Below are 57,671 nucleotides of genomic sequence, written 5' to 3'. Positions count from 1 at the left end.
CCCCGGTCGTGGTGCGCGAGCTGGCCGACGAGCTGGTCATCGACTTCCACCTGTCGCGCGGCTCGATCCTGACGCCGCATCTGGTGCAGGGCTTCCGCGCCGTGATGCTGTCGACCGGGCCCGACGCCTATGTCAGCCCCGACTGGTACGAAAGCGCCGATCAGGTGCCGACCTGGAACTACCTCTCCGTCGAGGCCGAGGGTTCTGTCGCAGTACTGGACGAGGCCGAACTGATCGCCCAGCTCGACAGCCTGTCCGAGCAGGAAGAAGCGCGGCTGGCGCCCAAGCCGCTGTGGACGCGCCACAAGATGGCGCCTGGCAAGTTCGAGGCGATGCTGCGCGGCATCATCGGCGGGCGGCTGTTCGTCGACCGCCTGGAGGGAACCTTCAAGCTGTCGCAGAACAAGAACGAGGCGGATCGGCTGGGCGCGGCCAGGGGGTTGGGGAAGCATCCGCTGGCGAAGCTGATGCGCGCCAAAACAACCCCTCTCTCATAGAGAGAGGGAGGGGCCCATGCGCAGCATGGGAGGGTGAGAGGTTTCACCCTCTGCCGGAAAGTCCCTGACACTTCCGCTGCGCTCAAGAGTGAGTTCTAGAATCCATCTTTTGGCAGGCCTTCACCACGCGCCGCCTTCGCCGGAGCTCCGTTCTGAGAGTTTGTAACCTCTCACCCTCCCACCGCTTCGCGGCGGGCCCCTCCCTCTCTCTATGAGAGAGGGGTTCCGAGGGCCGCTTTTGGCGGATGAAAAGTTGACCTCCGCCCCATCCCCCGTCAAACACCGTCCCGGACCAGACGGTCGGGCGGTCGCGGCTTTCGCAAGAAGGTCGAGGAAAGTCCGGGCTCCACGGTGACAAGGCGGCGGGTAACGCCCGCCGGGAGCGATCCCAGGGATAGCGCCACAGAAAGCAAACCTCCTCCCTTTCGAGGGCGGGAAGGGTGAAAGGGTGGGGTAAGAGCCCACCGCGGACCTGGCGACAGGGACGGCATGGCAAGCCCCGCCTGGAGCAAGACCGAATAGGGACCCCGCGCCGACCTCGCGTCGGATAGGCCGTCACTGGCTGAGAAGGGTCCGGGTAGGTCGCGAGAACCGTCCAGCAATGGGCGGTCCAGAGGAATGATCGTCGCGCGCCGTAAGGCGTGGCACAGAACCCGGCTTATAGACCGTCTGGTCCGTCTCTCTCCCGACCCCCAAAGGGCGGGGAGGGGCGGATCGTCCACATCCCCTCATGACCAAGAGTCCAGACGCCTTGCGGCGCACGGCTTTGACCCGCCGCAACACTTAACAGTTCTGTGTATGTTCTGTTGATGGCTTGTGACCGCAAGTCACGAGGCGGTGCGACATCTTTGTTTTCGCGGCAAAATGCCCGCCGGTGTCATTGTTTCCCAATTCATCCCATGTTAACCCAGTTGTATCGGCCGGCGGTGGGACGGCGCGGCCGATCCGGGGTTTTGCAGGGGTAGGGCGAGGTGTTCCTCTCGACGTTCGAGAAGCAGGTGGACAGCAAGCGGCGCATCGTTGTGCCGCAGGACTTCCGCGCGGCGATCTCGGGCCCCTTCGACGGCGTGTTCTGCTTCCCCTCCATCGAGGCCGATTGCCTGGAGGGTGGCGGAAAAGCCTTGTTCGACCGCTACCTGGGCGTGATCGAGGAGCTGGAGTTCGGCGATCCGGTCCGCACGGCGCTGGAGACCAGCGTCTTGGGCGGCATGGCCAAACTGTCGTTTGATACAGCTGGTCGCATTACGCTTCCCGATCACCTGTGCGAGATGTTCGGCCTGAGTGATTGGGTGACTGTCGTCGGTATGGGTGAGCGTTTTCAGATCTGGTCGCGCGAGGCCTTCCAGGCCCACCGCGCGGCGCAGCGCGAGCTGGCGCGCGAAGGCCTGGCGGCCATGCGGGTTCAGCAGCGCATGGCCAGGCTGGGTGGCGCATGACGCAAGCCGCGCCGCACATTTCCGTCCTGCTCAACGAGATCGTTGACGCCCTGGCTCCCAAGCCGGGCGAGACGATCATCGACGGCACCTTTGGGGCCGGCGGCTACACCCGCGCCATCCTGGCCACCGGCGCCAGTGTCGTCGGCTTCGACCGCGATCCGACCGTCCTGCGCTTCACCGAAGGTTTGCCGGCCGACCGTTTCCGCCTGGTGCAGGACCGCTTCTCGCGGATGGCCGAGCATTTCGAGCCGCAGTCGGTCGACGGCGTGGTGCTGGATATCGGCGTGTCCTCCATGCAGCTGGACGAGGCCGAGCGCGGCTTTTCGTTCATGCGCGACGGCCCGCTGGACATGCGGATGAGCGACACCGGCCCGACGGCCGCCGACCTCGTCAACGAGCTGGACCACACCGAGCTGGCCCGCATCCTCTATGTCTATGGCGAGGAGCACGCCTCGCGCCGCATCGCCAGCTTCATCATCCGTCGTCGCGAAGAGCGGAAGTTCGAGCGCACCCTCGACCTGGCCCATGTGATCGAGCGCGCCCTGGGCGGCCGTAAGGGCGCCAAGGTGCATCCGGCCACCCGCTCGTTCCAGGGCCTGCGCATCGCGGTCAATGAAGAGCTGGCCGAGCTGGAGGCCGGCCTCGCCGCCGCCGAGCAGATCCTCAAGCCTGGCGGCCGTCTGGCGGTGGTGACCTTCCACTCGCTGGAAGACCGCATCGTCAAGACTTTCCTGGCCGAGCGGGCCGGGCGCACGCCGGGCGGTTCGCGCCACCTGCCGCAGGCGCCGGCCGGCGCGCCGGCCAGCTTCCAGCTGATCGCCAACAAGGCCATCGCCCCGGGCGAGGCCGAGTTGGCCGTCAATCCACGCGCCCGGTCGTCAAAGCTTCGCGCCGCTATCCGCACGACCGCCCCGATCTGGGTGGATCTGTCGTGAGTGTCTCGGGCCTGTTCAATCGCCGGGTCCGCGGCTTCCGGGTTGTCGAGGTTGTCGGCATGGGCGTGCTGCTGACCCTGGTCACCGGCGTCTATCTGGCCAAGACCGTCGCCGGCCGCGAGCGCAACGAGATCGCCAACATCGAGCGCGAGATCGAGGATGAGCAGGCCCGCAAGCGCCTGCTGGAAGCCGAGGTCGCCCATCTGGAGCAGCCGCGCCGCATCGAGGCCTTGGCCCTGGCCATGGGCCTGCAGTCCATTCCGGCCGCCCGCGAGACCACCGAGGATGCGCTGATCGACGTGGCCCGCAACCGCGCGCCGCCGGCCCCGGTCGCGCTGCAGGCCGCGCCGGTTGAGGCTGCTGCTCTGGCCGCTGACGCGCCCGAGCCGACGCCGGACGACGCGCCGGTCCTGGAGGGGCCGCGATGAGCCTCGCCAACCTGGGTCCGTCCGGCTTTCAGCCCGGCGCCTGGCGCTGGCTGATCGAACGCGTCTGGCGGCTGGAGCATGCCTTCGAGCGCTCGCGCGCCGCCGCCAAGCCCGAAGACGACACCCGCATCCGCATCTTCTTCGTGATGGCCTTCTTTGGCCTGTGCTTCGTGGGGCTGGGCCTGGGGGCCAGTTTCTCGGCCCTGTTCTCGAACATCGGACGGGGCAGCGGCTATCTGGCCTCGACCGAGGGCGCGCGCGGCGATCTGGTCGACCGCGACGGCCGGCTGCTGGCCGTCGACCTGACCCACTACGCCCTTTACGTCGATCCCCGCGAGGTCTGGGACAAGCAGGAGGCGCGCCGCGCCCTGGGCAAGGCCCTGCCGGATGTGCCCGCCAAGCGGCTGGACAAGGTGGTGTTCGGCGACCGCCGCACCTTCCTGGTGGGCGGCCTGACGCCCGAGCAGAAGGACGCCATCTTCAATCTGGGCCTGCCCGGCATCTCGTTCGAAGAGCAGGGTCGGCGCATGTATCCGCTGGGCGCCACGGCCGCCCATCTGGTCGGCTTCGTCGACAGCGGCGGCAAGGGTCTGGCCGGCGCCGAGCGCGCCCTGGACAAGCCGATCCGCGCGGCCGCCGGCGAGGGTGGTCGGCCGACGGCCCTCTCCATCGACATCCGCGTGCAGGCCGCGCTGGAAGACGAGCTGCGCAAGGCCGCGATGGAATTCCAGCCGCGCGGCGCGGTGGGCGTGGTGACCAATGTCCACACCGGCGAAATCCTGGGCATGGCCAGCTATCCCGATTTCGATCCCAACAAGGCCGGGACCGCCACCGACGACCAGAAGCTGAACCGGGCGGCCGGCTCGGTCTATGAGATGGGCTCGACCTTCAAGGCCTTTACCGTGGCCATCGGTCTGGACACCGGCGTCGCCACGCCGGCCTCCACCTTTGACGCCCGCGAGCCCTACAAGCTGGGCTACCGCACCATCCACGACTATCACGCCGCCAAGGCGATCCTGACCCTGGTCGAGGTGTTCAAGCACTCGTCCAACATCGGCACCGCCAAGCTGGCCGTCGGCGTCGGCGCCCAGCGGCTGAGCCAGTATTTCACCAATCTGGGCCTGACCAAGCCGGCCAAGGTCGAGCTGCTGGAATCGGCCCGCCCCCTGACCCCGCGCAAGTGGGACGAGGATGCGGTGGCCTCCACCTCGTTCGGCCACGGCATGAACGTCACGCCCCTGGCCCTGGCCGAGGCCATGGGCCCGCTGCTGAACGGCGGCACCCGTCCGCCCCTGACCATCCGCAAGCTGGCCACGGGCGTGCGCCCCGAAGGCCCGCGCGTGCTGACCGAGGAAACCTCCCAGCAGATGCTGCGGATCATGCGCGCCAATGTCGTTCCTGGCGAAGGCGGCAGCGGCGGCAAGGCCGACGTGGCCGGCCTGTCGGTGGGCGGCAAGACCGGCACCGGCGAGAAGTATGACCCGGCCATCCGCGCCTATAACCACCAGCGTCAGGTCTCGTCCTTCGCGGCGGTGTTCCCGACCGACGGCCCGCTGGAGGCCGACCGCTATTTCGTGCTGATCCTGCTGGACGAGCCCAAGGGCGACGCCCGCACCTTCGGCTTCTCGACCGGCGGCTGGGTCGCTGCTCCGGCGGCGGGCAAGGTGATCGAGCGCATCGCGCCGTTCCTGGGCGTGCATCGCAAGCCGCAGATCATGACCGTCTCCAACTCGCAAAACACCAGCCCCGGAACCGGCCTGTGACCAAGACGCTTTCCGACCTTCTTCAGCGCGACCTGCCCGAAAGCCCGGTGATCACCGGGGTGACGGCCGACAGCCGCAAGGTCGGACCCGGAACCCTGTTCGCCGCCCTGCCGGGGACCAAGGTCGACGGCGCCAGCTTCGCCCCCGGCGCGATCGCGGCGGGAGCCGCCGCCGTGCTGGGTCCGGTCGGCATGGAGACCTTTTCTGTCCCGACCGTGAAGGTCGAGGATCCGCGCCGCGCCTACGCCCTGGCCTCGGCCGCCTTCTGGGGCGCCCAGCCGGCGACCTGCATCGCGGTGACCGGCACCAACGGCAAGACCTCGGTGGCCGGCTTCTGTCGCCAGATCTTCGCGCGACTCGGCCACAAGGCCGCCAGCATGGGAACCCTGGGCGTCGTGGTCAGTGGGCCCGGCGCCGCGGACCAGCAACTGACCCCTCCTGGCCTCACCACCCCCGACGCCGCCGACGTGGCCGAGATGATGGCCCGTCTGGCCACTGACGGCGTCACCCACCTGGCGGTCGAGGCCTCGTCGCACGGCGTGGATCAGCGTCGCCTGGACGGGGTGGCCCTGAAGGCCGCCGGCTTCACCAACTTCACCCAGGATCACCTGGACTATCACGGCTCGATGGAGAGCTACCGCGACGCCAAGCTGCGCCTGTTCGACGCCCTGCTGCCGATGGGCGCGACGGCGGTGCTGAACAGCGACAGCGACGCCTTTCCGGTCTTCGCCGCCACGGCGGTGACGTCAGGCCAGAGCGTGTTCTCGGTGGGCGACGAAGGGCAGGGGCTGAAGCTGGTCTCGCGCGCCCTGACCCCGCACGGCCAGACCCTGACGGTCGAGGCGGCGGGCCAGACCTATACCGTCGAGCTGCCGCTGGCCGGCGGGTTCCAGGCCAGCAACGTGCTGGTGGCGGCCGGGCTGTGCATCGCCACGGGCGAGGACACGGCCGCCGTGCTCAAGGCGCTGGAGAGCCTTGAGGGCGCGGCCGGACGTCTGCAGCGTGTTGGCCGTGGGCTGAATGGCGGCGAGGCCTATGTCGACTACGCCCACACGCCGGACGGACTGGAGACCGTCCTGGAAGCCCTGCGCCCCCACACGGCCGGCAAGCTGATCGTGGTGTTCGGCGCGGGCGGAGATCGCGATCGCGGCAAGCGGCCGCTGATGGGCGAGATCGCGGCGCGGCTGGCCGACGTAGCCATCGTCACCGACGACAATCCGCGTTCGGAAGAGCCGGCTTCGATCCGCGCCGCCATCCTGGCCGCCGCGCCTGGCGCGACCGAGATCGGCGACCGCCGCGCCGCGATCCGGGCCGCCGCCGCCCAGATGGTCGAAGGCGACGTGCTGGTGGTGGCCGGCAAGGGTCACGAGCAGGGCCAGCTGGTGGCCGGCGTGAACCATCCGTTCGACGATGTGACCGAGACCCTCGCCGCGCTGGAGATGGCCCATGTCTGAGCCCCTCTGGACCGCGCATGAGATTGCCGCCGCGACTGGCGGCAAGGTCACGCAGGACTTTTCGGCCACCGGCGTCTCGATCGACAGCCGCAGCATCGAGCCGGGCGACCTGTTCGTGGCCCTGACCGGCGCGCGGGACGGCCATGAGTTCGTCGTCCAGACCAATGACAAGGGCGCGGCCGGGGCCCTGGTCTCCAAGCCGGTGCCCGTTCCCGCTGTGCTGGTCGAGGACACCTTCCGGGGTCTTGAGCGCCTGGGCGAGGCGGCGCGGATGCGCGCGCCGCAGACCCGTCGCGGGGCGGTGACCGGCTCGGTCGGCAAGACCAGCGTCACCCGCGCGGTCGAGGCCGGCCTGCGCCTGGCCGGCAAGGCCCACGCCTCGGTCAAGTCGTACAACAACCACATCGGCGTTCCCCTGACCCTGGCCCGCATGCCGCGCGACACCGAGCGCGCGGTGTTCGAGGTGGGCATGAACCACGCCGACGAGATCACGCCGCTGTCGCGCTTCATTCGGCCCCACGCCGTGGCGATCACCACGGTGGGTCCGGTGCATCTGGAGAACTTCGCCGACGGCGAAGAGGGCGTCGCCCGCGCCAAGGCCGAGATCTTCGCCGGCCTGGAGCCGGAGGGCGTGGCTATCCTCAACGCCGACAATCCCTGGTTCGACCTGCTGAAGGCCGAGGCCGAGAAGGCCGGCGCGGCCGTCTGGAGCTTCGGCTCGGGCGAGGACGTCACCGCCCGGCTGCTCGATTTCCAGGTCATGGACGACGGCGCGCTGGTCACCGTCGATCTGCGCGGCGAGGTGATCAAGTTCCCGCTGCTGCAGACTGGCGTCCACTGGGGCCCCAACAGCCTGTGCGTTCTGCTGATGCTGGAAGCCCTGGGCGTGGATCGCGACACCGCCCTGCGGGCCCTGGCCACGTTCGAGCCGATCGAGGGCCGCGGCGCCGAGAAGATCGTCAGGATCGACGGCGGGTCCTTCACCCTGGTCGACGAGAGCTACAACGCCAATCCCGTCTCGATGCAGGCGGCCCTGACGACGCTGGGCGCTCGCAAGGTCGCCGGCCGGCGGATCGCCGTGCTGACCGATATGCTCGAACTGGGCGAGGGCAGCGCCCGGTTTCACGCCGGGCTTGCAGGCCCGCTGAACGCCGCGAATGTGGACAGCGTCTTTCTCGCAGGCATCCACATGAAATCACTGTGGGAGGCGCTTCCGTCGACTCGGCGAGGCGGCTACGCGGAAGTTACCGAAAAGTTAACGACGGAGCTTACGGCCGCGATCCGGCCGGGCGACGTGGTGATGGTGAAGGGGTCGAATGGCTCCAGGGCGGGCCTTCTGGCCAGGGCTCTGGCGGCGCTCGATCTTGAGGGGCAGGGCTGATGCTGTATTTTCTCTATGAATGGCTGGCGCGCTCCCAGGAGCACGTGCCGCTGCTGAACCTGCTGAAGTACCTGACCTTCAGAACCGGCATGGCGATGCTGACCGCCTATATCGTCGCCGTCGCCATGGGTTCGCGCTTCATCCGCTGGATGAAGGCCCGCCAGGGCAAGGGCCAGCCGATCCGCACCGACGGCATCGCCCGCCACATCACCGAAAAGTCCGGCACGCCCACCATGGGCGGCTTCATGATCCTGGCCGGCCTGTTCGTGGGCGCCATTCTGTGGGCCGACCTGCGCAACATCCACGTCTGGGTGGTGCTGCTGATCACCGGCAGCTACGGCGTTCTGGGCTTCATGGACGACTACGCCAAGGTCACCAAGCAGACCACGGCCGGCCTCTCCAGCGGCCAGAAGCTGGTCGCCCAGTTCGTCGTGGCCATCGCCGCCACCGTGCTGCTGATCCTGTTTGCGCCCAAGCAGGACATGGCGCCGGGCATGGAGACCAGCCTGGTCTTCCCGTTCTTCAAGACGCTGGTGATCAATCTCGGCTGGTTCTACGTGGCCTTCGCCGCCGTCACCATCGCCGGCTTCTCCAACGCCGTGAACCTGACCGACGGGCTGGACGGCCTGGCCATCGTGCCGGTGATGATCGCCGCGGCCACCTTCGGCCTGATCACCTACCTGGTCGGCAACTACAAGTTCGCCGACTATCTGAACCTGCACTTCGCGCCCGGCGTCGGCGAGCTGGCGGTGCTGTGCGGCGCGATCATCGGCGGAGGCATGGGCTTTCTCTGGTACAACGCCCCGCCGGCCAAGATCTTCATGGGCGACACCGGCTCGCTGGCCCTGGGCGGCGCCCTGGGCGCGATCGCCGTGTGCTCCAAGCACGAGCTGGTGCTGGGCATTGTCGGCGGCCTGTTCGTGGCCGAGGCGCTCAGCGTCATCATCCAGGTCGGCTACTTCAAGAAGACCGGCAAGCGGGTCTTCCTGATGGCCCCGATCCACCACCATTTCGAAAAGCTGGGCTGGGCTGAATCCACCGTCGTGATCCGCTTCTGGATCGTGGCGATGATGCTGTCCTTCGTCGGCCTCGCCACCCTGAAGCTGAGATAGGGAGCCGGATCATGATCCCCGTCCGTGGTTTCGAGGGCAAGACCGTCGCGGTGTTCGGCCTGGGCCGCACCGGCCTGACGGCCGCGCGCGCCCTCGTGGCCGGCGGGGCCAATGTGGCGGTGTGGGACGAGAACCCCGCCAGCCAGGACGCCGCCATGGCCGAAGGCTTCAAGGTCGTCGATCTGCGCTCGGCCGACTGGAGCCTGTTCTCGGCCCTGATGCTGTCGCCCGGCGTGCCGTTGACCCATCCCCAGCCGCACTGGACGGTGAAGATGGCCCGCGACGCCGGGGTCGAGATCCTGGGCGACATCGAGCTCTTCGCCCGCACGGTCAACGCCGCCCCGGCCCACAAGCGGCCCAAGATCATCGCCATCACCGGCACCAACGGCAAGTCGACGACCACGGCCCTGATCGGCCACCTGTGCGCCGCCGCCGGCCGCGACACCCGGGTGGGCGGCAATATCGGCGCGGGCGTTCTGGGCCTGGAAGACATGCACGGCGGCGCGGTCTACGTGCTGGAGCTGTCGTCCTACCAACTGGACCTGACCAGCAGCCTCAAGGCCGACGCCACGGTGCTGCTCAACATCTCGCCCGACCACCTAGACCGTCACGGCGGCATGGAAGGCTATATCGCCGCCAAGCGCCGGATCTTCCTCAACCAGGGCAAGGGCGACACCGCCATCATCGGCGTCGATGATCCCTGGTGCCAGCAAATCTGCACCGAGATCACCGCCGCCAACCGCCGCACCATCTGGCCGATCAGCGCCGGCAAGGCCATGGGCCGGGGCGTCTACGCCCTGCAGGGCGTGCTGTACGACGCCACCGGCGATCGCGTCACCGAGATGGCCGACCTGCTGCGCGCCCGCAGCCTGCCGGGCCGCCACAACTGGCAGAACGCCTGCGCCGCCTATGCCGCCGCCATCGCCGTGGGCATCCCGGCCCATGACGCGGTCGAAGGCCTGCTGACCTTCCCGGGCCTGGCCCACCGCATGGAGACCGTCGGCAAGATCGGCCGCGTGCGCTTCGTCAACGACAGCAAGGCCACCAACGCCGACGCCGCCCGCCAGGCGATGAGCAGCTATCCCAAGTTCTACTGGATCGCCGGCGGCGTGCCCAAGGCCGGCGGCATCAGCGACCTGCACGACCTCTTCCCGCGCGTCGCCAAGGCCTATCTGATCGGCGAGGCCGCCGAAGACTTCGCCGCCACGCTGGAGGGCAAGGCCTCGGTGCGGATGTGCGGCTCGATCGAGGTCGCCACGGCGGCGGCGTTCTCGGACGCCATGGACAGCGGCGAGGACGCGATTGTGCTGCTGTCGCCGGCCTGCGCGTCGTTCGACCAGTTCGCGGACTTTGAGGCTCGGGGCGAGGCGTTCCGGGCGGCGGTCGAGGGGCTGGGGAAGATCGGGGCCAAGGCGGCGCGGGGGTAGGGGCTGGTCCAGCGCTCCGTCAGCTTCCGACGAGTACGGACCTGCCGGCTTGCGCGGACTGTTCGTTCCGCCCTAGCTTCGCGAGATGTCTGGAACTGTAAGCGCCTTCTGATCGTCTCTCGCCGAGACGCACATCGTGTCGTCCTCTCGCAAGCTCGGGGGATGGCCTGCGCTGTTTGGGCTCCAGAGGATTCATGACATTGGAAATCAGACCTGAGCGGCCCGCCGATGTGGTCGCCATTTGCGAACTCACGACTTTAGCATTCAAGGACACGGCGCACGGCAGCGGCACGGAAGCGCTGATCGTGGAGCGGCTGAGGTCCGCTATGGCTCTGACTGTCTCCCTTGTGGCCGTTGAGGGCGAGGAGGTCTTCGGCCACGTGGCCTGCTCGCCCGTGACGATTAGACCGCACCAGCCCGGCTGGTACGGACTTGGACCCATCTCAGTGCGGCCGGATCGCCAGCGGCTCGGTATCGGCCAAGCCCTCATCCATGCTGCGCTCGACGAACTGCGGAGCCTAAGGGTCGCTGGCTGCGTCCTCCTTGGTGATCCTGGCTACTATCACCGTTTTGGATTTGTAAGCGACGTCGCGCTGACCTATCGGGGCGCCAGGTCCCGCTATTTCCAGCGTCTGTTCCTCGGGGGGGCGTCGGCTACGGGCGACGTGTCTTTCCATCCGTCGTTTGATGGCTGATGGCTGGCGAGCGGCAGGTCGCGACCATCCTCCTTATGATGTTTCTGGGTCTTCAATTTGTGATTGGCGCCATACCCGCGAACAGGTCGATCCAGACAGCGCGGTTTAGTGGCTCGGGCTTGCCGGGCAGAGCTCCCTCAAAGGGCGTTGGGCCGCGCAGGAGCGTCGGATAGAGAACCGCCTGCTTGAGACCTAGGTGTCGTTTCCAAGAAGGTTGTTCACACGCTGCCAGGGCGTGAGGCCTTTGATGCCGGAGTGCGGTCGGGCGAGATTGTAGGCGTCGGTCCAGGGCCTGATGGCCTTGGCGCGATCGTCCGAGCAGGCATAGGCGCGGCCATAGGCCCACTCGCGAAGGCTGGTCTGGATGAAGCGCTCGGCCTTGCCGTTGGTGCGGGGCGTGTAGGGCCGGGTGCGCACATGGCGGGCTCCGGCGGCCTGCAGGGCCTGGGCGAACAGCTTGGAGCGATAGGCCGAGCCGTTGTCGGTCATCACCCGCTGGACGATGACGCCGTGGCTGGCCAGCCAGGCCAGGGCGCGTTCGAGGAAAGCGGTCGTGTCGTGCTGGCACTCGGAGGGCAGGACCTCGGTATAGGCCAGGCGCGAGGCGTCATCGACGCAGACGTGCAGGAAGTCCCAGCCGGCCTTCTTTGAGCGGCCGGCCCGGCGATCGCCGGTGACGCGATGACCTTCGATGTTGAACTTGCCGAGCTTCTTGATGTCCAGGTGGATCATCTCGCCGGGCACGGCGCGCTCATAGCGGACGATCGGGACCTTCGGGTCCAGCGCCGACAGCTTGCCCAGGCCCAGCCGGCGCAGGATCAACCCGACGGTCGAGCGGGCCAGGCCCAGGGCTTGAGCGATGGACGGACCGGTCATCCGCTGGCGACGCAGTGTCTCGATCTGGCCGACGACCTCGGCCGAGGTCTTGCGCGGACATCGGCGGGGCGCCGAGCTGCGGTCGTGATGCCTTCGCTCGCCGCCCCGCCGATGCCGTTGTAGCCACTTGCTGGCCGTGCGCCGGGAAACCCCCGCGGCCTCGGCGGCCCGCGCCACCGGCCAGCCCTGCTGCTCGATGCGGGAAATCATCAGGGCTCGACCGACGGGCGTCAGCCGAGCATTCTTGTGGACGTTCATCCGGGGAGACCTCCGGCCAAGGTTGGTGCTTCGCAACCCCAGCTTCTCAGCCGCTCCTCGGGTGAACAACCTTCATAGCTTCGACACCTAGGCCCTGCAGGGCCTTTGCGACCGAGTGGGCCCGTTCCAGCGCCAGACCCTGCCGACCTCTGGCGAACTCCGCGCCATCGACGCCGCCCATTAGGCGGCACCACTGATTGTGAACCTCGGGCGCTGTTACGGTGGCGTCGTAATAGCGCTGGGCCTGTCCGACGAACTCCAGGCTCTCATCTGGGATCACGGCTGAGTTTTCGGGAAAGTAAATGATGAAGGTCGGAATCCTGTAGGTCGTGGCCCACGCGCGCCCAGCGACTCCGACTGCCACGCCCAGCATCAGACCCAGGCCAACGCGGCGGTCTATGTCCATCGAGGCCTCCTCGACCCTGAGCCGTCATTCCAATAGCCTGCTTTGGCGCCCATCACCCGCCAACGCGGGTGCAGCCCGTCCTAAAACCCTTGGTGGAATTGGAGCTCTGGCTGACGGCCTCGTCATGGACGACGCTCTCGCGTCGCCGCGAGGCGGCGGCCCCGCAGGGGCCGTCCTTGACGAGGCCGTCAGCCAGAGCAAGCTCGCCTCCAAGGATTTCAGGGCGCGGCCTGGCCGCTGGGCCTGTCTTGAAACCCTCTCTCATAGAGAGAGGGAGGGGCCCGCCGCGAAGCGGTGGGAGGGTGAGAGGTTACACCCTGTCCGGACGGGGCAGGGTGGGACGTCAAACGCCGTACCGGCCTTATCTGTAAGGACCCGCGCGTTGGGAAATCTCTGGACCGCGTGGTTCAACAGGTCCGGCGCCTGGATGCGGCAGATCTCATAGAAGACTCGAGGTTTCTCCGGCCGGCGGTGAAACCTCTCACCCTCCCACCGCCTGCGGCGGCGGGCCCCTCCCTCTCTCTATGAGAGAGGGTTGTAGGCAGGGCCGCTAAACTCGCCGCGCCCCCACGATCGCCACCGGCGGATTGATCATCTGACCCTTCATGCTGGGGTTCTGCGGCACGCCGTCCGTCTTCGAGGCCAGGATCTTCCTCACCACGTCCATGCCCTTGACCACCGTGCCGAAGGCCGCGAAGCCCTGGTTATCACCGGGCGCGCCGGGTTTGGCGTCGAGATAGGCCATCGGGCTGGCGCAGATGAAGAAGTCGGCCGTGGCGCTGCCCGGCTCGTTGCGGGCCATCGAGATGGTCCCGGCCTTGTGCCTGATCCCCGTCATCCGCGTGCTCTCATGCGCGATGGGCGCGAAGCGGCGGGTGCGGATCGACGGGCCGGCCTGGATCGAGCCGTTGGCCGGCGCGCCCCGGGCCCGCGAGGCGCGATAGAAGCTGCCGCCGTCGAACTTCTTCTTGTCGACATAGCGCAGGAAGTTGGCGCTCGTGATCGGCGCCTTCTTGTCTTCCAGCTCGACCACGATCACGCCCTGCGCGGTCTCGATCGCCACCCGCGGCTTGGCGCTCTGGGCGTGCGCCGACAGCGGGGTGACCAGCAAAGCTCCGGCCCCGACCAGCAGGCTCCGGCGGGCGATCCAGGCGTCTTTCATCGTCATCCTCGGGCGGCAAACAGCGGCCCCACCCTTAGCGCGCCGCCGCCGGCCCATCCACACCCCAAAAGTCCGCCGCCTTTCGCCGCATATCCCCCGCCGACAAGCGCTGCAGCAATGTTCGATTAACCTTGCGCGCCGACTCTCCGGACATGTCGACCCAGACCACCCACGCCTTCGCCAGAACCGACCGCACCGCGATCGGCATCTGGTGGTGGACGACAGACCGCTGGCTGCTGGGCGCCACGGCGATCCTGGTCACCCTGGGCGTGCTGCTGTCGTTCGCCTCCAGCCCGGCGGCGGCGCAGCGGATCGGCATCGACGACCAGTTCCATTTCGCCCTGCGCATGTGCGTCTTCGCCAGCGCCTCGACGGGGATCCTGCTGACCACCTCGATGCTGTCGCCCAAGGGCGTGCGGCGGGTGGCCTTCTTCATCTATGTGGCCGCCATCGCCGTGATGATCGCCCTGCCGTTCATCGGCCACAACGCCAAGGGCGCCACCCGCTGGGTGCAGTTCGCCGGCTTCACCCTGCAGCCGTCCGAGTTCATGAAGCCGGCCCTGATCGTGCTGGTCTCGTGGATGTTCGCCGAGGGCCAGAAGGGCGAGGGGGTGCCGGGGGTGTCGATCGCCTTCCTGCTGTACGCCATCGCCGTGGGCCTGCTGCTGATCCAGCCCGATGTGGGCCAGACCGTGCTGATCACCGTGGCCTTCGGGGCGGCGTTCTGGATGGCCGGGGTGCCGATCAGCTGGATCATGGGCCTGGGCGGCGTGGCTGTGGCGGGCCTGATGTCGACCTACTTCCTGTTCGACCACGTGCATGCCCGGGTGCAGAAGTTCCTCAGCCCCGACCAGGCCGACACCCACCAGATCACCCGCGCCGCCGAGGCCATCCACGCCGGCGGCCTGTTCGGACGCGGCCCGGGCGAGGGCGTCATGAAGCGCCACGTGCCCGACCTGCACACCGACTTCATCTATTCGGTCGCGGCCGAGGAATATGGCCTGGTCTTCTCGCTGGGCCTGATCAGCCTGTTCGCCTTCGTGGTGGTGCGCGGCATGATGAAGGCCATGAAGCTGAACGACACCTTCGAGCAGGTCGCCGCCGCCGGTTTGTTCGTGCTGGTGGGCCAGCAGGCCATGATCAATATCGCGGTGAACTTGAACATGATCCCGACCAAGGGCATGACGCTTCCGTTCATCAGCTACGGGGGATCTTCGATGCTTGCGATGGGACTGACACTGGGCCTGGCCCTGGCCCTGCTGCGCAAGCGTCCGGGCGCCTATGGCCCCTCCGGCGAGTTTACCCAGGGCGGCGCGTTCAACTGACATGAGCAAGCTTGTTGTCGTCGCCGCCGGGGGTACCGGCGGCCACATGTTCCCCGCCCAGGCCCTGGCCGAGACCCTCGGGGCCCGCGGCTGGCGTGTGGTGCTGGCCACCGATGATCGCGGCGCGATCTACGCCGACAAGTTCCCGGCCGAGGAACGCCTGGCCCTGTCGGCCGCCACGGCCAAGGCCGGCGACCCGATCGGCATGCTCAAGGCCGGCTTCGTGGTGATGCAGGGCGTGCTGGAAGCCCGCTCGGCCTTCAAGCGCCTGGACCCGGCCGTGGTCGTGGGCTTCGGCGGCTATCCCGCCCTGCCGGCCCTGCTGGGCGCCCTGTCGCAAGGGCGGCCCACGGTGATCCACGAGCAGAACGCGGTGCTGGGCCGGGTCAACCGCTTCCTGGCCCCTCGGGTCAACGAGGTGGCCTGCGCCTTCCCGATCCTGGAAAAGGCCGCGCCCGCCGTGAAGGCCCGCGCCCACGTCGTCGGCAACCCCGTGCGCCCGCCGGTCCGCGCCCTGTTCGACGTGCCCTATCTGGCGCCGGAAGTGCAGCTGCGCATCCTGGTCACCGGCGGCAGCCAGGGCGCGCGCCTGCTGTCGGAACTGATCCCCGAGGCCATCGCCAAGCTGCCCGAAGAGATGCGCGGCCGCCTGAAGGTGTTCCAGCAGGCCCGGGCCGAGAGCCTGGAGAACGCCCGCAAGGTCTATCGCAACGCCATGGTCGACTGCGAGGTCGCGCCGTTCTTCCGCGACATGGCCGGCTATCTGCGCCAGTCGCACCTGGTGATCGGCCGCTCGGGCGCCTCGACCTGCACCGAACTGGCCGTCGCCGGCCGGCCCTCGATCCTGGTCCCCCTGAAGATCGCCGCCGACGACCACCAGCGCTTCAACGCCCGCCTGCTGGAAGAAGCCGGCGGCGCGGCCGTGTGCTTTGAGGACGAGCTGACCGTCGACGCCATGGCCGGCGCCCTCAACGCCCTGCTCAAGAACCCCGAGCGCCTGGCGCGGATGTCGGACGGCGCGCGGTCAGTGGCCAAGCCCAACGCGGCCGAGGAGCTGGCGGATCTGGTGGAGCGCACGGCGCGCCTCTGACGCACTCAAGAGTTGCCATTTTGTTCTCATCCCGCTAGGCTTGTGTCGCGGGGATGGGAGCAGGGCGATGCGGCCGCCGTTTACCTATGTGAAATGGCCGCACCGGCCCAGGGTGATCGGCCCGCGGTTCATTCCCTATCTGGACGCCAACGGCGACCGCTGCGAGGCGTCCGTCCGCATCCGCATGGGCGCGCGAGAGTTCTGCACCTTCGCGCACGTTGAAGGCTATGAGCACGTCGAACTGGATGACCGCCTGCTGGGCCGGTTCTGGGTCGAGATGGACGGTCATCGCTGGGCCAAGACGTTTCTGGGCACCGACGACATCCACCTTCTGCGGCTCTGCCTGTGGTTCGCCGGCGACTGGCTGATCCGCACCGCCGAGGAGGAGGGCCTGACCCTGCTGCCGGGCAGCGAGACGCCGGTGACCACATGGCCCCAGCTGTTCGCGGCGCGCCCATGACGGCGGCGATCGAGGATCTGGTGCTGGGACCGCGCGCGATCTCCTTTTGCCGGCTCTCGCGCGCGGACGCCGCCGCCGCCAACGACGATGACTATGAGGAGGGCTCGCTGCTGATGACCCTGCGGTCGCCTTGGGCCGGCGAGGTGATCGGCTGGGCCGGTATCGAACTCGACGGCCAGACCGCCCGCCTAGAGACGCGCGGCGTCGATGAGTTGGAGGTCACCTATGAACTGATCCAGCTGTCGGGCGCCTGGCTGATCGAGACGGCCAAGGCGCGGGGCCTGATCCTGTTCGCCTGGGGGCAAAAGCCGGTTGTCGCGCCGATGGACGTGTTCGTGCTGTGACGGGCGGGCCTCTCCGCTTGCTGGAGGGGGAGCGAAGGGGCGGGTGAGGGGCTCGCCGGGCTTTACGTCAGGGAGCGCTTGGCCTTTCAGCCGACGTTAGCGTTGGCCGGGCTGCGTGCTCCCGCAAGCGGGAAAGGGAATGAGATTTGAAGGGCGACATGGTGGTGTCGGCACGCGGATCGTCGGAAAGTGGTTCACGCTTAGAACCCATAATCTTCCGTCATCCCGGGACCTGTTCCCGGGACCCATCTGTCCGCCGCACGGGTGGCGCAGGGATGATCGAAGGCGGGGCGGCTGAACCATGGGTCCCGGGGACGAGTCCCGGGATGACGGGGTCTGGTTGATGCGGGCGCTGTCCAACCTGCTTCTATCCCCGTACCCGCACGGGGATAACACCGCACCACGCCCAACGAAATCAACACCCTGACTGCCGAACCCACCGTCACGATGCAAAATCGACGCAGCCCCCTGAAAACCTCCCGCATAATCACTCTCGCCCCGTCACTGGGGAGGCCGTCCAGCTGGCGACCTGACGGGTGATGGGGGCGGTTGTGCGGGTCGCGCCCGTCGATCGTCGTTGAAGGCCCGGTGGGGTCTGGTGGAGCGGAGCAGTCCTTGCGGGGGCCGCGCGTGATGAAGCCGGATCCGGACCGCCGGGAACACCCTTTGGCGACGCCTGATGATGCGCTCCAGGCGCGGGCTGAAATCGCCCGCGCGGTCCGGAAGGGTCGCTTCCCTTCCGCCCGCCTAGGGCCTCTTTCGGGAGCGGGTTAAAACCCCGCGCCCCGAGGGCTCATCGGATAACAGCCGCGCGGAGCGCTCCGGCCACGGCCGAAACGGTACTCCTCTACACCCTCATCCGGGCCTGGCCCGGACGCTCCGCCGCCTCCCCAACCCGCCGGTCAACATCGGCGGAGATGCGAACCTGTGCGCCCATTCAGGGCCGCACCTATGCGGAGAGGACGATGGCGTCTGATGATTTTGAAAGCGCATTAGGAAAATTCCGGAGCGACGCAGCGGCAGAGGTGCTGCGGCAGGCGATCCGGGATCTGGAAACGAAGTTTGATCCTAACCAGCCGCGCGCGCCTGTCGGTAGTTCCAACGGCGGGCAGTGGGTCGATACCGGGCGGGGCGGCAGCGGGCACATCCGCAAGCTGCCGAAAGCAGGTGCGAAGCCTAAGGGGCGGCCCCTGCTGCAAGCGACCCGTTTTCTGGCAAGTCATCCTGAAGCCGCGCCTTTCGTTCAGGCAGCGGGGCTTCCAGCCTTTGCCGGAGGCGTCGCGCTGACTCGGGCGATCGGGGATTTCGACGCGCGAACGACGGGACGCATGAAGACACCGTTCCTCAACTTGCCGACCGATGAGTTGAATCTGACCATTGCAGCAGGCGGTCCTGGCAAGCGCTCCAGACCTCCGAAGCGTGGCGTTACTTATCCAATTAGATCGAAGAAAAAGAGTCAAAAGGAGAAAAAGAGGGAGTGTGATCAGTTGGAGCAGGATGATCTAGCTATGTGCAAAATGTATGGAGGAATGTATGGGCGTAACGATTCAGATATCCGAAGAATTAAGGAGAGATGCTATTCGTCCATGAATGACCGTCAAGTGCAGTGCCGTCAGGGGAATGGAATAGAGTCTGTAACAAAAAATCTCTACACTGGAAGGCGGATAAAGTAATGAGCGATGAATATTTTTCAAATCACATAATTCACTACATGAATGAAGATGGATCCGAGGAGAATGTTAGTATAGAATTTAGATTTGGTGAGGTGGAATATCAAGATATTGGCAAAGGTGAAGTTTATGCACTTCATAAGGTGATCGCCAGTTTTGAGCTCCTCAATGAAGTTCACTCCATACGGGGCTATGGCGACAATCGTGTTCAAGCCGTGCTCCGTGCGATGCGTCTAATCGGAATTGTCGCTCTTGACGTGGCCGAAGAGCATGGAATCGAAATTTATAAGTATGAGTTGGGAGACGCTGTGGAGCCCCTCGATCTCTTTTCTTGAACTGAGCGTCTAGCACTTGGTGCCCGTATCGATCAGTGCCCGGGGCTCAAGATCGCTCGCGTTTGACGCTGTCGGCTAACAGGCCTGGCGGGCAGCCTCTGCGTGTCGTTGGCGAGTTTTGCGCGCCACCCACAGAAATCCGGCGCGCCGAGACGCGCCGGGCCGGTCTTACAGGCGAGCGAGGATGGGCCTACTCCAAGATGAGCGATGCAGTCCTCGAGACCTCTACCGAGAGAACGTTACAGGATTGAATCCGCGATAGCCCCTCAAGGCTCCGCGCCGGTCTCGATCAGCGGCCTGGCCAGTCCCACCGCCTGCTCGACGGTGGTCGCCACCGGAACCCCGGTGAACGGCTTCCAGCCGTCGCAGACCACCCGGGCCGCCGCGTCGTCGGCGCCGCCGGGCGGGATCGGGGCGGCGGGGCGCTGGTCGCCGGTGACGGGGCCTTCGCGGCCGCCGGCGCGGATGCTGCCAAAGCCGGCATGGGCGATGGTGCGGGCGTCGCAGTCGATGATCTCGTGGCGCCAGCCGCCCCAGTATTCATCGGCCCCGGCCTTGAAGCCGCCTTCGGTGACCTGCAGTACGCGCAACTTGGCGACGCGGCCGGTCCACTGGACGCTGGTCAGATCCACGAAGACGGCGAAGCGGCCGACATCGGCCAGCCTCAGTTCAAGTTTGGCGGGGGGCGGGGCCGCAGCGGGGGCCTGGGCCAGGGCGGGGCCCGTCCACAACATCGCCGCCAACAGGGCGTTTCGCGTTGCGCGCAAATGGTCTAATCGGCTTTTCATGATCCAGCGTCGACGCCCCGTACCCTTCGAACTCGGCCCCGTGCACTTCATCGGCATCGGCGGCATCGGCATGTCCGGCATCGCCGAGATCATGCTGCGTATCGGCTACACCGTTCAGGGCAGCGACGCCAAGGCGTCAGCCAATACCGAGCGGCTGGAAAAGCTGGGCGCGCGGATCTTCGTGGGCCATGACGCGGCCAATGTCGAAGGCGCCTCGGCCATCGTCTATTCGACGGCGGTCAAGGCCGACAATGTCGAGATGGCCGCCGGCCGCGACAAGCGCCTGCCCCTCGTCAGGCGGGCCGAGATGCTGGCCGAGCTGATGCGGCTGCAGTTCTCGATCGCCGTGGGCGGCACGCACGGCAAGACCACCACCACCTCGATGGTCGCCGCCCTGCTGGATGCCGGCGACCTGGACCCGACCGTGGTCAATGGCGGCATCATCAACGCCTATGGCACCAACGCCAAGGTCGGCGAGGGCGACTGGATCGTCGTCGAGGCCGACGAGAGCGACGGCAGCTTCCTGAAGCTGAAGTCGACCGTGGCCATCGTCACCAATATCGACGCCGAGCACCTCGACCACTGGGGCACCTTCGATGCGGTCAAGAAGGGCTTCCAGGACTTCATCGAGAACATCCCCTTCTACGGCTTCGCGGCGGTCTGCACCGACCATCCGGAAGTCCAGGCCCTGACCGCCCGGATCGAGAACCGGCGGCTGGTGACCTATGGGACCAATCCTCAGGCCGAAGTCCGCGTCTCCAATATCCAGATGGGCCCCGACGGTTCGACCTTCGACATCATCGTCTCGCCGCGCGACGGCGATCAGGTGCGCTATGACGGCCTGAAGATGCCGATGGCCGGGCACCACAATGTGCTGAACGCCACCGCCGCTGTGGCCGTGGCCCGCGAGCTGAGCATCGGCCCCGACGCCATCCGCGCTGGTCTGGCCAGCTTCGGCGGGGTCAAGCGCCGCTTCACGACGACCGGCGTGGCTAACGGCATCCGCGTGGTCGACGACTATGGCCACCACCCGGTCGAGATCGCCGCCGTGCTGAAGGCCGCCCGCGCCGTGACCCCGAACGGCAAGGTGATCGCCGTGGTCCAGCCGCACCGCTTCACCCGGCTGCGCGACCTGATGACCGAGTTCAGCTCGTGCTTCAACGACGCCGACACCGTGATCGTCGCCGACGTCTATACGGCCGGCGAGAGCCCCATCGAAGGCATCGACCGCGACGCCCTGGTTGAGGGCCTCAAGAAGTTCGGCCACCGCCGGGCCCTGGCTCTGGAGACCCCCACGGCCCTGCCGCGCCTGGTCGCCGCCGAAGCTGTGAGCGGCGACCTCGTCGTCCTGCTGGGCGCCGGCGACATCACCACCTGGGCCTATGCGCTGCCGGGGCAGCTGGAAGCGCTGGCGAAGTGAGCGGGGGCCAAGTGAGCTGGAAGGCTGATCTCCCCGCCGTTCGCGGCAAGCTCCTGTTCGACGAGCCGCTGGGCCCGTTCACCTGGTTCCGCGTCGGCGGTCCGGCCGAGGTGCTGTTCCTGCCGGCCGACGCCGACGACCTGCGCGACTTCCTCAGGGCGCTGCCGGCGCAGGTTCCGGTCCAGGCGCTGGGCGTGGGCTCCAATGTCATCATCCGCGACGGCGGGGTCGAGGGCGTGGTCATCCGCTGCGCCGGCCGCGCCTTCGGCGAGGTTACGGTCGATCTCGAGGAGAACCTGATCATCGCCGGTCCGGCGGCGCTGGACGCCTCGGTGGCCCGGGCGGCGGCGAGGGCGGGGCTGGGCGGGCTGGAATTCTATGTCGGCATCCCGGGCACCATCGGCGGCGCCCTGACCATGAACGCCGGCTGCTATGGCCGCGAGACCAAGGACATCCTGGTCAGCGCCTGGGGCTATGACCGGTCCGGCGAAATGCGGGTCTGGAGCAACGAAGACTTCGGCTTCACCTATCGGCACACGGAAGTCCCCCCCAACAGCATGTTCTGGGTGCAGGCGATGTTCCGGGGCACGCCTGACGATCCGGCCGATGTGCGCGACCGCATGGCCGAGATCACCGCCCGGCGCGAGACCACCCAGCCGATCCGCGAAAAGACCGGCGGCTCGACGTTCAAGAACCCGCCGGGCCACTCATCGTGGAAGCTGGTCGACGAGGCCGGCTGGCGGGGCAAACCGTTTGGCGGGGCGATGTTCAGCCCGCTGCACAGCAACTTCCTGATCAATACCGGCGAGGCCACGGCGGCCGACCTGGAGGGGCTGGGCGAGGCGGTGCGCGCCGATGTTCTGAGCAAGACCGGCATCCAGCTGGACTGGGAGATCAAGCGGATCGGCAGAACGGCATAGTTCAGCGCATTGCTGACTTCTCCTGGTTCGCCGCGATGCTATGACTGGCGAAATTTCGGAGAATCCCAGCGCATGTTCCGTACCCTGCTGACCGCCGCCGCCGTTTCCGCCCTGCTGACCGGTTCCGCCTTCGCCCAGGACGCCGCCGTGGCCGAGGGCCTTCGCGACAAGGCCCTTCGTGACCACCTGGCCTGGGACATCACCGAGGACCTGACCACCAATATCGGTCCGCGTCTGGTCGGCTCGCCGGCCATGGAAAAGGCCAAGGACTGGGGCGTGGCCAAGTTCAAGGCTCTGGGCTTCACCAACATCAAGGTCGAGGAATTCGCCAAGCCGTCGTGGACGCGCGGCGAGGAGAGCGCCTGGCTGATGGCGCCCTATGCGATGAACCTCAACCCCGTGGGCCTGGGCCGCACCGTCTCGACCCCGCCCGGCGGCGTCGAGGCAGAAGTGGCGCTGTTCAAGACCTATGCCGAGATGATCGCCGCGCCGGAAGGCGCGCTGAAGGGCAAGATCGCCGTCATCACCCAGCCGATGGTCATGGCCCAGGACGGCGCCGGCTACGGCATTGCCGGCATCTCGCGCCGGGCCGGTCCGGTCGAGGCCGCCAAGCGCGGCGCCGTGGCCATGCTGATCCGCTCGATCTCGACCTCGGACTCCACCGTGCCCCACACGGGCAGCACCGCCAATGGCGAGGGCGTCGTGACCATCCCCGCCGCCGCGATCGGCGTGCCGGAAGCCGAGCAGCTGGAGCGCCTGGCCGCCAAGGGCCCGCTGCGCATCAAGCTGAACCTGCAGTCCAGCTTCGATCCCAAGGACGTGGCCTGGAACATCTCGGGCGAGATCAAGGGCTCGGAAAAGCCGGACGAGGTGATCGTCATCGGCGGCCACCTCGACAGCTGGGACGTCGGCACCGGCGCCCTGGACGACGCCACGGGCATCGCCATCACCACGGCGGCCGCCAAGCTGATCGGCGACCTGCCCAAGCATCCCAAGCGCACCATCCGCGTCGTGATGTGGGGCTCGGAAGAAAGCGGCGGCTCGTCCGACGCCTATCTGGCCGCGCACAAGGATGAGCTGCCCAAGATCATCCTGGCCGGGGAGAGCGATAGCGGCGCCGACCGCATCTACAGCCTGCAGGTTCCGGCCGGGTCGCTGGATCATCCGGTGATCAAGACCGCGACCCGCGTTCTGACGCCGCTGAAGATCTATCTGGACCGCAAGCCGTCCGCCCACGGCGGCGCCGACATCGGCGGCATCGAGGAGGCCGGCGTGCCGGTGATCAACCTGAACCAGGACGCCAGCCGCTACTTCGACTACCACCACACGGCCGACGACACCCTCAACAAGGTGGATCCGATCCAGCTGGCCCAGAACGTGGCCGCCTGGACCAGCTTCCTCTACCTGGTGGCCGACAGCGACATCGACTTCCGCGCGCTGAAGCCGGCGACGGCGGCGGCGAGCCACTAACTTCAAGATATCTTGTCATCCCGGCCTCCGCTTCGCCACGGCCGGGATGACAAGGAATGTTGGCAGGACCGTCGTCGCTCACTAGGAGTGGCGCCTGATCTTCCGCGCTTCGTCGAGCCCCTCCATGACCCAGCCGACTACCAACGCCCCCTTGGCCGGCCGCCACATCGCCATCCTGCTGGGCGGCCCGTCCTCGGAGCGCGAGGTCAGCCTGGTCTCGGGACGCGAGTGCGCCGATGCGCTCGAGCGGCTGGGGGCCAAGGTCACCCGCGTCGATCCCGGCAAGGACGTGGCTCAGGTGCTGACCAGGGTCGCGCCGGATCTCGTCTTCAACGCCCTGCACGGCGAATGGGGCGAGGACGGTTGCGTCCAGGGCGTGCTGGAGACGCTGAAGATCGGCTACACCCACTCGGGCGTGCTGGCCTCGGCCCTGGCGATGGACAAGGCCAAGGCCAAGGCGGTGCTGGCCGCGGCGGGTGTGATCGTGCCCGGCGGCGGGCTTTTCAGCCGCCACGATGTCGCACGCGACCATGTGATGCAGCCACCCTACGTGGTGAAACCCAACGCGGAAGGATCCTCGGTCGGGGTGTTTATCATCCTTGAGGGCGCCAACCGCCCGCCGGTGGAATTGTCGGCTCCGACATGGACCTATGGCGAGGAAGTGATGGTCGAGCCCTATGTGCGCGGGCTCGAGCTGGCCGTGGCGGTCATGGGTGAGTCAAATGGTCCCAGAGCCCTGGCGGTAACCGATATTCGCTCGTCCACAGGTTTCTATGATTACGACGCCAAGTACTCGGAAGGCGGTTCCATCCACGTTCTGCCGGCTCCAATCCCTGACAGCGTAAGGGATCGGGCCATGCGGATGGCCGAGCTTGGCCACACAGCTCTTGGTTGCCAAGGCGTAACCCGATCTGACTTCCGTTATGACGACATTAACGACCTTCTGGTCCTTCTAGAGGTCAACACGCAGCCCGGCATGACACCGACTTCGCTCGCTCCCGAGCAAGCCGCCCACGTCGGGATTTCGTTTGATCAACTAGTGCTCTGGATCGTGGAGGACGCTTATGCCCGCTGTAGTGCGGGGGGGATCGCCTAAGCCTAGGCGCCCTCGGGCCGAAGCGCCCGCAAGTCCAAACAAGGCTCGTTCGGCTGCTCCCAAAGGGGCGCAGCCGGCCGCGAAGCTGCATGCCGCCAAGGGCGTGGGTTTGTCGCCTGCGTTCGCGCTCGGCGTCGCCGGCGCGGCTCTTGGCCTTGGACTTGTGGTGATGCTCGCGACCGGCCATCGGGCCGAGCGCCTCGTCATGGCTGCTCGCCATGGCGTGGATAGCGAGTTCGCGTCCGCCGGCTTCAAGCTCAAGACCGTGCACATCCAGGGCGCCTCCGGGCCGGCCCAGGCCGACATCATGCGCGCTTCGGGCCTCTATCTCGATCAGCCGACCCTTGGCCTGAGCCTCGCCGACATCCGCCAACGCGTCGAGACGGTGGGCTGGGTCAAGGAAGCCAAGGTCGTGCGCCTGTTGCCCGACACCGTGGTCATCGCCGTCAAGGAACGCCCCGCGCTCGCCGTCTGGCAGAGCGGCGGCCGGATGCGGGTCATCGACGGCGAAGGCCGGGTGATCTCCGAGGCCGACGCCTCGCGTTTCCCGCAGCTGCCGCTGGTGGTGGGGCAGGGCGCCGATCAGGCCGCCGGCGCCATCCTGCCCGCCGTGGCCGCCCGTCCGCGCCTGCGGGATCGTCTTGAGGCGCTGGTGCGCGTCGACGATCGTCGCTGGGATCTGCGCCTGAAAGACGGCTCGCTGATCCAGCTGCCGGCGATCGACGAAGAATCCGCCCTGATCCAGCTGGATCAGTTGGACCAGAGGCAACGAATCCTGGATCTGGGGTTTGCGCGCATCGATCTGCGCGATCCCGAGATGGTGGCTGTGAGACCCCGCGATGCGGCTCTGCCTGGGCAGACCGTGGCAGGCGGGGCGTAGTGTGATGGTGTTGGGGTGACGATAGCGATGTCGCGACTGGAAGATCGGAAACAGGCCCGTGACGGCTTGAAGGCGACGCTCGTTCGTCAGCCTGCGGTCGCGGCTGTCGATCTGGGCGCGTCCAAGGTCACCTGCTTCATCATGAAGGCCGACGGCATTCATCGCGACAACCGCACCCTGACCACGGCCGGCGTCGGCTATGTGCAGTCGCGCGGCGTTCGCGGCGGCGCGATCGTCAATCTGGATGAGGCCGCGCAAGCGATCGCCCAGGCTGTCGAGCGCGCCGAGACCGTGGCGGGCGTCAATGTCCAGGGCGTTAGCGTCTGCACCGCCGGCGGCCAGTTGGCCAGCAATCGCGTCCACACCCAGGTTTCCCTGGGCGCCCGACCCATCGCCGACGGTGACCTGTCGCGCGCCATCGCCTCGGCCCTGGCCCAGGTCAAGATTCCCGGTCGCAAGCCGATCCACCTGCTGCCCATCGCCTGGTCGGTGGACGGTCAGCGCGGTATCCGCGATCCGCGCGCCATGTTCGGCCGCGCGCTCGGCCTGGAACTGCTGGTCGTCTCGATCAACGAAAACGTCTTCCACACGCTGGCCCACTGCGTCGAGCGCGCCCACCTGTCGTTCGAGGGCGTCGTCGCCGCCCCCTTCGCCTCGGCCCTGGCGGCCCTGGAAGAGGACGAGATGGACCTGGGCGCCGTCTGCATCGACATGGGCGGCGGCTCCACTTCGGTGGCCGTGTTCAACAACGGCGCGCTTTGCCACGTCGACAGCCTGGCCGTCGGCGGCGGGCACGTGACGCAGGACATCGCCCGCGGCCTGCAGACCTCGGTCGCCGGCGCCGAGCGTATCAAGACCCTGCACGGCTCGGCCATCGCTTCTGCCAATGAAGACCGCGAGATGATCGAGGCTCCGCCGCGTGGCGACGATCCGGGCGCCGGTCCGGTGATCGCGCCGCGATCGCTGCTGAAGGGCATCATTCAGCCGCGCGTCGAAGAGACGCTGGAACTGCTGCGCGAGCGCCTGAAGGCCTCGGGCGCCCCGGTCGAGCCGGGCGCTGGCATTGTGCTGACCGGCGGCGCCAGCCAACTGGCCGGCGTGCGCGAAGTGGCCGTGCGGGTCTTCGACCGTCCGGTTCGCCTGGGCCGGCCGCGCCGGGTGCCGCACCTGGCCGACGCCGCCTCGGGTCCGGCCTTCTGCGCCGCCGCCGGCGTGCTGCACCGCTCGGCCTTTGGCCCGCGCGAAGTGGTGTCTCCGAAAGCTCTGGCGACCGCTGCCCTGCGCAAACGCCCGATCGATCCCAACGCCAGCCCCATGGCCAAGGCCGCCGCCTGGCTGCGCGACAACCTTTAGCGATCGCCGCTACCGGCCACGCTTGAGAGCGTGGCCAAGCTTTCTGTTTTTCGCGAAATAGACAGCAGCGGCGTTCGGTCGCATCAACTATTCTGAGCTATCCGGAACCCTTGGACTCCCAAGAGATTCTGTTGATAGGGCGCGAATTGTGCTCTGGCAGCGCTCGACCTGCCCCCGACTCATATTATGCAGTTAACCGCCGATTAACGATGGTGGTTGTTTTGTTAACCCAATCGTCGAGGCGTTCCCGACGGTTCAATCGCCGGGGTCCTGTTTGACGATTTCGGCGTAAGGTCGCGAGGGTTCCATGGCTATTTCTCTTTCAGCGCCGCGCACCACTGAACTGAAGCCGCGTATCGTCGTGTTCGGTGTCGGTGGCGCTGGCGGCAATGCCGTCAACAACATGATCGAGGCGGGCCTCGAAGGTGTTGAGTTTGTGGTCGCCAATACCGACGCGCAGCAACTGCAATTCGCCAAGACCGACCGTCGCATCCAGCTCGGCGTGCAGGTTACGCAGGGCCTCGGCGCCGGCGCGCACCCCGAAGTGGGCATGAGCGCCGCCGAAGAAAGCTTCCCCGAGATCGGCGAGCACCTGGACGGCGCTCACATGGTCTTCATCACCGCCGGCATGGGCGGCGGCACCGGCACCGGCGCGGCCCCGATCATCGCCAAGTGCGCGCGCGAGCGCGGCATCCTGACGGTCGGCGTCGTCACCAAGCCCTTCCACTTCGAAGGCCGTCACCGCATGCGTCTGGCCGACGCCGGCATCGGTGAGCTGCAGCGCTATGTCGACACGCTGATCGTCATTCCGAACCAGAACCTGTTCCGCGTCGCCAACGAGCGCACGACCTTCGCCGAAGCGTTCGGCATGGCCGACCAGGTCCTGCACTCGGGCGTTCGCTCGATCACCGACCTGATGGTGCTGCCGGGCCTGATCAACCTCGACTTCGCCGACGTCCGCACGGTCATGACCGAAATGGGCAAGGCGATGATGGGCACCGGCGAAGGCACCGGCGAAGACCGCGCCCTGATGGCCGCCCAGAACGCCATCGCCAACCCGCTGCTGGACGAAGTCTCGCTGAAGGGCGCAAAGGCCGTGCTGGTCAACGTGACCGGCGGCATGGACATGACGCTCCTTGAAGTTGACGAAGCCGCCAACGCGATCTCGGATCAGGTCGATCCGGAAGCCAACATCATCTTCGGCGCGGCTTTCGACCCGTCGCTGGAAGGCGTGATCCGCGTCTCGGTGGTCGCCACCGGCATGGACGGCGCCTCGATCGCCCAGATCGAACCCAAGCCCGTCACGCGCAACACCACGACCGCGCCTCTGATCGTCGACACGACGCGCCCGGCCCCGCAGCCTGAGCCGGCCCGTCCGGCCTCGCGCTACGAAGCCCGTCCGTTCGACCGCCCGGCCACCCAGCCGACCTCCTACGCGCCCGAGCCCGCCTATGAGCCCGAGCCGGAAGTCGTCGCTGAAGCGCCGCAAGCCGACCTTCATTTCCAAGAGCCTGTCGTGTCCGAGGCCGCCCCCGAGCCTCGCATCACCACCCCGGCGCCGCGCACCGTCACCCGGATCGTCGATCCGATGGTCGATGACGTGGAGGAAGCACCGCTTTACACCGAGCAACACTACGCCGACCGTCAGCCGCAGAAGTCCGGCGGCTGGATGAGCCTGTTTGGTGGTGGTCGCCAGCGCTATGACCAGCAGCCCGCGCCGCAACAGCAGCCGCAGGCCCGTTCGACCTCCAACGCCCGGCCGGCCATGCAGCCGCTGGAAGCGCAGCAGGTCGATGAAGGCGAGGATCTTGAAATCCCCTCGTTCCTGCGCCGTCTGGCCAACTGATCAGCTCGATCAGGTCTGAATTCGAAGCGCCCGGGGTGAAAGCCCGGGGCGTTTTGCTTTTGCGGCGATCCTGGTGTTTGTGGAAGCTGGGTTGGCATTTTCTGCCAGCGGTTTGATCCAGTCGGTCACATGAAACTCACGCGCGCCGATCGCAAGATCCTCCAGATTCTGCAGGAGGACGGCAAGATCTCGAATGTCGATCTGGCCGAGCGGGTGGGGCTGTCACCCAGCCCTTGCCTTCGCAGGGTCAAGCAACTGGAGGCGTCCGGCCTGATCGCCGGCTATGTGGCCCTGCTGGATCGGCGAAAGGCCAAGCTGGACGTCCTGGCCTATGTGGAAGTCCAGGTCGATCGCCACACCGAGAGCGCTGCCGAGGCCTTCCGCGAGGCCGTGTTGCGCGAGCCCGAGGTGGTCGGCTGCTACGTGATGACCGGCGGCTATGACTATCTGCTCAAGGTGGCGGTGCCCAATCTCGACGCCTATGCCGACTTCACGATGAAGCGTCTGCTGAAGATGCCGGCGGTGAAGGACATCCGCTCCAGCTTTGTGCTCGACACCATCAAGGACTCGACGGCCCTGCCGCTCGACTATCTGGACTAACCATCGTTCCGACATATGGCGCCGGGTTCGAGGATCTGGTTGGCATTATCTGGCTAATGTGGGTGCTGTATCGGTCATGATCGACAGGTTCTGACTTCGGGTTCCCGCTATTTTGACCGCTGTTCATTTGAGGAGCGGTTTCCATGCTGGTTGTCGACCAGAAGCCCCTGGCTTCGGCCGTGCCGTCCCCGGTGCGCGCCGCCCTTGAAACGGTCCAGGCCTACAGGTCTGGCATGACCCTGGCGGAAGCCGGCCGTCGCACAGGCCGCGACTCCTTTTCCAAGCTGGCCAGCAATGAAAACCTGCTGGGCGCCAGCCCCACGGTCGTCGCCGCCGTCCAGGCGGCGCTGGCCTCCCCAGAGATCTATCCCGACCCCTATTGCGAGACCCTGCGTGACGCCCTGGGCTCGCACCTGTCGATCGATCCGGCCCGCATCGTGGTGTCACCGGGCTCGGAAGCCCTGATCGACTATCTGTTCCGCGCCGTCATCGCGCCGGGCGAGACGATCCTGATGTCGAGCCCGACCTTCCCGGCCTATGAGATCTTCGCCCGCTGCGCCGAGGCGACCATTGTCGATGTGCCGCGCTTGGCCAATTTCGACCTGGACGTCGAGGCCTTCAAGGTCGAGGCGGCCAAGGGCCCCAAGCTGCTGGTGCTGTGCACGCCCAACAACCCGACCGGCAACGCCCTGACCGGCGTCGATATCGGCGAGATCCTGGCCGTCACGCCGCGCTCGACCCTGGTCTTCGTCGACGAGGCCTATCGCGAGTATCACGAGGCCTTCAATACCTTCGCCCTGCTGGAAGCCTGGGGCGGGCCCTGGGTGTCGGCCCGCACCTTCTCCAAGGCCTATGGCCTGGCCGGCATGCGGGTGGGTTACGGCATCGCTTCGTCAGCCGAGCTGGTCGGCTATCTGGATCGCCTGCGTCCGCCCTTCAACGTCACCGCGATCAGTCAGGCCGCAGCCCTGGCCGCCTTGGCCGATGTCGAACATCTGGAACGGACCGTCGCCCTGACCATCGCCGAGCGCGGCCGGGTCGAGGCGGCGCTGGACGCCATGGGCGTCGAGCACACCAAGAGCGAGGCCAACTTCGTGTTCCTGCGCACCCCGGCCGGCCCCGAGGCCACGACCGCGCGTTTGCTGCAGGAGGGCCTGATCATCCGTCCCACGCCCGTCGCCGGTGGCTGGGTTCGCATCACCATCGGCCGCCCCGCCGACAATGACCGCCTGATCGCCGCCTTGCCGGCGGCTCTCGCTCGCTGAGTTTCGGGAACCACGCCATGTCCATGACCGCCCAAAACCCGCTCGGCCTTGATGGCTTCGAGTTCGTCGAGTTCACCAGCCCCGACCCGGCCGCCATGAAAGCGCTGTTCGAGGCCCTGGGTTTTGTCGCCGCCAGCACCCATCCGACCAAGGCCGTGACCCGCTACAAGCAGGGCCGCATCAACCTGCTGGTCAATGAGGAGACGACCGGCCAGGTCGCCGAGTTCCGCGCCGCCCACGGTCCTTCGGCCAACGGTATGGCCTTCCGCGTCGAGAATGTGGAAGCCGCCTATGCCAAGGCGCTGAAGCGCGGCGCCGTGGCTGCTGACGCGGGCAAGACGGTGCTGGGCGAGGGCGCTCGGGTGCTGGAAGGGATCGGCGGCTCGATGCTGTATCTGGTCGAACGCCACGGCGATCTGGGCACGATCTATGACAGCTGGGACCAGGTTCCCGGCGCGGCCTTGGCTGAGGCCAAGAACAATGTCGGTCTGGATCTGCTCGACCACCTGACCCACAACGTCAAGCGCGGCCAGATGCGCACCTGGTCGACCTTCTATCGCGATGTCTTCGGCTTCGAGGAGCAGAAGTATTTCGACATCAAGGGCCAGGCCACCGGCCTGTTCAGCCAGGCGATGATCGCGCCCGACAAGGCCATCCGCATCCCGCTGAACGAAAGCCAGGACGACCAGAGTCAGATCGAGGAATTCATTCGCCAGTACAATGGCGAAGGCATCCAGCATCTGGCCCTCACCACGCCCGACATCTACGACACCGTCGAGAAACTGCGCGCCCGGGGCGTGAAGCTGCAGGACACCATCGAGACCTATTACGAGCTGGTCGACAAGCGCGTGCCGGGACACGGCGAGGACCTCGAGCGGCTACGCAAGAACCGCATCCTGCTGGACGGCAATGTCGGCGAGGAAGGCCTGCTGCTACAGATCTTCACCGAGAACCTGTTTGGCCCGATCTTCTTCGAGATCATCCAGCGCAAGGGCAACGAAGGTTTCGGCAACGGCAACTTCCAGGCCCTGTTCGAGAGCATCGAACTGGACCAGATCCGCCGCGGCGTGATCACGGTCGAGGCCTGAGGCCAACAAAGCTGTCATCCCGGACAAGCGCGCAGCGCGCCGATCCGGGACCGACGCCTGAGCGCCGCGCTTGCTGCGGTCCCGGATCGGCGCTTCGCTTGTCCGGGATGACAGCGTTAGGGTGTGTCCGAGAAACGAGCCAGGGACCAACCATGGACCTCCGCTACCAATCCGGCTTCGGCAACCACTTCGCCACCGAGGCCGTCCCCGGCGCCCTGCCGGTGGGCCAGAACTCGCCGCAGAAGGTTCCGTTTGGCCTCTATGCCGAGCAGCTGTCAGGCAGCGCCTTCACCGCGCCGCGTCACGACAACCGCCGCAGCTGGCTCTATCGCCTGAGGCCCAGCGCCTGCCACGGCCGCTACGAGCCCTATGCCCAGCAGACCCTTGCCAGCGGGCCATTCGAAGGTCCGGTGACGCCCAACCGTCTGCGCTGGGACCCGATCGAGGTTCCAGCCGCACCGACCGACTTCGTCGATGGCCTGCTGACCCTGGCCGGCAATGGCGATGTGGCCACTCAGGCCGGGATCGGCATCCATCTCTATCTCGCCAACACGTCGATGCAGAACCGGGTGTTCCAGAACGCCGACGGCGAGTTGCTGATCGTGCCGCAGCAGGGCGTGCTGACGATCGTCACCGAGCTGGGCGTCCTGACCGCCGGCCCCGGCGAGATCGCCCTGATCCCGCGCGGCGTGCGGTTTCGGGTCGAGGTCGAGGGGCCGTCGCGCGGCTATGTCTGCGAGAACTACGGCGCGGCGTTCAAGCTGCCGGATCTGGGACCGATCGGCTCCAACGGCCTGGCCAATCCGCGCGATTTCGAGACGCCCGTCGCGGCGTTCGAAGACGTCGAGGTGCCGACGGAGGTGATCCAGAAGTTCCAGGGCGGTCTGTGGGCCAGCCAGTGGGATCACAGCCCGCTCGATGTCGTCGCCTGGCACGGCAATTTCGCGCCCTGCAAATACGATCTCTCGCGCTTCAACACGATCAACACGGTCAGCTTCGACCACCCAGATCCGTCGATCTTCACGGTGCTGACCTCGCCCAGCGAGATCCCCGGCACGGCCAATTGCGACTTCGTGATCTTCCCGCCGCGCTGGATGGTGGCCGAGCACACGTTCCGGCCGCCGTGGTTCCATCGCAACGTGATGAGCGAGTTCATGGGGCTGGTGCATGGCGCCTATGACGCCAAGGCCGGCGGCTTCTCGCCGGGCGGGGCCAGCCTGCACAACGCGATGAGCGATCACGGCCCCGATCTGGCCAGCTGGCAGGGCGCGGCGGCGGCCGATCTGAAGCCGCACAGGATCGAGAACACGATGGCCTTCATGTTCGAAAGCCGCTGGGTGATCCGCCCCACGCGATTTGCGCTGGAGCATTCGTCGCTTCAGGCGGACTATGACGCCTGCTGGTCGGGTTTCCCCAAGGCCGTCCTGCCATAACCATAACGATAACGAGGAAGCGCCCATGAAGCTCGCGTCTCTCAAAGGCGGCCGGGACGGCCGGCTGGTGGTGGTCTCCAACGACCTGGCCTGGTTCACCGACGCGGCGACGATCGCGCCCACCCTGCAGGCGGCGATGGATGACTGGGGACATTGCGAGCCTCTGTTGCGTGGCCTGGCCGAGAGCCTGGAGCACGGCGGCGTTCCCAGGGAGCGCTTCCACGAGCATGACGCCGCCAGCCCCTTGCCCCGCGCCTATCAGTGGCTGGACGGCAGCGCCTATGTGAACCACGTGCAGCTGGTGCGGAAGGCGCGCGGCGCCGAGATGCCCGAGACCTTCTGGACCGATCCCCTGATGTATCAGGGCGCGTCGGACGGCTTCCTGGGGCCGCGTGACGAGATCCCGCTGGCCGACGCCGCCTGGGGCTGCGACCTGGAAGGCGAGATCGCCGTGATCGTCGGCGACGTGCCGCTGGGCGCGACCCGGGCGGAGGCCCTGGCCGCCATCCGTCTGGTCATGCTGTGCAACGACGTGTCCCTGCGCAACCTGATCCCCGATGAGTTGGCCAAGGGCTTTGGCTTCGTGCAGTCCAAGCCGGCCAGCGCCTTCTCGCCGGTGGCGGTGACGCCGGCCCTGCTGGGCGACGCCTGGAAGAACGGCAAGCTGCATGGGCCGCTGCTGGTCAGCCTGAACGGCGAGGATTTCGGCGCGGCCGACGCGGGGGTCGACATGACCTTCGACTTCGGGACCCTGGTCGCCCACGCCGCCAAGACCCGCGCCCTGTCGGCCGGCACGATCGTCGGCTCGGGCACGGTCAGCAATCGCGGCGTCGACGAGGGGCCGGGCAAGCCGGTGGCCGAGTGCGGCCTGGGCTATTCGTGCCTGGCCGAGCTGCGCACCGTCGAGACCCTGGTGCACGGCAAGGCCAGGACGCCGTTCCTGCTGGGCGGCGACACCGTCCGCATCGAGATGAAGGACGCCAAGGGCCACACGATCTTCGGGGCCATCGAGCAGACGGTCGAGCGGGTTTGAGTTCAGACGGCGATCCGGTCGAGCCGGCAGGACGGGTCTGGGCCACGCGGGCCGGGATCGGTCTTGGCCCGCTGGACCTGATCGCCGACGGCAAGGCCCGCAATTACGTCCTGCAGATCGGCGACAGGCGCTTCCACGGTTTCGTGGTGCGCCAGGGCGAGGCGGTGTTCGGCTATGTCGACCGCTGTCCGCACCAGGGCCTGCCGCTGGCCCAGCAGCTTGACCAGTACCTGACGCCGGATGGCGGGCTGATCGCCTGCTCGTGGCACGGGGCGATGTTCACGGTGGAGGCGGGGGTCTGCGTGGGCGGGCCGTGTGTGGGGGCGCGGTTGTCGCCGTGGCCGGTTGAGGTTCGCGAGGGGCGGATCGTCACCGCCTGACGCCGCAAAAAAGCTTGTCATCCCGGCCGCAGCGAAGCGGAGCGCCGGGACCCAGGGGCCGTTGCAATGCGATTGCCCCTGGGTCCCGGATAGCCTCTGCGAGGCTTCTGGGATGACAAGTTGTTTTAGGCTTGAGCCACCGCCCGTTCCTGCATGTGCTTGACCATGCCGATGGCGGCCAGGGCGTAGTGCAAACCGGCCCAGGCGTAGAAGCACAGCGAGACGATGATGCCCTGCTGGCTGGCGAGCGCCAGGGTGGTGCGGCACTGGTCGGCCAGCGCGACGGGCGAGCCGGCCGGGGCCACGCCGCCGGGGCAGGCGGCGGCGAAGTTGGTCGCGGTCTCGGGCAGAGCAAACGAGCCAAACAGCGAGGAAATCAGGCCGCCGGCGTTCGGGGTGTTGAAGTTGTACTGGGCCAGGTGGTCGATCAGCCAGCCGGTGAACACCGGCCCGCCGCCCAGGGCGATCAGGTTCAGGAAGAAGAACAGGATGGCCGTGGCCGTGGCCCGGCGACGCGGATCGACCGAGTTCTGAACCACGCCGAAGGTCGGGGCCAGGTAGACATAGTGGAAAATGCCCGGGACCAGCAGGATCAGGGCCGTGGCCTGCCAGTTGGTCTGCAGATAGGCCAGGATGTAGATCGGGGTGCAGATCAGCAGGCCCAGGGCCGGCGTCAGGGCGTACCACTTGGCGCTCTTCTTGCCGGCCCAGTCGCTGAGGAAGCCGCCCACCAGGGTGCCGACCCCGGCCGAGAAGCCGCCGATCAGGCCGGTGATCAGGCCCACCTGCGCCAGGTCCAGGCCAAAGGCCCGCACGAAGTACGAGGGCACGAAGGCGCCCGAGCCATAGGAGCCGAACGAGGCGATGGTCACGCCCAGCACCATGTGCAGGACCGGCCACTTGCCAAACAGCACCTTGGTCACGGCCCACATTTCGCGGAACTCGTTGGCCATCGAGAAGACCGGCTTCGGCGGTTCGACGACGACGTCCTCGGCTTCCAGCGGGTGTTCCTTCATCTCGGAGTGGCCGCGGGGCGGCTCCTTGACCACCATCTTGACGATCACCGCCAGCAGGATGCCGGGCAGGCCGACGATCACGAAGGCGACGCGCCAGCTGAACTCCTGGGCCAGCCAGCCGCCGGCCACCGCGCCGAACATGGTGCCCAGCGGAATGCCGAACGAATAGATCGACAGGGCCGTGGCCCGCTGCTTGGGCGCGTAATAGTCGCTGATCAGCGAGTGGCTGGGCGGCGAGCAGCCCGCCTCGCCGATGCCGACCCCGAAGCGATAGGCGGCCAACTGGGCGAAGCTGGCGGCGCTGCCGCACAGGGCGGTGAAGCCCGACCAGATCACCAGCGACACCGAGATGATCGTCACCCGGTTCCAGCGTTCGGCCAGCCGCGCGATGGGGATGCCCAGCAGGGTGTAGAGCAGGGCGAAATACAGGCCCCCCAGCAGGCCCAGCTGCGTATCGGTCAGCTTCAGGTCGACCTTGATGGCCTGACCGATGGTGGCGATGATCGTGCGATCGATGAAATTGAAGGTGTAGGTGGCGAGCAACAGCCCCAGCACCGTGGCCTTGTAGCCGTTGGAATACAGCGGTTTGGTCCCGCTGGACGCAATCGCGTCTGCCATGCTGGCGCTCTCCCTTCAAACGCTTGTTCTAATTGTTGAGCCGACTGTAGACGCAAGGGAAGTCGAAGCGCCAGAGGGGATTTTGTGGCGGCCTTCAAGGCTGCGGGGGACACGGCGCCGCGACCTCGCGCGGGAGCCGCCGAAGGGATGGAAAGGGTCGCGGAGCGTCCGGACCACGTCCGGATGAAAGATAGAGATTACCGTTTCGACGAAGCCGTCCGCTCCGCGTGACCGGTTCACAAGAGCCTGCGCTTGGGCGGTATTGTGACGCCTCGTACGCTCCCAGCCCCAGACGGGCGGCGTGAATAGCGTTCACGCCGGACCGCGAGCCATTACGCCCGCCTGTCCCCGCTCGATCACCCCCCGCCGCCGCAATGGTCGCTGGCCTTGCGCCCTTTCCCCGCGACGAGGTGGGTACAGAATACGGGAGGTTTTAAGGGGGCTGCGTCGATTGTCTGGGCGCCCGCAGGCATGCGCAGGAGCGTGACGCTAAAAAGCCCGTCATCCCGGGGCTCGTCCCCGGGACCCATGGGTCGGCCGCACGGTCGGTGGATCATAACCCTCTGACGGAGCAACGGAACGATGGGTCCCGGGAACAAGTCCCGGGATGACGGGGATTTTGTGGGAGGCTCGTGATCTCCCCCTTCAGGGGGAGGATTTGCGCCGCCAATCCCCGTTCGTTCGCGGGGATAAGCTACCCCACCATCTCCTCGCGGATGGTCTTGCGGGCGGTCCAGAACAGGCCGAACGCCACCACGCCCAGCGAGGCCGACAGGATCAGCGCCCAGCGCACGCCCTGCGCCTCGCCCAGTCCGCCGGGCCCGGCCAGCACGTCGCTGAGCAGGCCCACGGCCACGGGACCGATCCCCAGGCCGATCAGGTTGATGGTCAGCAGCAGCACCGCCGAGGCCGTGGCCCGCATGTGGGGTTCGACGATGCTCTGGGCCGTGGCGTAGACCGGCCCGTACCACAGGGTGCCCAGCAGGGCGTTGATGGCCAGCAGGCCGATAGCGGCCATCGGGGCGTCCAGGCTGACGGCGGTGATGAAGATCGGAATGGTGAGCAGCGAGGCGATGGCCGGCACGGTGACATAGGCGCGCAGGTCCTTGGCCCCCAGCCTGTCGGCCAGGACGCCGCCCAACCAGGCCCCAACCACGCCGGCCGTGCCGCCGATCAGGCCCAGGGCCAGACCCAGGAAGCCGGCCGACTTCAGGCTGAAGCTCGCGGCCAGCTGGGCGATCTCGGGGCCGTGATTGCGGAAGAAGAACGAGGCGATGAACGGGGCGTAGCCATAGCCAATAAAGGCCTTGATCGAGGCGGCCAGCGCCACCAGCCAGAAGGTCTTCTTGGTGGCCAGCACCGCCAGGGCGGCGGCGAAGCTGATCTGCGAGGCGGCGCGGGCGGCGATGTCCGAGGCCAGCTGGCGGCGGGGCTCGATCAGGGTGAAGGCCGCCACCAGGGCGAAGACGATGCCCGGCGCGCCGGCCACCATGAAGGCGACCCGCCAGCCATAGGCGTCGGCCACGAGGCCGCCCATGGCCATGCCAACCAGGGTCCCGAGCGGCGTGCCGATCGAATAGAAGGCGATGGCGCTGGCCCGCTTTTCCTTGGGCACATAGTCGGTGATCAGCGAGTGGGCGGGCGGCGTGCAGCCGGCCTCGCCGACCCCCACGCCAATGCGCGCCAGGATCAGCTGCCAGAAGTTCTGGGTGAAGCCGCACAGCACGGTAAAGCCGCTCCAGACCGCCACCGACACGCCGATGATCATCGGCCGGTTCCTGGTCTCGGCCAGCCGGGCGATCGGGATGCCCAGCACGGTGTAGAAGATCGCGAACGCCAGGCCGGTCATCATGCCCAGCTGCCAGTCGGCCAGGCCCAGGTCGCGCTTGATCGGCTCGGCCAGGATATTGACCACCTGCCGGTCCAGGAAGTTCAGCGTGTAGATGATCAGCAGCACCCAAAGGGCGTAGCGGCGATAGCCGGTCGAGACGGGGTTGATAACCGGCGACGGTGTGGCCGTTTCCGCCATGGACGCTCTCCCTCGAACAGTTGTTCTAATTATTGTCGCCACCTTAGACGCAGGCTAATCGGAATGGCTACCCGCCATCTGCCGCAAGGGAACACGCGTCATGGAAATCGTCATCGGCACCCGCAAATGGTCAAGCTGGTCGATGCGACCCTGGCTGGCGCTCAAGCACACCGGCGCGCCCTTCACCGAAACCCTGATCCAGCTGCGCCAGGTCGGGCTGTCGGAAGAGATCGGCAAGCACTCGCCCAGCAATCTGGTGCCGGTGCTGAAGGACGGCGACCTGGTGCTGTGGGACTCGCTGGCCATCTGCGAATACCTGGCCGAGGCCTATCCGGACGCGGGCCTGTGGCCCAGGGACAAGGCCCTGCGCGCCTTGGGCCGGTCGGTGGCGGCCGAGATGCATTCGGGATTCGGCGCCCTGCGCACCGAGTGCCCGATGGAGCTGGAGACCCGCGACAAGATCATCGACCTGTCCGAGGCGGCCCAGAAGGACATCCGCAAGATCGTCGCCCGCTGGAACCAGTTGCTGGCGCGTACGGGCGGGCCGTTCCTGCTGGGGGCGTGGTCGATCGCCGACGCGTTCTACACGCCCGTGGCGACGCGGTTCGCGACCTATGGGATCAGGCTGGGCGACTACGGCGATGCGGGTCCGGCCCAGGCCTACTGCGATCGGTTGCTGGCGACGCCGGAGTATCTGGCGTGGGAGCGGGACGCGCTGGCGGAGTAGGGGGGCTAGGGCGGATCGCATCGTGATTCCGCCCCAGTGCGCAGGTTCTACGGCTTCCCGGGGCCGCTGCTTTCAGCTTTCACCACCGGCGGGGGCGTTTTGAGGGGCAATGGCTTCGGTTCGAAGTCATTACTAAAAGAGCGCCATCCAGACGCGATGCCGATATCGTAGCCATAGGTCAGCGTTACTCTGACCTTCTGCCCGGGCGCGAGCCGATAGGCCGAGGTTGCGACGCGGCCAATTCGTTCGATGGCGGCGGCCTGATCCTTGGGCCAGACGCGCAGTCTGGCTGTGACGATCAACGTTCGGGTTGTTTCCCGCGAGCCGCTGGATCCGAAGAAAGTGTTCGTATTGTCCTGTACGCTGGCGCTTAGGACGTCGGGAAGAGCTGCGACGGAATCCTGCGGCGCCGTCAGCGAATTGATCGTTGCCAGGAGACCCTTGGGTACGAAGTAGCCGCTCAACTGAGCCGCCCCTGCGGTCAGAATGACTACGGCAAGCGCCAGGACGATCGCGCCGCGCGACTTGACCGCCGGAGGCTCTACGACGTCAGCACGCACCACGACGGCGCCCGAAAGGAGATCGTGCACAAGCCGGCGGGAGGGGCGGTTGAACAGCAGGAGGATGATCTGCGCAAAACTCACGCCGAACACCAGCGTCACGGCGCCGACATTGTAGATCGTCGCCCAAAGCGGATCTTTGAGCTCCACCAGCATGCCGTTTAACATTAATGGCGCTTGCAGGATCAGCGCCCGCCACAGCGAACGTAGAAGGCCGAGCGGCCGACCATTCAACGCCACGACCTTTACGCCGGTCACGCGCATTCCAAGCGTTCGCGAACCACCCACGCCACTGGACAGGAAACCGAAATACGCCATTCCGATCGCCAGACCGATCAGGCGTGTCGGACCGTCCAGCGCAGCCAAGGCGTCAAACATCAGGCTTCCGGCGCCATAACCGACCAAGCCCAACAAAAGGCCGTCGATCAGAAAGCCGGCTAGCCGCCGCCAGAATCCCGTCCAAATGGATTTCGCATTCTCTTCCATCGCGTAAGCCCCCTGATACGCCACGTGACACGCCCCCACAGCGCCTGCGTGTAACTTGCCAGTACGACGGCTAAGGCGCGAGTCGTTACTGGGATAGCTCTTTTTAGGGGGGATTATTCCGGCGTCGGCATCTCAGAAATCGAACGCTGTGTCGAAATCGCCTTCGCTTGATAGCCCACCAAGCGGACGCCCCGGGGTCCCGCTCATCCTTAAATCTCCTAGAGGCTGCAGCGTGCCGGTCTGACCAGGTTGGTCAAGGACGGCCCTTCGGGCCGCCGCGGAGCGGCCGGTCGTAGACCGGTCCTTGAGCAACCAGGTCAGACCGGCGATCGTCTCGCCGTGAGATTTAAGGATGGCTCCTTCTCACGGGCGAGAACGGGTCTTCGACAACCGCACTCTCACTAGTCATCCCGGCGCTCCGCTTCGCCGCCCTGGATGGCAAGCGTCGGTGCGCGATAACGGCGATGGAGGGCGCCGTGTCCCGGCCACGCCGCGGCCCATCGACCCGCGTTCACGATTAACGGGGATTCACCACGCCTGGCTGCTTCGTTTTAACCAAGCAGGGCCATTGTCGTCTCGAAACGGGATTGGAAATGGACATGGCCCAGCACGTCGAAACCCTGGTGATCGGAGCCGGCCCGGCAGGTCTGACGACCGCTTACACCCTGGCGAAAGCCGGGCGGGGCGTGACCGTGCTGGAGATGGACCCGGTCTATGTGGGCGGCATCAGCCGCACCGTCGACTACAAGGGCTTCAAGTTCGACATCGGCGGCCACCGGTTCTTTTCCAAGAGCAAAGAGGTGGTCGATCTCTGGAACGAGATCCTGCCCGACGACTTCATCGACCGTCCGCGCCTGTCGCGCATCTATTATCGCGAAAAGTTCTACGCCTATCCGCTGAAGGCCTTCGAGGCCCTGGCCAATCTGGGGATCTGGACGGCCGCGCGCTGCATGGCCTCGTTCGGCTGGGCCAAGGCGCGTCCGATCAAGGACCCGACCACCTTCCACCAGTGGGTTCGCAACCAGTTCGGCGAGAAGCTGTTCTCGATCTTCTTCAAGACCTACACCGAGAAGGTGTGGGGCATGAGCTGCGACGAGATCTCGGCCGACTGGGCCAGCCAGCGCATCAAGGGCCTGGACCTGGCCGCCGCCATCATCGACGGCGTCAAGCGCTCGCTGGGCGTCCGCGCCAAGGTGACGGCCGAGGGCGCGCCCAAGACCCTGATCGAGAGCTTCCGCTATCCCCGCAAGGGCCCTGGCATGATGTGGGAGGCCTGCGCCGACAAGATCCTGGCCCTGGGCGGCCAGCTGCGCATGGGCCGCAAGGTCGATGGCCTGCACTATGACAAGATCGCCAAGATCTGGACCGTTTCGGTGACCCGCGCCGATGGGACGGCCGAGATCTACACCGCCGACGACGTGGTCTCTTCGGCCCCGCTGCGCGAGCTGATGCAGGCCGTGTCGCCCACGCCGATCAGCCTGTTCCACGCCGGCGAGCTGATGTACCGCGACTTCATCACCGTGGTGCTGATCGGCAAGCCGCAGAAGGAACTGCCCGACAACTGGATCTATATCCACGACCCGTCGGTGAAGGTGGGCCGGGTGCAGAACTTCCGCTCGTGGTCGCCGGAGATGATCCCCGACGGCGTCTCGACGTGTCTGGGCCTGGAATATTTCTGCTTCGAGGGCGATGGCCTGTGGATCTCGAGCGACGAGGACCTGGTCGCCCAGGCCAAGCGCGAGATCGCCAAGATCGGCCTGATGAACCCCGACGAGGTCTATGACGCCTGCGTGGTGCGCCAGCACAAGGCCTATCCGGTCTATGACGACGCCTATGCCGAGCACATCAAGATGATCCGCCTGGATCTGAAGATGCACTTCCCGGGCCTGCATCTCGTCGGCCGCAACGGCATGCACAAGTACAACAACCAGGACCACGCCATGATGACGGGCCTGCTGACGGCCGAGAACATCATCGCCGGCGAGACCGTCCACGACGTCTGGGAAGTCAACGAAGACGCCGAATATGGCGAGGCCGGCGTCTCGGGCGCCCGCGAGGCGCTGAGCAGCGTCCGCGCCGTGCCGCGCAAGGTCGCCGCCTGAGCATGAGCCTGCTGGCCGATCTCTGGCGCCGCCTGCCGGTTGGCCTGCGCGAACTGGGCCTGTACGGCCTGGCCAGCGCGGCCGCCCTGGCGGTGGACTGGGGGCTGCTGCTGGTCCTGCATGGGGCGGGGCTGAACTATCTGCTCGCCACGGCCATCGGCTTTTCCGCCGGCATCGCCGTGACCTATGGCCTGAGCGTGTCGGTGGTCTTCCGCCATCGCCTGATCGCCGACCGCAAGCGCGAGTTCGCCGGCTTTCTGGGCGTCGGCATCGCGGGCCTCGTTTTGACCCAGCTCCTGATGGCCCTGTGGGTCGAACGACTGGGCCTGGCGCCCGGCCTGGCCAAGATCCCGACGGCGGGACTGGTCTTCATCTTCAACTTCACCGTCCGGCGGGCGCTGCTGTTCCGCGCGCCTCGCGCCTCGGCGTGAGCTTCGGGGCCTTGAGCGGGCAGGGGACCTCGCGGATCGGCCGCTGGGCGTTCCTGGCGGTCGCCGTGTCGTTGATGGCGCTGAGCCGCGTGCATCTGGGCCTGCGCCATGACGCCCGGCTCTATTTCGGCGACGCCCTGGCCCGGCTGGACCCGCAAGGCGTCGGCCGTGACGTGATGTTCGCCCATGACGGCCAGTTCGGCTTCAGCCTCTACACGCCGGCCCTGGCCTGGCTGGTGAAGGGCCTTGGTCTGGACGCCGCCGTGACGCTGGTCAGCGGCCTGGGCCTGGCCCTCTGGCTGGCGGCCCTGCTGCTGCTGATGCCGCGCCTGCTGGCCGACCTGCCGGTCGTCTGGCGTCGCGCCGCGACCGTGCTGATCATCGTGGTCGCGCCCTATTACGGGGCGCACGAGGTCTTCGCCTATGGCGAGGCCGTCGCCACGCCCCGCATCCTGGTCGAGGCCGCGGGCATGGCGGCTTTGGCCGCGTGGCTGTCCGACCGCCGCTGGCTGGCGGGCGGGATGCTGGTGGCGGCCATGGCCCTGCACCCGATCATGGCCCTGTGCGGCTTGGCCGTGCTGTTCGTCGCCCTGTGCCTGGAAGACCGCCGCTGGCTGCTGGCCGGACTGGCTGGCGCGGTGGTGCTGGCCGTCGCGGCGGCCCTGCGCCTGCCGGTCGCCGAGCGGCTGCTGCTGGTCATGGACCCGGTCTGGCGGGCGATCAGCGAGGACCGCAGTCCCACCGTCTTTGTCTCCCTGTGGCCGGCCGAGGCGTGGGGACGCCTCGCCGTGCAGGCCGTGACCCTGGGTCTGGCCGCCGCCCTGAGCCAGGGCCCCGTCCGCCGCCTGATGACCGCCGCCCTGATCGCCGGACTGCTGGGCCTGGGCTTTGCCTGGATGGCCGACCGCCTGTCGCTGGTGCTGCCGATCCAGATCCAGGCCTGGCGGACCCTGGCCCTGATGGCGATCTTGGGCGCCGCCGGTCTGGCGGTCTGCGGGCGTGAACTGGCGAAGCGCGGTCCCACCGGCGTGCTGGCCCTTTGCGCCCTGATCATCGGCTGGACCTATATCGGCTGGGGCGCCATCGCCCTGATCGCCGCCGGCGTGGCGCTGGCCGCCGCGCTGATCGGCGACCGCGCCGCGTGGAGCGCGCCCAGACGCGCCGCTGGCGTGATGATCGGGCTGACCGGACTGATCCTGCTGGCCTGGATGCTGGTTCGGCTCAAGGCCCTGCAGCAGGGCTTGGCCGTGCTGCCGGCGGGGCAGGGCGTTGGTCCCGGCCTGATCTGGAACACCGGTCTGCCCGGCTGGATCGCCGCCGCCGGGGCTCTGATCCTGGCGGCGCGACCCAAGCTGCTGAAGCCCTGGTCGACCGCGCTGGGCGCCGCCGTTCTGGCGATCCTGGCCCTGATGCTGTGGGACAGTCGCTCCGACTTCATGCGGCAGCGCAACGCCGGCCCCGATCGGACCCTGCAGACCCTGCTGGCCACACGGCCGGGCGAGATCCTGTGGCTGGCGGGCGACGTCGAACCCTGGACCCTGGCGGGCCGCGCCAGCTGGGCCAGCAAGTTCCAGAGCGCCGGCGGCGTGCTGTCGCGGCCGCTGGCGGTGGTGCTGAACGACCGAATCGATCGGCTGATCGCCGCCGGGCTGGTCGGTGAGGACTGGCGCGCCCCGTTCGGCGCCGCGCCATCGACGCCGAAAGTCCCGACGTTTGAGCAGGTGTCAGCGGTGTGCGCGGGCGCCGGCGCTCCGGCCTGGATCGTGGCGCCTTTGGCGCCGGGGACCGGGGTCGATCCGGCGCTGGACGGTCGCCTCTGGGCGCCGCGCGCCCCGTATGAAGCCGACCTCGGCGGACGCTGGTTCGTGGCGACGCGCTATGCGGCGATTCCCTGCGCGGGCCGTTGAGCCACCTCGCTTGAACGGTCCCGCAGCGCCTCGGGCGTGCGCAGCGACCGCGCGCTCCAGCAGACCAGATGCACGAACAGGTCGATCAGGCCGATGACGGCCGCGACCGCGAAAATTCCCGATGTCATGATGATGACGAGGGTCGTCATGGATGCTCTCCCCAGCTGTGAAAATAACCGTGCGCAGAGCGTTTGGTTCCGTTCGGGAAAGCCCTGAAATCCATGCTGCGGCGCACCCTCTCTTGACAACGTTGTCACGTCTGGACGCAATGCCGCGTCCCGAATGACGGACAGGGGAGTGAATCATGACAGGCTTGGGGTGCGGCGCGCAGTGGCGCGTCACGGTGAATGGATCGGCGCAAGACCGGTCACCACAGGACGAGGTCTGACCGATGGCGAACGCTGCAACCACTCCCAAGAGCAAGGGCGTCGGCCTGGCCGTCGTCTATGTGACCTGCCTGTTCTTCATCTGGGCCCTGGTCACAAACCTGCTGGACCCGCTGCTGAAGACCTTCAAGACGGTGTTCACGCTGACCCCCGTCGAGGCCAGCCTGACGGGTTTCGCCTTCTTCATCGCCTACGGAATCATGTCGCTGCCTTCGGCGGCTTTCCTGTCCAAGATCGGCTACGCCAAGTCGGTGATGGTGGGTCTGGGCGGCATTGTCGCCGGGTGCTTCATCGCCATTCTGGCAGCCAAGCTGCACATCTTCGGCGTGTTCCTGGTCGGCCTGTTCGTGATGGCCTCGGGCGTCACCCTGCTGCAGGTGGCCGCCAACCCGCTGATCGCCTCGATGGGCAAGCCGGAGGAATCCTCGTTCCGCCTGAACCTGTCGCAGGCCTTCAACTCGCTGGGCGCGGCCTGCGGCCTGTGGTTCGGCGCCAACTTCCTGCTCAAGGGCGACATCTTCAAGAAGGACGTGGTGGTCACCGATGTCCTGCGTGAACAGGCCCTGGGTTTCGTCTCAAACGTCTATTTCGCCATCGGTCTGGGCCTGGCCCTGTTCATCCTGCTGATCTACCTGGTTCGCCAGAAGATCACCGACGCGGCGCCGAAGACGGGCCAACTGGTCAACCCCTTCACCGCCCTGACCTCCAAGTGGGCGAACCTGGGCGCGATCGGCATCTTCCTTTATGTCGGCGCCGAGGTGGCGATCTCGCTGCACCTGCTGCTGTTCCTGGAACAGACCCGCATCCTCGACATCCCGTCCGAACAGGCCGGCAAGCTGACGACCTTCTACATGGTGTTCGCCATGATCGGTCGTTTCGGCGGCTCAGCCCTGCTGAAGGTGGTCAAGGACTACTTCCTGCTGGCCTTTGTCGCCGTGGGCGCCATCGCGCTGTGCCTGGTGGTGATCCTGACCAAGGACATGGCGCCGACCGCCCATGCCGGCACGGTGAACCTGCTGCTGGCCTCGGCGCCGCTGACCAGCGGTCTGATCCCGGCCTTCGCGGCTCTGCTGATCGGCCTCTTCAACTCGATCATGTTCCCGACCATCTTCACCCTGACCCTGCAGCGGTCCTCGGCGCCGACCTCGGCGACCTCGGGCCTGCTGTGCATGGCCATCGTCGGCGGCGCCTTCCTGCCGCTGGCCTTCGCCAAGCTTGAGGAAATGACCGGTTCGATCTCGATGGGCTTCATCGCCCCGCTGGTCTGCTACTTCTACGTCCTGTGGTTCGCGTTCGCCGCCAGGAAGGCGCCCGTGCACGAGATCACCGAGGAAGTGGTCGGCGGCCACTAGCCGCCAACCACCCGAAGACCTGCTGACGCCCGTCGACGCCCTCCAGCGTCGGCGGGCGTTTTGCTGTCCGGGGCGCCACGATCCTGACGCGGCGGCGTGATGTTCAGAGGCTGACGAGTTCTGGTCAGTTATGGATTTGCGATGCGCGGGAGAGCGGCAGGCCCGAGGACGGAACGCCGCAAGCCGGCCGGGCGAGGCCGCCTGCTGGCGGTGGCGGTCAGCCTGGCCGCCCACGCGCTGGTCCTCACCGGCCTGCTCCTGTCGCGTCCCGCCGCGCCGCCCGTCGAGCCGGAGTCGATCATCGTCTCGATGGTCGAGCCGCCCGCGCCGCCGCCGCCGCCGCCTCCACCTCCGCCCGAGACCGCGCCGAAGACGCAGGCGCCGGCGCCGGCCAAGGCCGCCCGTCCACGCAGTCCGGCCCGGCCAACGCCCGCGCCGCCGGATATTGAGCCGATCCAGGCCGCCAGGGTCGCGACGCCCGAGCTGGTGGCGGGTCTGGGCGAGTCCGATCTGGTCGGCGCGGCCACCGCCGGTTCCGGCTCGGGCGGCGGCGAAGGTTGTAACATGGTGCGGCTGCTGCAGACGGCGCTGCGCAAGAACCCCCGGGTGCAGGCGGCCGTGGCCAGCGCCCATCCCGAGACGATCCGCGCCGGTCGCGCCATCCTAGTCTGGAACGGCGACTGGGTGAGGACGAGCAGCCAGGAGGGCAAGGGTCTGGCCGGCATCCGCCAGGCCATCGCCATGGAGGTCGCCTTCGCGCCCGAGGCCTGTCGCGCCGAGCCGGTGCGGGGCCTGGTGCTGATCTCGCTGAAAGACGGTCCCGGCGCGGCCCGCCTGGCGCTGGGGTCGCGCGCGTGGCGCTGGTCGGACCTGCTGTTCGCGCGCTGAGCCGGCCGCCTACGCCCCAGCTTTCCTAATGCCGACCTTGGGAAAACCTTGCTGGTAAATCCCACTTATCCGCACGACATTGGCAGCCAGGGTACTTTTCAGGATCGATCATGGCCGCCGCGACTTCCAAATCCCGCTTCATCAGCGGCTTCGGCTTCCAGGTGCTCATCGCTATGGTCATCGGCCTGGGCCTGGGTCTGCTGGCCCGCGAGCTGGGTCCGGCGAAAGGCGAGGCGGGTTTCGTCCTGGCCGAGACCCTGCGCCAGATCGGTTCGATCTTCGTCCAACTGCTGCGCGTGCTGGTGCCGCCGCTGGTGTTCACGGCCATCGTCGCCAGCATCGCCAATCTGGCGGAACTGCAGAACGCCGCCCGGCTGGTCTGGCGCACCCTGTTCTGGTTCGCCGTCACCGCCCTGATCGCCGTGCTGATCGGCATCGCCCTGGGCCTCGTCTTGCAGCCAGGCCTGCACGCCACGGTCGCCGCCGCGCAGGCCCATGCGCCCAAGACCAACGGCTCCTGGCTCGACTTCCTGACCGGCCTTGTGCCCGCCAACGTGTTGGGCCTGACCGCCTCGACCACGATCAATGACGCCGGCGCCGCCAAGACCTCGCTGTCGTTCAACGTCCTGCAGATCCTGGTGATCTCGCTGGTCACCGGCGTCGCCGCCCTGAAGGCGGGTGAGGCCGGCAAGGGCTTCCTGGCCTTCAACGCCTCGGCCCTGGTGGTGGTGCGCAAGGTGCTGTCGTGGGTGATCCGCCTGACGCCGATCGGCACCATCGGCCTGCTGGGCAACGCCGTGGCGCAATATGGCTGGACCACTCTGGGCCAGCTTGGGGCCTTCGCCGGCGCGATCTATATCGGCCTGGGCCTTGTGCTGTTCGTCGTCTATCCGGCGCTGCTGGCGGCCAATGGCCTGAACCCGCTGAAGTTCTTCGCCGGAGCCTGGCCCGCGATCCAGCTGGGCTTTGTGTCGCGCTCGTCGGTCGGCACCCTGCCCGTGACGGAAGCGGTGACCGAGCACAGCCTGGGCGTGCCGCGCGCCTATTCGGCCTTCGCCGTGCCGCTGGGCGCGACCACCAAGATGGACGGCTGCGCGGCCATCTATCCGGCCATCTCGGCGATCTTCGTGGCCCAGTTCTTTGGCCTGCAGCTGGGGATCACCGACTATTTCCTGATCGTCTTCGTCTCGGTGATCGGCTCGGCCGCTACGGCGGGCCTGACCGGCGCGACGGTGATGCTGACCCTGACCCTCTCGACCCTGGGCCTGCCGCTGGAAGGCGCGGGTCTGCTGCTGGCCATCGACCCGATCCTGGACATGGGCCGCACGGCCGTGAACGTCGCGGGCCAGGCCCTGGTCCCCACCGTGGTGGCCAAGCGCGAGGGCATCCTCGATCTGGAGGTCTACAACGCCGGTCGCACGCCGGCCGATGCGATCCAGGCCGCCGAATAGGCGAGCGCGGTTGCGCCTTTCGACGTTAGCGGCGAGGTTGCCCGCCTCAGGCGGGTAAAGGGAATCGATGGTGTCGAAGGCGAGTCAAGGCGGCCGGTCCGGGCCGAGCCGTCGGTCCATGCTTGCCGGCGCGGCGGCCCTGGCCGGGTTTTCCGTCACCGCTCCGGCCCGCGCCGCCGGCAAGGCGTCCGACCGGATCGAGGCGCTGCTCGCCCAGATGACCATCGAGGAGAAGGCCGGCCAGCTGTCGTGCTTCGCCGACATGATCCGCCCGCCGATCGGCGACATCAATCCGCTGGTCAATATTCGCAACGCCCAGACCCTGCTGGCCGAGACGCGCGCCGGCCGCATCGGCGTGCTGATGAACGGCATGGGCACGGCCGGGGCGCTGGAGGCCCAGAAGGCGGCGGTCGAGGGCTCGCGCCTGAAGATCCCGCTGATCTTCGCCGCCGACGTGATCCACGGCTTCCGCACCGTGTTCCCGATCCCGCTGGCCGAGTCCGGCAGCTTTGACCCCCATCTGTGCGAGCGCACGGCCCGCGCGGCGGCGTCCGAGGCCAGCGCGTCTGGCCTGCACTGGACCTTCGCGCCGATGGTCGACGTGGCCCGCGACCAGCGCTGGGGCCGGGTGGCCGAGGGCGCCGGCGAGGACGTCTATCTGGGCGAGGTGCTGGGCGCGGCCCGGGTGCGCGGCTTCCAGGGCAAGGACCTGACGGCCGAGGACAGCATGCTGGCCACCCCCAAGCACTTCGCCGCCTATGGCGCGGTGACGGCGGGGCTGGAATACAACGCCGTCGAGATTTCAGAAGCCACCCTGCGCGAGGTGCACCTGCCGCCGTTCCAGGCCGCCTTCGACGCCGGCGCCCTGACCACCATGTCGGCCTTCAACGACATCAACGGCGTGCCCTCCACCGCCAACAAGCGCCTGCTGACCGACGTGCTGCGCGGCGAGTGGGGCTTCAAGGGCGTGGTGATCTCCGACTACACCGCTGACCAGGAGCTGGTGGCCCACGGCTTCGCCGCCGACGATCGCGACGCCGCGCGTCTGGCGATCCTGGCCGGCGTCGACATCAGCATGCAGAGCGGCCTCTATCTGCGCTACCTGCCGGAGCTGACCGCCTCGGGCGCGGTGCCGATGGCCGTGGTCGACGCCTCGGTACGGCGGGTGCTGGCGCTGAAGGAAGCGCTGGGCCTGTTCGACAATCCCTATCGCTCGATCAACGACAAGGTCGAGGCGATGCGCACCGCCACGCCGGCCCTGCGCCAGCTGAGCCGCGAGGCCGGGGGGCGCTCGATCGTCCTGCTGCGCAACGAAGGCGCCATCCTGCCCCTGCCGCGCGGCGGCAAGCGCCTGGCCCTGATCGGTCCGTTCGCCGAGGATCGCGACAATGTCGTCGGCCCCTGGGCCTTCTTTGGCGACAAGACCCTGAATGTCGATCTGGCCAGCGGCCTGCGCGCCGCCATGACCGATCCGGCCAGCCTGATCGTCGAGCGCGGCTGCGAGGTCGAGACCACCCTGGCCGGCGGTTTCGAGCGTGCGGTGGCGGCGGCCCAGCGCGCCGACATCGTGCTGCTGGCGGTCGGCGAAAGCCAGGACATGACCGGCGAGGCCAAGTCGCGCACCGACATCCGCATTCCGCCCGTCCAGCAGCGCCTGGCCGAGGCCATCGCCGCGACCGGCAAGCCCGTGGTCGTCCTGCTGCGCCACGGCCGCGCCATCGCCCTGGAAGGCGTTGTCCGCGACGCCAAGGCGATCCTGGCCACCTGGTTTCTGGGCAGCGAGATGGGCAACGCCGTCGCCGACGTGGTGTTCGGGGCGGTCAATCCGTCGGCCCGCCTGCCGGTCAGCTTCCCGCTGGAGAGCGGGCAGGAGCCGTTCTTCTACAACGGCCGCACCACCGGCCGCCCGGCGCCGGTCGATCCCAACGCCCAGGAGTACAAGGCCCGCTGGCGGTCGATCCGCAACGAGGCCCTGTATCCGTTCGGCTTTGGCCTGGGCTATTCGACCTTCACGCTCAGCGACCTGAAGCTCAGCACGGCCAAGCTGCGCTGGGGCGACACGCTGCACGTCACCGCCAAGGTCGCCAATACGGGCGCCGTGCATGGCGAGCATGTGGTCCAGCTCTATATCCGCGACCGCGTCGCCAGCCGGACCCGTCCGGTGCGCGAGCTGAAGGGCTTCCAGCGCGTCGCTCTCGCCCCCGGCGCCAGCCGCGAGGTGAAGTTCGAGCTCCGGCGCGAGGACCTGATGTTCGTCGGCGACCAGGACCGCTGGATCGCCGAGCCCGGCCTGTTCGACCTGTGGGTGGCCAATTCGTCGGTCGACGGCCTGGCGGGCAGTTTCGAGCTGCTGAAGGCCTAGTCTCAACCGGTAACGCTTACGGAGATTGGCGTTTCGAAACGCCAGGTTTCCGCGGGCCACGGACGGGCAACAAGCCGGACACGCCCCGGCCACCCGGCCTCGCTAGGCCTTCGCGACGTCTCGTGAAGGTCTATCCATGCTGCGCAAGCTCCTCGTCGCCACGGCCGCCGCCGCTCCCCTGCTCGCCAGCGCGGGCGCCGCCCTGGCCGAGGTGGAGGTCACCAGCAGCAGCCGCACGACGCCGATCAGCACCTCCAGCCCCAATGGCGGCGGCGCCGATGACGTGAAGGTCACGGCCGACGGCGTTATCACGCTGAGCGCCTCGGGCGCGATGATCACGCTGGACAGCAACAACCTGGTCACGATGAACGGCGGTCTGGCCAGCATCGACGTTTCCGACTCGGTCGGCATTCTGGTGCTCGGGGGCCATACGGGCTCGGTCACCAATGCCGGCTCGATCAGCCTGACCGAGGACTACGACTACGAAGACAGCGACGAGGACGGCGACCTCGACGGCGTCTTCGCCAAGGGGACCGGGCGCTATGGCGTCCGCATCGTCGGTCCCGGAACCTTCACGGGCGATATCGTCAACGCCTCGGCCGGCACGATCTATGTCGAGGGGGCAGGCTCGACGGGCATGAGCCTGGAAACCGGTCTGGTCGGAGCCCTTACCCAGGCGGGAACCATCACGGTCGTCGGCGACAACAGCTATGGCGTCCGCGTCGGCGGCGCGGTGACCGGCGATGTCACGGTCGAGGGGGCGGTCAGCGTCACGGGCGGCGGCGCGACCGGCGTGGCGATCGACAGCGCCGTCGACGGCGCCTTCGTCATCCAGGGCTCGGTGACGGCCACGGGCTATCGCTACACCAGCCGGACCAGCGATCCGGACGACCGGGCCCTGCTGGACGCTGACGACACCCTGGAGAGCGGCTCGGCGGTGCGGGTGACGGCTGACGTCACGGGCGGCGTTCTGCTCGACACTGCCCCCACCGACACCAATGACGACACCAGCGATGACGAGGACGGCGACGGCGTCACCGACAGCAGCGAGGGCGCGGCCTCGGTCACGGTCTATGGCGGCGCGCCGGCCCTGAAGATCGGCTCGGAGAGCAATACGGTCACCATCGGGGCGGTGGGAACCGGCGACGACGCCTATGGCCTGATCATCCGGGGCTCGGTCGCGGCCTACGGCTCGCTGGACAACATCGAGACCACGGCGGTGCAATTGGGCGGCGATGCCGGCCATTCCACCCTGATCACCGGCGGCGTGCGGCTGAGCGGTTCGCTAAGCGCCAGCGCCTATGAGGCCCAGACGACCGGGCTGCGGCTAAAGTCCGGCGCGGTGGCCGACACTCTGTGGAACACGGGCGCGATCAGCGCCTACACGGTCTCGGAAGGCGACTATTCGGCCCGCGGCCTGGTCATCGAGGCCGGGGCGTCGATGACCAGCCTGGTCAATGCCGGCAGCATCCTGGCCTCGGTCTCCGGCGAGAAGGGGTCTGCCTATGCGGTGCTCGACAGGGCCGGGACCCTGAACAGCATCGTCAACACCGGCTCGATCGCCGCCTATGTGGTCGCCACCGACGATGACTACGACCTGGACGACGACAATGACGACGCCACCGACGAGACGGTCACGGGCAAGGCCGTCGCCATCGACGTCAGCCAGAACACCACCGGCGTCTCGATCGTCCAGTCGGGCGTCAATGACGGCGACGATGGCGATGATGATGTGGCCGACACCGATACGGACGGCGACGGCGTGGATGACGCCGACGAGCCCAGCATCGTCGGCAAGGTGCTGCTGGGGTCCGGCGACGACAGCGTCAGGATCCTCAACGGCGCCCTGGTGGGCGAGATCGTGTTCGGCGCGGGCGCCGATAAGCTGGTGGTCGACGGCGGCGCCTCGGTGCTGACCTATCTGTCGGATTCCGACGGCCGGCTGGACGTCACCGTGGGGACCGGCGCGCTGGGCCTGACCAACACCGGCGACATCAAGGCCACCAGCCTGACCCTGGGGGCGGACAGCAAGCTGATCTTCAGCGTCGACCCCGAGGCGGGCACGGCGACGCGGTTCGTGGTCGATACGGCCACCATCGCCTCGGGCGCCAATCTGGGCCTGTCGCTCAACAACCTGCTGACCGACGCGACGACCTATGAAGTCATCAAGGCCGGCAGCCTGACGGCCGGGACGATCAGCCAGAATCTGCTGGGCGACGCGCCGTTCCTGTATGTCGCCAACGCCTATCAGGCCGGCGACAGCGTCAATATCGACGTGCGCCGCCGCACGGCGGCCGAGGCCGGGATGACGGTCGCGCAGGGCGCGGCCTATGACGCCGTCTTCGCCGCCCTGGGCCAGGACAGCGACATCGCCACGGCGTTCCTGGGGCAGACCACCAGCGACGGCTTCTACAACCTCTACAACCAGATGCTGCCCAGCCAGGGGGAGGGGATGTTCTCGGCCCTGCAGTCGGTGAACCAGCAGATCTCGGCCGCCACGGCGATCCGCCCGGACAAGGGCGAGCGCTATGGCCCCGACAGCGTCTGGGTGCAGCAGATCAACACCATGGTGCAGCGCCGGGACGGCGAGACCCTTGGCTCCGACACCCAGGCCCTGGGCTTCGTGGCGGGCTATGAGGCGATGGGCGACGCCGGCGGCGCGCTGGGCGCGACCCTGGCGATGGTCAGCATCGAGGAACACGACACCTATGCCAAGGCCGGCGAGGAGACGACGGCCTCCTTCGTCCAGGCCGGGCTCTACTGGCGGCGCGCGGTCGGCGGCTGGCGGTTCAATCTGGGCGGCGGGGGCGGCTATGGCTGGCTGACCGGCGACCGCAGCTTCATCAGCGAGGACGTCGACGCCGACGGAACCGCCGACGTGATCGTGACCAACACCGCCCACTGGAACGGCGCGACCGCCAACGCCTTCGCCGGGATCGCCTATGAGCAGCCGCTGGGCCGCTTCTACGCCCGGCCCGAGGCGCGGCTGGACTATGTCTATCTCAGCGAGGGCCAACGGGTCGAAAGCGGCGGTGGCGACGGCTTCGACCTGATCGTCGACTCGCGCGCCTTCAGCAATCTCAGCGGCGACGCCGGGATCGTGTTTGGCGCCAATTTCGGCCAGGACGTCTGGTGGCGGCCAGAGGTGCGGCTGGGTTATCGCCAGACCCTGGCGGGCGAGGTCGGCGACACCGTCGCCCGTTTCCGGGGCGGGTCGTCCTTCACCCTGAGCTCGGTCGACGACAGGCAGGGCGCGGTCACCCTGGGCCTGGCGCTGCGGGCCGGCTCTGCCATGTCGTATCTGGCGCTGGAGGGCGGCACCGAGGCCTCGCGCAAGCAGACCAAGTACAATCTGAGACTATCGGGCCGGGCTATGTTCTAGATCCGGCCGCGCCACAATCGGGCCATGGTTTCAAGCGGGTTTCAGTACAATTCCGCCGGATATGAAATCCCCGCGCCAAGCGTGACTGATAGCCAGGGGTTTCCCCAGGTTTCGGAAGCTTTTCCGCCGTGCGTCAAAGAATTCTCCTGCTCGATCCCGATCCGGCGGCCCGCGCCTCGCTGAGCGAGCTGCTGTCGCGGCATGAATATGAGGTCGTGGCCGCGTCGTCCGGCCGGCAGATGGACCGTATCCTCAGCGAGATCGAGGTCGACATCGTGGTGTTCGACATCATGCTGCCAGACGAGGGCGGACTGTCGGTCTGCGGCCGCCTGCGGGGGCGGACGCCATCGCCGGGCCTGGTCGTGGTCAGCGCGCTGGCCGAGGAGAGCGACATCGTCGTCGGGCTGGAGATGGGCGCGGACGACTATCTGGCCAAGCCGTATCGTCCGAGGGAGCTTCTGGCCCGTATCCGCTCGGTCTTGCGTCGCCGCCGCGACTGCGCTCGACCGGGTCGGGACGATGATCGCTTCATCGTCTACCGGTTCAACGGTTGGCGTCTCAGCGTCGCCGCCCACCAGTTGCTGGATCCCTATGGCGGCGTGGTCGACCTGTCGTCGGCCGAGTTCACCCTGTTGCTGACCCTGGTCTCCAGGCCGCAGCAGATCCTGACCCGCGAGGAGCTGATCCAGGGCCCCAGAGGCGGGGAGGGGCGGGTTGGATCCCAGCAGATCAATGTCACCATGAGCCGCCTGAGATCCAAGTTGAGCCGTGTTGAAGGCGGGCGGCAACTGATCCGTACCGTGAGATATGAGGGCTATCTTCTGGCGGCGACTGTCGAGCGTGTTTCGGCCGACTAGAACAACTGACTAACCGAAATTAAGCGCGTTCCTTAAGAGACAGACGAATCACCCGGCCTGCTCAAACTTCGCCGACAGGTCTCAATGCGGCGGTTTCGATCTTGAATTATGGATCAGGGCGAGGCGAGGCGCGGCGTCGCGGAAATCAAATCCACCGCTTCATTTGCGGCGTCGAGCCTTGATATTTAAGGCCTTTGCACAGCGCTGGACATTTGGCCCTCGTCTTCTGACGTCCTTGTCCTGAGTGTCTCGCGAGTGCGTCGGCATGTCCCGTTGAAACCTATTGGAAAGAAAATAAGGTTACCGGAACTTGACCAGAGTCGGTCAAGGTCGGCGCCCGCGTATCCAGGCTCCGTTTCCGAAAAGCGTTAGAGTTTCGCGCGCTCCGCGCGGACCCCGGCCAGGACAGCTGCATGTCGATCTCGAGCCTCTCCGCCGCTCAAATCTCGGCCCTTCCCGCCAGCGCCATCCAGGCCCTGACGACGACCGAGATCCAGTCGCTCAGCTCCACCCAGATCGGGGCCATCAACGCCAGCGGCATTGAGGTTCTGGCCGATACCCAGGTCGCGGCGCTCAGCCAGACCCAGATCAAGGCCCTAACCACCACCCAGATCCCGAAGTTCGCGCCAAACGTGGTCTTCGACGTCAGTCAGCTGACGACCCTCAGCGGCCAGCAGGTCTCGGCCCTGACCTCCACCCAGCTCGCCGGCCTGGACACCTCCCATATCGGCGCGCTGAGCGCGACGCAGGTGAGCGTGCTGTCGGCCACCAAGTTCTCGGGTCTGGTCGACACCCAGGTCGCCGCCCTCTCGGCCACCCAAATCAAGGGCGTCACGGCGACCCAGCTGAAGGGCCTGACGACCACCGACATCAGCGAACTGGCCAACACCCAGGTGGAGGCCCTGACCGTCGCCCAGATCGGCGCGCTGTCGGGCGCCCAGATCTCGACCTTCGACGTCACCCAGGTGGCGGCGCTGTCCACCACCCAGATCAAGAGCCTGACGGCGACCCAGCTGAAGGGCTTCACGACTGGCGACATCGGCGAGCTGTCGACCACCCAGGTCGGCGCCCTGTCGGCCGCGCAGCTTGGAACCCTGGCCTCGACCCAGGTCTCGGCCCTGGCCGACACCCAGGTGGCCGTGCTGAACGCCACCCAGATCCGCGGCCTGACGACCAACCAGTTGAAGGACCTGACGGCCACGGACGTCGGCAAACTGCTGGATACCCAGGTCGCCGCCCTGACCTCGGTTCAGATCACGGCCCTGACGGCCACCAGCCTGTCGACCCTTGACGCCACCCAGACGGCGGCGCTGAACGCCACTCAGATCAAGAGCCTTTCGACCACCCAGGTGAAGGGTCTGAACACGACCGACATCGGCGAGCTGTCGGAAACCCAGGTCGCCGCCCTGACGACCGCTCAGGTCGCGGTTCTGGACTCGACCAATCTGAAGGCCCTGTCGACCACTCAGGTCGGCGCCCTGTCCGCCTCGCAGATCGGCGCTATGAGCGCCTCCAACTTCTCGGCTCTGGCCGACACCCAGGTCGCGACCTTCAACGCCACCCAGATCAAGGGCCTGACGGCCTCGCAACTGACCGCCCTGACCACCACCGACATCGCCGAACTGGCCGACACCCAGGTCGCGGCCCTGACGCCGACCCAGGTTTCGGCGCTCAGCGCCACGGGTGTGTCCGCCCTGGACGCGACCCAGACCGCCGCCCTCAGCACCACCCAGATCAAGGCCCTGACGGCGACCCAGCTGAAGGGTCTGACGACGGGCGACATGGCCGAGCTGGCCGATACGCAGATCGCCGCCCTGACGCCGGCCCAGCTGTCCAGCCTGTCGACGACCAATATCTCGGCCCTGGACGCCACCCAGACCGCCGCGCTCAGCACGACCCAGATCAAGGGTCTGACCGCCACCCAGATCAAGGGGCTCAGCACCGCCGATATGGGGGATCTGTCGACCACGCAGATCGGCGCCCTGACCTCCGAACAGATGAAGGCCCTGACCGAGACCAATATCTCGGCCCTGGTCGACACCCAGATCGCCGCCCTGAGCAACAGCCAGGTCCAGGCGCTGACCGCCACCCAGCTGAAGGGTCTGTCGACCACCGACATCACCGAGCTGTCGGCCACCCAGGTCGGCGCGCTGGCCACCGCCCAGATCAGCGCCCTGTCGGTCACCAACCTGCAACAGCTGTCCACCACCCAGATCGGCGGCATCAGCGCCTCGCAGATCGCCGCCCTGTCGGCCACCAATGTCACCCTGCTGGCTGACACGCAGTTCGCGGCCCTCAACACGACCCAGATCAAGGGCCTGACGGCCGGCCAACTGGCCGCCCTGACGACCACCAATGTCGGCTATCTGGCCGACACCCAGGTCGGCGCCCTGACGGCGATCCAGATCACCTCGCTCAGCGCGACCAATGTGTCGGCCCTCGCCGACACCCAGATGGCGGCCCTGAGCACCACGCAGATCAAGGGCCTGAC

At 67.4% G+C, this 57,671-nt stretch carries 48 protein-coding genes, 1 other RNA gene and 1 pseudogene (2 of these 50 cut by a window edge); 42 read left to right on the top strand and 8 right to left on the bottom strand.

Translation table 11 applies throughout. The features are described 5' to 3' along the window. From ACW17V_RS14195 to ACW17V_RS14145, 11 genes are all read left to right on the top strand, one after another. Positions 1-497, top strand: partial view of an FMN-binding negative transcriptional regulator gene (locus tag ACW17V_RS14195; RefSeq protein ID WP_492105733.1) — the 3' portion only. Its footprint begins 118 nt before the window's first position; 497 of the gene's 615 nt are visible here — the last part of the coding sequence; the start codon falls outside the window, past its left edge; the stop codon is at positions 495-497. A 292-nt stretch (positions 498-789) separates the two neighbouring features. Beyond that, an RNA gene (rnpB, locus tag ACW17V_RS14190) (RNase P RNA component class A) lies at positions 790-1,174 on the top strand. Positions 1,175-1,468: 294 nt separating this feature from the next. Continuing rightward, positions 1,469-1,933, top strand: coding sequence for a division/cell wall cluster transcriptional repressor MraZ (locus ACW17V_RS14185; protein WP_492105732.1), 465 nt, complete (start codon positions 1,469-1,471; stop codon positions 1,931-1,933). Then, positions 1,930-2,868 carry a 16S rRNA (cytosine(1402)-N(4))-methyltransferase RsmH gene (gene rsmH, locus ACW17V_RS14180; protein ID WP_492105731.1) on the top strand — a complete coding sequence of 313 codons (939 nt, stop codon included), beginning with the start codon at positions 1,930-1,932 and terminating at the stop codon, positions 2,866-2,868. The genes ACW17V_RS14185 and rsmH overlap by 4 nt, the downstream gene beginning before the upstream one ends. Continuing rightward, positions 2,865-3,296: a cell division protein FtsL gene (gene ftsL / locus ACW17V_RS14175; protein WP_492105730.1), complete on the top strand. Its 432-nt coding sequence runs from the start codon at positions 2,865-2,867 to the stop codon at positions 3,294-3,296. The genes rsmH and ftsL overlap by 4 nt, the downstream gene beginning before the upstream one ends. Continuing rightward, positions 3,293-5,059: a peptidoglycan D,D-transpeptidase FtsI family protein gene (locus ACW17V_RS14170; protein ID WP_492105729.1), complete on the top strand. Its 1,767-nt coding sequence runs from the start codon at positions 3,293-3,295 to the stop codon at positions 5,057-5,059. The genes ftsL and ACW17V_RS14170 overlap by 4 nt, the downstream gene beginning before the upstream one ends. Next, complete coding sequence (locus ACW17V_RS14165; protein ID WP_492105728.1) at positions 5,056-6,513, top strand: UDP-N-acetylmuramoyl-L-alanyl-D-glutamate--2,6-diaminopimelate ligase; 1,458 nt, start codon at positions 5,056-5,058, stop codon at positions 6,511-6,513. Before ACW17V_RS14170 ends, ACW17V_RS14165 begins: the two co-directional genes overlap by 4 nt. Then, positions 6,506-7,894 carry a UDP-N-acetylmuramoyl-tripeptide--D-alanyl-D-alanine ligase gene (locus ACW17V_RS14160; RefSeq protein WP_492105727.1) on the top strand — a complete coding sequence of 463 codons (1,389 nt, stop codon included), beginning with the start codon at positions 6,506-6,508 and terminating at the stop codon, positions 7,892-7,894. Before ACW17V_RS14165 ends, ACW17V_RS14160 begins: the two co-directional genes overlap by 8 nt. Beyond that, positions 7,894-9,006 (top strand): phospho-N-acetylmuramoyl-pentapeptide-transferase, encoded by a 1,113-nt coding sequence (gene mraY / locus ACW17V_RS14155; RefSeq protein WP_492105726.1) that lies wholly within the window; start codon positions 7,894-7,896, stop codon positions 9,004-9,006. Before ACW17V_RS14160 ends, mraY begins: the two co-directional genes overlap by 1 nt. 11 nt (positions 9,007-9,017) lie before the next feature. After that, positions 9,018-10,433 carry a UDP-N-acetylmuramoyl-L-alanine--D-glutamate ligase gene (gene murD, locus ACW17V_RS14150; RefSeq protein ID WP_492105725.1) on the top strand — a complete coding sequence of 472 codons (1,416 nt, stop codon included), beginning with the start codon at positions 9,018-9,020 and terminating at the stop codon, positions 10,431-10,433. Between the two features lie 194 nt (positions 10,434-10,627). Then, positions 10,628-11,128, top strand: a complete 501-nt coding sequence (locus tag ACW17V_RS14145; RefSeq protein ID WP_492105724.1) for a GNAT family N-acetyltransferase — start codon at positions 10,628-10,630, stop codon at positions 11,126-11,128. Positions 11,129-11,320: 192 nt separating this feature from the next. Here the strand turns inward: ACW17V_RS14145 and ACW17V_RS14140 are convergent, their stop codons facing one another. The 3 genes from ACW17V_RS14140 to ACW17V_RS14130 form a co-directional block, all read right to left on the bottom strand. Then, positions 11,321-12,262, bottom strand: coding sequence for an IS481 family transposase (locus ACW17V_RS14140; protein ID WP_492105723.1), 942 nt, complete (start codon positions 12,260-12,262; stop codon positions 11,321-11,323). Positions 12,263-12,308: 46 nt separating this feature from the next. Continuing rightward, on the bottom strand, positions 12,309-12,668 hold the full coding sequence (locus ACW17V_RS14135; protein ID WP_492105722.1) for a hypothetical protein: 360 nt from the start codon (positions 12,666-12,668) through the stop codon (positions 12,309-12,311). Between the two features lie 550 nt (positions 12,669-13,218). Beyond that, positions 13,219-13,830: a peptidylprolyl isomerase gene (locus tag ACW17V_RS14130; RefSeq protein WP_492105721.1), complete on the bottom strand. Its 612-nt coding sequence runs from the start codon at positions 13,828-13,830 to the stop codon at positions 13,219-13,221. 152 nt (positions 13,831-13,982) lie between these two features. On the opposite strand from ACW17V_RS14130, the gene ftsW reads away from it, so the two are divergent. The 6 genes from ftsW to ACW17V_RS14100 all read left to right on the top strand — a co-directional run bounded on the left by ftsW (position 13,983) and on the right by ACW17V_RS14100 (position 19,054). Beyond that, a complete protein-coding gene (gene ftsW / locus ACW17V_RS14125; RefSeq protein WP_492108801.1) occupies positions 13,983-15,155 on the top strand; it encodes a putative lipid II flippase FtsW in 1,173 nt (390 codons plus the stop codon). A 1-nt stretch (position 15,156) separates the two neighbouring features. Continuing rightward, positions 15,157-16,245 (top strand): undecaprenyldiphospho-muramoylpentapeptide beta-N-acetylglucosaminyltransferase, encoded by a 1,089-nt coding sequence (gene murG / locus ACW17V_RS14120; protein WP_492105720.1) that lies wholly within the window; start codon positions 15,157-15,159, stop codon positions 16,243-16,245. Between the two features lie 67 nt (positions 16,246-16,312). Next, positions 16,313-16,705 (top strand): hypothetical protein, encoded by a 393-nt coding sequence (locus tag ACW17V_RS14115; protein WP_492105719.1) that lies wholly within the window; start codon positions 16,313-16,315, stop codon positions 16,703-16,705. After that, the gene (locus ACW17V_RS14110) at positions 16,702-17,049 is read left to right on the top strand and encodes a hypothetical protein (RefSeq protein WP_492105718.1); all 348 of its coding nucleotides are present in this window, start codon (positions 16,702-16,704) and stop codon (positions 17,047-17,049) included. The genes ACW17V_RS14115 and ACW17V_RS14110 overlap by 4 nt, the downstream gene beginning before the upstream one ends. A gap of 965 nt (positions 17,050-18,014) precedes the next feature. Further along, positions 18,015-18,722 carry a hypothetical protein gene (locus tag ACW17V_RS14105; RefSeq protein ID WP_492105717.1) on the top strand — a complete coding sequence of 236 codons (708 nt, stop codon included), beginning with the start codon at positions 18,015-18,017 and terminating at the stop codon, positions 18,720-18,722. Next, positions 18,722-19,054, top strand: a complete 333-nt coding sequence (locus ACW17V_RS14100; protein WP_492105716.1) for a hypothetical protein — start codon at positions 18,722-18,724, stop codon at positions 19,052-19,054. Before ACW17V_RS14105 ends, ACW17V_RS14100 begins: the two co-directional genes overlap by 1 nt. Positions 19,055-19,320: 266 nt before the next feature. Here ACW17V_RS14100 and ACW17V_RS14095 read toward each other — a convergent pair whose 3' ends face one another. Next, positions 19,321-19,842: a hypothetical protein gene (locus ACW17V_RS14095; RefSeq protein WP_492105715.1), complete on the bottom strand. Its 522-nt coding sequence runs from the start codon at positions 19,840-19,842 to the stop codon at positions 19,321-19,323. Here ACW17V_RS14095 and murC point away from each other — a divergent pair. The 13 genes from murC to ACW17V_RS14030 all read left to right on the top strand — a co-directional run bounded on the left by murC (position 19,841) and on the right by ACW17V_RS14030 (position 34,626). Beyond that, positions 19,841-21,262: a UDP-N-acetylmuramate--L-alanine ligase gene (murC, locus tag ACW17V_RS14090; RefSeq protein WP_492105714.1), complete on the top strand. Its 1,422-nt coding sequence runs from the start codon at positions 19,841-19,843 to the stop codon at positions 21,260-21,262. The genes ACW17V_RS14095 and murC overlap by 2 nt on opposite strands. Positions 21,263-21,273: 11 nt before the next feature. Beyond that, positions 21,274-22,182: a UDP-N-acetylmuramate dehydrogenase gene (murB, locus tag ACW17V_RS14085; protein WP_492105713.1), complete on the top strand. Its 909-nt coding sequence runs from the start codon at positions 21,274-21,276 to the stop codon at positions 22,180-22,182. A 72-nt stretch (positions 22,183-22,254) separates the two neighbouring features. Continuing rightward, positions 22,255-23,652 carry a M20/M25/M40 family metallo-hydrolase gene (locus ACW17V_RS14080; protein ID WP_492105712.1) on the top strand — a complete coding sequence of 466 codons (1,398 nt, stop codon included), beginning with the start codon at positions 22,255-22,257 and terminating at the stop codon, positions 23,650-23,652. Positions 23,653-23,776: 124 nt separating this feature from the next. Next, positions 23,777-24,748: a D-alanine--D-alanine ligase gene (locus tag ACW17V_RS14075; RefSeq protein ID WP_492105711.1), complete on the top strand. Its 972-nt coding sequence runs from the start codon at positions 23,777-23,779 to the stop codon at positions 24,746-24,748. Next, positions 24,717-25,628: a cell division protein FtsQ gene (gene ftsQ, locus ACW17V_RS14070; protein ID WP_492105710.1), complete on the top strand. Its 912-nt coding sequence runs from the start codon at positions 24,717-24,719 to the stop codon at positions 25,626-25,628. Before ACW17V_RS14075 ends, ftsQ begins: the two co-directional genes overlap by 32 nt. A 27-nt stretch (positions 25,629-25,655) precedes the next feature. Next, a complete protein-coding gene (gene ftsA / locus ACW17V_RS14065) occupies positions 25,656-26,981 on the top strand; it encodes a cell division protein FtsA (RefSeq protein ID WP_492105709.1) in 1,326 nt (441 codons plus the stop codon). Positions 26,982-27,288: 307 nt separating this feature from the next. After that, a complete protein-coding gene (gene ftsZ / locus ACW17V_RS14060; RefSeq protein ID WP_492105708.1) occupies positions 27,289-28,827 on the top strand; it encodes a cell division protein FtsZ in 1,539 nt (512 codons plus the stop codon). A gap of 129 nt (positions 28,828-28,956) precedes the next feature. Continuing rightward, complete coding sequence (locus ACW17V_RS14055; RefSeq protein ID WP_492105707.1) at positions 28,957-29,427, top strand: Lrp/AsnC family transcriptional regulator; 471 nt, start codon at positions 28,957-28,959, stop codon at positions 29,425-29,427. A gap of 143 nt (positions 29,428-29,570) precedes the next feature. Further along, on the top strand, positions 29,571-30,692 hold the full coding sequence (gene hisC, locus ACW17V_RS14050) for a histidinol-phosphate transaminase (protein ID WP_492105706.1): 1,122 nt from the start codon (positions 29,571-29,573) through the stop codon (positions 30,690-30,692). Between the two features lie 17 nt (positions 30,693-30,709). Further along, positions 30,710-31,780: a 4-hydroxyphenylpyruvate dioxygenase gene (gene hppD, locus ACW17V_RS14045; protein WP_492105705.1), complete on the top strand. Its 1,071-nt coding sequence runs from the start codon at positions 30,710-30,712 to the stop codon at positions 31,778-31,780. Positions 31,781-31,932: 152 nt separating this feature from the next. Then, on the top strand, positions 31,933-33,213 hold the full coding sequence (gene hmgA / locus ACW17V_RS14040; protein ID WP_492105704.1) for a homogentisate 1,2-dioxygenase: 1,281 nt from the start codon (positions 31,933-31,935) through the stop codon (positions 33,211-33,213). A 25-nt stretch (positions 33,214-33,238) separates the two neighbouring features. Continuing rightward, complete coding sequence (locus tag ACW17V_RS14035) at positions 33,239-34,246, top strand: fumarylacetoacetate hydrolase family protein (RefSeq protein WP_492105703.1); 1,008 nt, start codon at positions 33,239-33,241, stop codon at positions 34,244-34,246. Further along, the gene (locus tag ACW17V_RS14030; RefSeq protein WP_492105702.1) at positions 34,243-34,626 is read left to right on the top strand and encodes a Rieske (2Fe-2S) protein; all 384 of its coding nucleotides are present in this window, start codon (positions 34,243-34,245) and stop codon (positions 34,624-34,626) included. The genes ACW17V_RS14035 and ACW17V_RS14030 overlap by 4 nt, the downstream gene beginning before the upstream one ends. Positions 34,627-34,751: 125 nt before the next feature. Here the strand turns inward: ACW17V_RS14030 and ACW17V_RS14025 are convergent, their stop codons facing one another. Continuing rightward, on the bottom strand, positions 34,752-36,260 hold the full coding sequence (locus tag ACW17V_RS14025) for a spinster family MFS transporter (RefSeq protein WP_492105701.1): 1,509 nt from the start codon (positions 36,258-36,260) through the stop codon (positions 34,752-34,754). 338 nt (positions 36,261-36,598) lie between these two features. Between ACW17V_RS14025 and ACW17V_RS14020 the strand changes: the two are divergent. Beyond that, a pseudogene (locus ACW17V_RS14020) lies at positions 36,599-36,747 on the top strand (hypothetical protein); the annotation flags it as partial. 207 nt (positions 36,748-36,954) lie between these two features. On the opposite strand, the gene ACW17V_RS14015 reads toward ACW17V_RS14020, so the two are convergent. Then, positions 36,955-38,289 (bottom strand): spinster family MFS transporter, encoded by a 1,335-nt coding sequence (locus tag ACW17V_RS14015; RefSeq protein WP_492105700.1) that lies wholly within the window; start codon positions 38,287-38,289, stop codon positions 36,955-36,957. A 100-nt stretch (positions 38,290-38,389) separates the two neighbouring features. On the opposite strand from ACW17V_RS14015, the gene ACW17V_RS14010 reads away from it, so the two are divergent. Further along, the gene (locus ACW17V_RS14010; RefSeq protein ID WP_492105699.1) at positions 38,390-39,016 is read left to right on the top strand and encodes a glutathione S-transferase family protein; all 627 of its coding nucleotides are present in this window, start codon (positions 38,390-38,392) and stop codon (positions 39,014-39,016) included. A 47-nt stretch (positions 39,017-39,063) separates the two neighbouring features. On the opposite strand, the gene ACW17V_RS14005 is transcribed toward ACW17V_RS14010, so the two are convergent. Then, on the bottom strand, positions 39,064-40,062 hold the full coding sequence (locus ACW17V_RS14005; RefSeq protein ID WP_492105698.1) for an RDD family protein: 999 nt from the start codon (positions 40,060-40,062) through the stop codon (positions 39,064-39,066). A 599-nt stretch (positions 40,063-40,661) separates the two neighbouring features. Here ACW17V_RS14005 and ACW17V_RS14000 point away from each other — a divergent pair. The 3 genes from ACW17V_RS14000 to ACW17V_RS13990 are packed head-to-tail and all read left to right on the top strand — an operon-like array spanning position 40,662 to position 44,502. Further along, on the top strand, positions 40,662-42,164 hold the full coding sequence (locus ACW17V_RS14000; protein ID WP_492105697.1) for an NAD(P)/FAD-dependent oxidoreductase: 1,503 nt from the start codon (positions 40,662-40,664) through the stop codon (positions 42,162-42,164). Between the two features lie 2 nt (positions 42,165-42,166). After that, the gene (locus tag ACW17V_RS13995) at positions 42,167-42,595 is read left to right on the top strand and encodes a GtrA family protein (protein ID WP_492105696.1); all 429 of its coding nucleotides are present in this window, start codon (positions 42,167-42,169) and stop codon (positions 42,593-42,595) included. Beyond that, the gene (locus tag ACW17V_RS13990; protein ID WP_492105695.1) at positions 42,592-44,502 is read left to right on the top strand and encodes a hypothetical protein; all 1,911 of its coding nucleotides are present in this window, start codon (positions 42,592-42,594) and stop codon (positions 44,500-44,502) included. The genes ACW17V_RS13995 and ACW17V_RS13990 overlap by 4 nt, the downstream gene beginning before the upstream one ends. Here ACW17V_RS13990 and ACW17V_RS13985 read toward each other — a convergent pair. After that, positions 44,472-44,651 (bottom strand): hypothetical protein, encoded by a 180-nt coding sequence (locus ACW17V_RS13985; protein WP_492105694.1) that lies wholly within the window; start codon positions 44,649-44,651, stop codon positions 44,472-44,474. The genes ACW17V_RS13990 and ACW17V_RS13985 overlap by 31 nt on opposite strands. A gap of 242 nt (positions 44,652-44,893) precedes the next feature. Here ACW17V_RS13985 and ACW17V_RS13980 point away from each other — a divergent pair, with 242 nt between their 5' ends. The 7 genes from ACW17V_RS13980 to ACW17V_RS13950 form a co-directional block, all read left to right on the top strand. Then, a complete protein-coding gene (locus ACW17V_RS13980; RefSeq protein ID WP_492105693.1) occupies positions 44,894-46,240 on the top strand; it encodes a sugar MFS transporter in 1,347 nt (448 codons plus the stop codon). 141 nt (positions 46,241-46,381) lie between these two features. Next, a complete protein-coding gene (locus ACW17V_RS13975; RefSeq protein WP_492105692.1) occupies positions 46,382-47,128 on the top strand; it encodes a hypothetical protein in 747 nt (248 codons plus the stop codon). 110 nt (positions 47,129-47,238) lie between these two features. Then, positions 47,239-48,579 (top strand): dicarboxylate/amino acid:cation symporter, encoded by a 1,341-nt coding sequence (locus tag ACW17V_RS13970; RefSeq protein WP_492105691.1) that lies wholly within the window; start codon positions 47,239-47,241, stop codon positions 48,577-48,579. Between the two features lie 67 nt (positions 48,580-48,646). Next, on the top strand, positions 48,647-50,941 hold the full coding sequence (gene bglX / locus ACW17V_RS13965; RefSeq protein WP_492105690.1) for a beta-glucosidase BglX: 2,295 nt from the start codon (positions 48,647-48,649) through the stop codon (positions 50,939-50,941). Positions 50,942-51,077: 136 nt separating this feature from the next. After that, positions 51,078-54,323: an autotransporter outer membrane beta-barrel domain-containing protein gene (locus ACW17V_RS13960; protein WP_492105689.1), complete on the top strand. Its 3,246-nt coding sequence runs from the start codon at positions 51,078-51,080 to the stop codon at positions 54,321-54,323. Between the two features lie 128 nt (positions 54,324-54,451). Next, positions 54,452-55,180, top strand: coding sequence for a response regulator transcription factor (locus tag ACW17V_RS13955; RefSeq protein WP_492105688.1), 729 nt, complete (start codon positions 54,452-54,454; stop codon positions 55,178-55,180). 413 nt (positions 55,181-55,593) lie between these two features. Further along, a protein-coding gene (locus ACW17V_RS13950) for an ice nucleation protein (RefSeq protein WP_492105687.1) crosses the window boundary here: on the top strand, positions 55,594-57,671 show its 5' portion. Its footprint extends 6,091 nt past the window's final position; the window shows 2,078 of its 8,169 coding nt (coding positions 1-2,078); the start codon lies at positions 55,594-55,596; its stop codon lies beyond the right edge, outside the window.

It is taken from the genome of Caulobacter sp. FV2ye17ST (genome assembly GCF_058680955.1).
Note: the sequence above shows the minus strand (reverse complement) of the source record. Positions and strands in the feature narration are given on the sequence as shown.

Bases quoted from the DNA above. Each gene is read 5' to 3' on its own strand.
- rsmH (WP_492105731.1), top strand. From the start codon at position 1,930: ATGACGCAAGCCGCGCCGCACATTTCCGTCCTGCTCAACGAGATCGTT.
- ACW17V_RS14170 (WP_492105729.1), top strand. From the start codon at position 3,293: ATGAGCCTCGCCAACCTGGGTCCGTCCGGCTTTCAGCCCGGCGCCTGG.
- ACW17V_RS14160 (WP_492105727.1), top strand. From the start codon at position 6,506: ATGTCTGAGCCCCTCTGGACCGCGCATGAGATTGCCGCCGCGACTGGC.
- mraY (WP_492105726.1), top strand. From the start codon at position 7,894: ATGCTGTATTTTCTCTATGAATGGCTGGCGCGCTCCCAGGAGCACGTG.
- murD (WP_492105725.1), top strand. From the start codon at position 9,018: ATGATCCCCGTCCGTGGTTTCGAGGGCAAGACCGTCGCGGTGTTCGGC.
- ACW17V_RS14145 (WP_492105724.1), top strand. From the start codon at position 10,628: ATGACATTGGAAATCAGACCTGAGCGGCCCGCCGATGTGGTCGCCATT.
- ACW17V_RS14140 (WP_492105723.1), bottom strand. From the start codon at position 12,262: ATGAACGTCCACAAGAATGCTCGGCTGACGCCCGTCGGTCGAGCCCTG.
- ACW17V_RS14135 (WP_492105722.1), bottom strand. From the start codon at position 12,668: ATGGACATAGACCGCCGCGTTGGCCTGGGTCTGATGCTGGGCGTGGCA.
- ACW17V_RS14130 (WP_492105721.1), bottom strand. From the start codon at position 13,830: ATGAAAGACGCCTGGATCGCCCGCCGGAGCCTGCTGGTCGGGGCCGGA.
- ftsW (WP_492108801.1), top strand. From the start codon at position 13,983: ATGTCGACCCAGACCACCCACGCCTTCGCCAGAACCGACCGCACCGCG.
- murG (WP_492105720.1), top strand. From the start codon at position 15,157: ATGAGCAAGCTTGTTGTCGTCGCCGCCGGGGGTACCGGCGGCCACATG.
- ACW17V_RS14115 (WP_492105719.1), top strand. From the start codon at position 16,313: ATGCGGCCGCCGTTTACCTATGTGAAATGGCCGCACCGGCCCAGGGTG.
- ACW17V_RS14110 (WP_492105718.1), top strand. From the start codon at position 16,702: ATGACGGCGGCGATCGAGGATCTGGTGCTGGGACCGCGCGCGATCTCC.
- ACW17V_RS14105 (WP_492105717.1), top strand. From the start codon at position 18,015: ATGGCGTCTGATGATTTTGAAAGCGCATTAGGAAAATTCCGGAGCGAC.
- ACW17V_RS14100 (WP_492105716.1), top strand. From the start codon at position 18,722: ATGAGCGATGAATATTTTTCAAATCACATAATTCACTACATGAATGAA.
- murC (WP_492105714.1), top strand. From the start codon at position 19,841: ATGATCCAGCGTCGACGCCCCGTACCCTTCGAACTCGGCCCCGTGCAC.
- ACW17V_RS14095 (WP_492105715.1), bottom strand. From the start codon at position 19,842: ATGAAAAGCCGATTAGACCATTTGCGCGCAACGCGAAACGCCCTGTTG.
- ACW17V_RS14080 (WP_492105712.1), top strand. From the start codon at position 22,255: ATGTTCCGTACCCTGCTGACCGCCGCCGCCGTTTCCGCCCTGCTGACC.
- ACW17V_RS14075 (WP_492105711.1), top strand. From the start codon at position 23,777: ATGACCCAGCCGACTACCAACGCCCCCTTGGCCGGCCGCCACATCGCC.
- ftsQ (WP_492105710.1), top strand. From the start codon at position 24,717: ATGCCCGCTGTAGTGCGGGGGGGATCGCCTAAGCCTAGGCGCCCTCGG.
- ftsA (WP_492105709.1), top strand. From the start codon at position 25,656: ATGTCGCGACTGGAAGATCGGAAACAGGCCCGTGACGGCTTGAAGGCG.
- ftsZ (WP_492105708.1), top strand. From the start codon at position 27,289: ATGGCTATTTCTCTTTCAGCGCCGCGCACCACTGAACTGAAGCCGCGT.
- ACW17V_RS14055 (WP_492105707.1), top strand. From the start codon at position 28,957: ATGAAACTCACGCGCGCCGATCGCAAGATCCTCCAGATTCTGCAGGAG.
- hisC (WP_492105706.1), top strand. From the start codon at position 29,571: ATGCTGGTTGTCGACCAGAAGCCCCTGGCTTCGGCCGTGCCGTCCCCG.
- hppD (WP_492105705.1), top strand. From the start codon at position 30,710: ATGTCCATGACCGCCCAAAACCCGCTCGGCCTTGATGGCTTCGAGTTC.
- hmgA (WP_492105704.1), top strand. From the start codon at position 31,933: ATGGACCTCCGCTACCAATCCGGCTTCGGCAACCACTTCGCCACCGAG.
- ACW17V_RS14035 (WP_492105703.1), top strand. From the start codon at position 33,239: ATGAAGCTCGCGTCTCTCAAAGGCGGCCGGGACGGCCGGCTGGTGGTG.
- ACW17V_RS14025 (WP_492105701.1), bottom strand. From the start codon at position 36,260: ATGGCAGACGCGATTGCGTCCAGCGGGACCAAACCGCTGTATTCCAAC.
- ACW17V_RS14015 (WP_492105700.1), bottom strand. From the start codon at position 38,289: ATGGCGGAAACGGCCACACCGTCGCCGGTTATCAACCCCGTCTCGACC.
- ACW17V_RS14010 (WP_492105699.1), top strand. From the start codon at position 38,390: ATGGAAATCGTCATCGGCACCCGCAAATGGTCAAGCTGGTCGATGCGA.
- ACW17V_RS14005 (WP_492105698.1), bottom strand. From the start codon at position 40,062: ATGGAAGAGAATGCGAAATCCATTTGGACGGGATTCTGGCGGCGGCTA.
- ACW17V_RS14000 (WP_492105697.1), top strand. From the start codon at position 40,662: ATGGCCCAGCACGTCGAAACCCTGGTGATCGGAGCCGGCCCGGCAGGT.
- ACW17V_RS13995 (WP_492105696.1), top strand. From the start codon at position 42,167: ATGAGCCTGCTGGCCGATCTCTGGCGCCGCCTGCCGGTTGGCCTGCGC.
- ACW17V_RS13985 (WP_492105694.1), bottom strand. From the start codon at position 44,651: ATGACGACCCTCGTCATCATCATGACATCGGGAATTTTCGCGGTCGCG.
- ACW17V_RS13980 (WP_492105693.1), top strand. From the start codon at position 44,894: ATGGCGAACGCTGCAACCACTCCCAAGAGCAAGGGCGTCGGCCTGGCC.
- ACW17V_RS13975 (WP_492105692.1), top strand. From the start codon at position 46,382: ATGCGCGGGAGAGCGGCAGGCCCGAGGACGGAACGCCGCAAGCCGGCC.
- ACW17V_RS13970 (WP_492105691.1), top strand. From the start codon at position 47,239: ATGGCCGCCGCGACTTCCAAATCCCGCTTCATCAGCGGCTTCGGCTTC.
- bglX (WP_492105690.1), top strand. From the start codon at position 48,647: ATGGTGTCGAAGGCGAGTCAAGGCGGCCGGTCCGGGCCGAGCCGTCGG.
- ACW17V_RS13960 (WP_492105689.1), top strand. From the start codon at position 51,078: ATGCTGCGCAAGCTCCTCGTCGCCACGGCCGCCGCCGCTCCCCTGCTC.